Source organism: Peribacillus sp. NPDC006672 (genome assembly GCF_050274955.1).
GTDB lineage: Bacteria > Bacillota > Bacilli > Bacillales > DSM-1321 > Peribacillus.
In genome coordinates this window covers 1-48,548 of sequence record NZ_JBNNOR010000027.1, presented here as the reverse complement: position 1 = coordinate 48,548, position 48,548 = coordinate 1, and the positions used below count along the sequence as shown (strand labels likewise).

At 40.6% G+C, this 48,548-nt stretch carries 49 protein-coding genes, 2 pseudogenes, 2 riboswitches and 1 other annotated feature; of the genes and pseudogenes, 18 read left to right on the top strand and 33 right to left on the bottom strand.

Annotation, left to right across the window (positions count from 1 at the left end; all coding sequences use genetic code 11):
- Positions 1-485: 485 nt before the first annotated feature.
- The 3 genes from ACQKKK_RS24905 to ACQKKK_RS24895 all read right to left on the bottom strand — a co-directional run bounded on the left by ACQKKK_RS24905 (position 486) and on the right by ACQKKK_RS24895 (position 3,231).
- Positions 486-800 carry a hypothetical protein gene (locus ACQKKK_RS24905; RefSeq protein ID WP_427619807.1) on the bottom strand — a complete coding sequence of 105 codons (315 nt, stop codon included), beginning with the start codon at positions 798-800 and terminating at the stop codon, positions 486-488.
- A 268-nt stretch (positions 801-1,068) separates the two neighbouring features.
- Entirely contained in the window at positions 1,069-2,304 is a 1,236-nt protein-coding gene (locus ACQKKK_RS24900; protein WP_427619806.1) for a S1C family serine protease, read from the bottom strand.
- 201 nt (positions 2,305-2,505) lie between these two features.
- Positions 2,506-3,231 (bottom strand): hypothetical protein, encoded by a 726-nt coding sequence (locus tag ACQKKK_RS24895; RefSeq protein WP_427619805.1) that lies wholly within the window; start codon positions 3,229-3,231, stop codon positions 2,506-2,508.
- A gap of 188 nt (positions 3,232-3,419) precedes the next feature.
- Here ACQKKK_RS24895 and ACQKKK_RS24890 point away from each other — a divergent pair, with 188 nt between their 5' ends.
- Both ACQKKK_RS24890 and ACQKKK_RS24885 read left to right on the top strand, forming a co-directional pair.
- On the top strand, positions 3,420-3,776 hold the full coding sequence (locus ACQKKK_RS24890; RefSeq protein ID WP_427619804.1) for a hydrolase: 357 nt from the start codon (positions 3,420-3,422) through the stop codon (positions 3,774-3,776).
- A 171-nt stretch (positions 3,777-3,947) separates the two neighbouring features.
- Positions 3,948-4,259 carry a hypothetical protein gene (locus ACQKKK_RS24885; protein WP_427619803.1) on the top strand — a complete coding sequence of 104 codons (312 nt, stop codon included), beginning with the start codon at positions 3,948-3,950 and terminating at the stop codon, positions 4,257-4,259.
- A 122-nt stretch (positions 4,260-4,381) separates the two neighbouring features.
- Here ACQKKK_RS24885 and ACQKKK_RS24880 read toward each other — a convergent pair.
- A pseudogene (locus ACQKKK_RS24880) lies at positions 4,382-4,528 on the bottom strand (ABC transporter permease); the annotation flags it as partial.
- Between the two features lie 42 nt (positions 4,529-4,570).
- Between ACQKKK_RS24880 and ACQKKK_RS24875 the strand changes: the two are divergent.
- Positions 4,571-4,903, top strand: coding sequence for a transposase (locus tag ACQKKK_RS24875; protein ID WP_427619809.1), 333 nt, complete (start codon positions 4,571-4,573; stop codon positions 4,901-4,903).
- Between the two features lie 105 nt (positions 4,904-5,008).
- Positions 5,009-5,114: riboswitch (SAM riboswitch) on the bottom strand.
- Between the two features lie 86 nt (positions 5,115-5,200).
- On the opposite strand, the gene ACQKKK_RS24870 is transcribed toward ACQKKK_RS24875, so the two are convergent.
- Entirely contained in the window at positions 5,201-7,942 is a 2,742-nt protein-coding gene (locus tag ACQKKK_RS24870) for a GTPase domain-containing protein (protein WP_427619802.1), read from the bottom strand.
- A gap of 493 nt (positions 7,943-8,435) precedes the next feature.
- Positions 8,436-8,609 carry a hypothetical protein gene (locus ACQKKK_RS24865; protein ID WP_164468807.1) on the bottom strand — a complete coding sequence of 58 codons (174 nt, stop codon included), beginning with the start codon at positions 8,607-8,609 and terminating at the stop codon, positions 8,436-8,438.
- A gap of 220 nt (positions 8,610-8,829) precedes the next feature.
- Positions 8,830-9,078, top strand: a binding site (T-box leader).
- A gap of 96 nt (positions 9,079-9,174) precedes the next feature.
- Here ACQKKK_RS24865 and brnQ point away from each other — a divergent pair.
- The 5 genes from brnQ to rluF all read left to right on the top strand — a co-directional run bounded on the left by brnQ (position 9,175) and on the right by rluF (position 13,439).
- Positions 9,175-10,506, top strand: coding sequence for a branched-chain amino acid transport system II carrier protein (gene brnQ / locus ACQKKK_RS24860; RefSeq protein ID WP_427619801.1), 1,332 nt, complete (start codon positions 9,175-9,177; stop codon positions 10,504-10,506).
- Positions 10,507-10,629: 123 nt separating this feature from the next.
- The gene (locus tag ACQKKK_RS24855; RefSeq protein ID WP_427619800.1) at positions 10,630-11,562 is read left to right on the top strand and encodes an aldo/keto reductase; all 933 of its coding nucleotides are present in this window, start codon (positions 10,630-10,632) and stop codon (positions 11,560-11,562) included.
- A gap of 623 nt (positions 11,563-12,185) precedes the next feature.
- Entirely contained in the window at positions 12,186-12,329 is a 144-nt protein-coding gene (locus ACQKKK_RS24850; protein WP_427619799.1) for a hypothetical protein, read from the top strand.
- A complete protein-coding gene (locus tag ACQKKK_RS24845; protein ID WP_427619798.1) occupies positions 12,326-12,616 on the top strand; it encodes an EamA family transporter in 291 nt (96 codons plus the stop codon). Before ACQKKK_RS24850 ends, ACQKKK_RS24845 begins: the two co-directional genes overlap by 4 nt.
- A 115-nt stretch (positions 12,617-12,731) precedes the next feature.
- The gene (gene rluF / locus ACQKKK_RS24840) at positions 12,732-13,439 is read left to right on the top strand and encodes a 23S rRNA pseudouridine(2604) synthase RluF (protein WP_427619797.1); all 708 of its coding nucleotides are present in this window, start codon (positions 12,732-12,734) and stop codon (positions 13,437-13,439) included.
- A gap of 46 nt (positions 13,440-13,485) precedes the next feature.
- On the opposite strand, the gene ACQKKK_RS24835 is transcribed toward rluF, so the two are convergent.
- From ACQKKK_RS24835 to ACQKKK_RS24825, 3 genes and pseudogenes are all read right to left on the bottom strand, one after another.
- Complete coding sequence (locus tag ACQKKK_RS24835; protein ID WP_427619796.1) at positions 13,486-13,638, bottom strand: hypothetical protein; 153 nt, start codon at positions 13,636-13,638, stop codon at positions 13,486-13,488.
- Positions 13,628-14,233, bottom strand: a complete 606-nt coding sequence (locus tag ACQKKK_RS24830; RefSeq protein ID WP_427619795.1) for a hypothetical protein — start codon at positions 14,231-14,233, stop codon at positions 13,628-13,630. The genes ACQKKK_RS24835 and ACQKKK_RS24830 overlap by 11 nt, the downstream gene beginning before the upstream one ends.
- Positions 14,191-14,713, bottom strand: a pseudogene (locus ACQKKK_RS24825) (sigma-70 family RNA polymerase sigma factor). Before ACQKKK_RS24825 ends, ACQKKK_RS24830 begins: the two are co-directional and overlap by 43 nt.
- Before the next feature lie 150 nt (positions 14,714-14,863).
- On the opposite strand from ACQKKK_RS24825, the gene ACQKKK_RS24820 reads away from it, so the two are divergent.
- Positions 14,864-15,073, top strand: coding sequence for a hypothetical protein (locus tag ACQKKK_RS24820; RefSeq protein WP_427619794.1), 210 nt, complete (start codon positions 14,864-14,866; stop codon positions 15,071-15,073).
- A gap of 104 nt (positions 15,074-15,177) precedes the next feature.
- Here ACQKKK_RS24820 and ACQKKK_RS24815 read toward each other — a convergent pair whose 3' ends face one another.
- From ACQKKK_RS24815 to ACQKKK_RS24770, 10 genes are all read right to left on the bottom strand, one after another.
- The gene (locus ACQKKK_RS24815) at positions 15,178-16,146 is read right to left on the bottom strand and encodes a sugar phosphate isomerase/epimerase family protein (RefSeq protein WP_427619793.1); all 969 of its coding nucleotides are present in this window, start codon (positions 16,144-16,146) and stop codon (positions 15,178-15,180) included.
- 21 nt (positions 16,147-16,167) lie between these two features.
- The gene (locus tag ACQKKK_RS24810) at positions 16,168-17,208 is read right to left on the bottom strand and encodes a Gfo/Idh/MocA family protein (RefSeq protein WP_089362554.1); all 1,041 of its coding nucleotides are present in this window, start codon (positions 17,206-17,208) and stop codon (positions 16,168-16,170) included.
- 17 nt (positions 17,209-17,225) lie between these two features.
- Positions 17,226-18,248, bottom strand: coding sequence for a Gfo/Idh/MocA family protein (locus ACQKKK_RS24805; protein WP_427619792.1), 1,023 nt, complete (start codon positions 18,246-18,248; stop codon positions 17,226-17,228).
- Positions 18,249-18,266: 18 nt separating this feature from the next.
- The gene (locus ACQKKK_RS24800; RefSeq protein ID WP_427619791.1) at positions 18,267-18,989 is read right to left on the bottom strand and encodes a ThuA domain-containing protein; all 723 of its coding nucleotides are present in this window, start codon (positions 18,987-18,989) and stop codon (positions 18,267-18,269) included.
- Positions 18,990-19,217: 228 nt separating this feature from the next.
- The gene (locus ACQKKK_RS24795) at positions 19,218-20,252 is read right to left on the bottom strand and encodes a LacI family DNA-binding transcriptional regulator (protein WP_427619790.1); all 1,035 of its coding nucleotides are present in this window, start codon (positions 20,250-20,252) and stop codon (positions 19,218-19,220) included.
- Positions 20,253-20,309: 57 nt separating this feature from the next.
- Positions 20,310-21,128, bottom strand: a complete 819-nt coding sequence (locus ACQKKK_RS24790) for a carbohydrate ABC transporter permease (RefSeq protein ID WP_427619789.1) — start codon at positions 21,126-21,128, stop codon at positions 20,310-20,312.
- Positions 21,128-21,988 (bottom strand): carbohydrate ABC transporter permease, encoded by an 861-nt coding sequence (locus tag ACQKKK_RS24785; RefSeq protein WP_427619788.1) that lies wholly within the window; start codon positions 21,986-21,988, stop codon positions 21,128-21,130. Before ACQKKK_RS24785 ends, ACQKKK_RS24790 begins: the two co-directional genes overlap by 1 nt.
- Positions 21,989-22,179: 191 nt before the next feature.
- A complete protein-coding gene (locus tag ACQKKK_RS24780; RefSeq protein ID WP_427619787.1) occupies positions 22,180-23,469 on the bottom strand; it encodes an ABC transporter substrate-binding protein in 1,290 nt (429 codons plus the stop codon).
- 372 nt (positions 23,470-23,841) lie between these two features.
- Complete coding sequence (locus tag ACQKKK_RS24775) at positions 23,842-24,027, bottom strand: hypothetical protein (protein ID WP_427619786.1); 186 nt, start codon at positions 24,025-24,027, stop codon at positions 23,842-23,844.
- A 169-nt stretch (positions 24,028-24,196) separates the two neighbouring features.
- The gene (locus tag ACQKKK_RS24770) at positions 24,197-25,036 is read right to left on the bottom strand and encodes a YitT family protein (RefSeq protein WP_427619785.1); all 840 of its coding nucleotides are present in this window, start codon (positions 25,034-25,036) and stop codon (positions 24,197-24,199) included.
- Positions 25,037-25,541: 505 nt separating this feature from the next.
- On the opposite strand from ACQKKK_RS24770, the gene bioF reads away from it, so the two are divergent.
- The 3 genes from bioF to bioC are packed head-to-tail and all read left to right on the top strand — an operon-like array spanning position 25,542 to position 28,298.
- Positions 25,542-26,741 (top strand): 8-amino-7-oxononanoate synthase, encoded by a 1,200-nt coding sequence (gene bioF, locus ACQKKK_RS24765; RefSeq protein WP_427619784.1) that lies wholly within the window; start codon positions 25,542-25,544, stop codon positions 26,739-26,741.
- Positions 26,738-27,487: an alpha/beta fold hydrolase gene (locus ACQKKK_RS24760; protein WP_427619783.1), complete on the top strand. Its 750-nt coding sequence runs from the start codon at positions 26,738-26,740 to the stop codon at positions 27,485-27,487. The genes bioF and ACQKKK_RS24760 overlap by 4 nt, the downstream gene beginning before the upstream one ends.
- Positions 27,477-28,298 carry a malonyl-ACP O-methyltransferase BioC gene (bioC, locus tag ACQKKK_RS24755; protein WP_427619782.1) on the top strand — a complete coding sequence of 274 codons (822 nt, stop codon included), beginning with the start codon at positions 27,477-27,479 and terminating at the stop codon, positions 28,296-28,298. The genes ACQKKK_RS24760 and bioC overlap by 11 nt, the downstream gene beginning before the upstream one ends.
- 217 nt (positions 28,299-28,515) lie before the next feature.
- Here bioC and ACQKKK_RS24750 read toward each other — a convergent pair whose 3' ends face one another.
- The 11 genes from ACQKKK_RS24750 to ACQKKK_RS24700 form a co-directional block, all read right to left on the bottom strand.
- On the bottom strand, positions 28,516-29,193 hold the full coding sequence (locus ACQKKK_RS24750) for an ABC transporter ATP-binding protein (RefSeq protein WP_427619781.1): 678 nt from the start codon (positions 29,191-29,193) through the stop codon (positions 28,516-28,518).
- Positions 29,190-30,296 carry an ABC transporter permease gene (locus tag ACQKKK_RS24745; protein WP_427619780.1) on the bottom strand — a complete coding sequence of 369 codons (1,107 nt, stop codon included), beginning with the start codon at positions 30,294-30,296 and terminating at the stop codon, positions 29,190-29,192. Before ACQKKK_RS24745 ends, ACQKKK_RS24750 begins: the two co-directional genes overlap by 4 nt.
- Positions 30,297-30,416: 120 nt before the next feature.
- Positions 30,417-31,796 carry a sensor histidine kinase gene (locus ACQKKK_RS24740; protein ID WP_427619779.1) on the bottom strand — a complete coding sequence of 460 codons (1,380 nt, stop codon included), beginning with the start codon at positions 31,794-31,796 and terminating at the stop codon, positions 30,417-30,419.
- The gene (locus ACQKKK_RS24735) at positions 31,793-32,470 is read right to left on the bottom strand and encodes a response regulator transcription factor (RefSeq protein WP_427619778.1); all 678 of its coding nucleotides are present in this window, start codon (positions 32,468-32,470) and stop codon (positions 31,793-31,795) included. The genes ACQKKK_RS24740 and ACQKKK_RS24735 overlap by 4 nt, the downstream gene beginning before the upstream one ends.
- A 278-nt stretch (positions 32,471-32,748) precedes the next feature.
- The gene (locus tag ACQKKK_RS24730; protein ID WP_427619777.1) at positions 32,749-32,940 is read right to left on the bottom strand and encodes a hypothetical protein; all 192 of its coding nucleotides are present in this window, start codon (positions 32,938-32,940) and stop codon (positions 32,749-32,751) included.
- 247 nt (positions 32,941-33,187) lie between these two features.
- The gene (locus tag ACQKKK_RS24725; RefSeq protein ID WP_427619776.1) at positions 33,188-33,412 is read right to left on the bottom strand and encodes a hypothetical protein; all 225 of its coding nucleotides are present in this window, start codon (positions 33,410-33,412) and stop codon (positions 33,188-33,190) included.
- Positions 33,413-33,661: 249 nt separating this feature from the next.
- Positions 33,662-34,690: an ADP-ribosylglycohydrolase family protein gene (locus ACQKKK_RS24720; protein WP_427619775.1), complete on the bottom strand. Its 1,029-nt coding sequence runs from the start codon at positions 34,688-34,690 to the stop codon at positions 33,662-33,664.
- 9 nt (positions 34,691-34,699) lie between these two features.
- The gene (locus tag ACQKKK_RS24715) at positions 34,700-36,853 is read right to left on the bottom strand and encodes an ADP-ribosyltransferase (RefSeq protein ID WP_427619774.1); all 2,154 of its coding nucleotides are present in this window, start codon (positions 36,851-36,853) and stop codon (positions 34,700-34,702) included.
- On the bottom strand, positions 36,850-37,140 hold the full coding sequence (locus tag ACQKKK_RS24710; RefSeq protein ID WP_427619773.1) for a YwqI/YxiC family protein: 291 nt from the start codon (positions 37,138-37,140) through the stop codon (positions 36,850-36,852). Before ACQKKK_RS24710 ends, ACQKKK_RS24715 begins: the two co-directional genes overlap by 4 nt.
- The gene (locus ACQKKK_RS24705) at positions 37,140-37,565 is read right to left on the bottom strand and encodes a YwqH-like family protein (protein ID WP_427619772.1); all 426 of its coding nucleotides are present in this window, start codon (positions 37,563-37,565) and stop codon (positions 37,140-37,142) included. Before ACQKKK_RS24705 ends, ACQKKK_RS24710 begins: the two co-directional genes overlap by 1 nt.
- A gap of 244 nt (positions 37,566-37,809) precedes the next feature.
- Positions 37,810-39,216, bottom strand: coding sequence for a M28 family peptidase (locus tag ACQKKK_RS24700; protein WP_427619771.1), 1,407 nt, complete (start codon positions 39,214-39,216; stop codon positions 37,810-37,812).
- Between the two features lie 274 nt (positions 39,217-39,490).
- Between ACQKKK_RS24700 and ACQKKK_RS24695 the strand changes: the two genes are divergently transcribed.
- The 3 genes from ACQKKK_RS24695 to ACQKKK_RS24685 are packed head-to-tail and all read left to right on the top strand — an operon-like array spanning position 39,491 to position 43,703.
- Complete coding sequence (locus tag ACQKKK_RS24695; protein WP_427619770.1) at positions 39,491-40,639, top strand: iron-containing alcohol dehydrogenase; 1,149 nt, start codon at positions 39,491-39,493, stop codon at positions 40,637-40,639.
- A gap of 12 nt (positions 40,640-40,651) precedes the next feature.
- Positions 40,652-42,268: a GAF domain-containing sensor histidine kinase gene (locus ACQKKK_RS24690; RefSeq protein WP_427619769.1), complete on the top strand. Its 1,617-nt coding sequence runs from the start codon at positions 40,652-40,654 to the stop codon at positions 42,266-42,268.
- 4 nt (positions 42,269-42,272) lie between these two features.
- Positions 42,273-43,703, top strand: coding sequence for a sigma-54-dependent transcriptional regulator (locus ACQKKK_RS24685; protein ID WP_427619768.1), 1,431 nt, complete (start codon positions 42,273-42,275; stop codon positions 43,701-43,703).
- A gap of 42 nt (positions 43,704-43,745) precedes the next feature.
- On the opposite strand, the gene adhP is transcribed toward ACQKKK_RS24685, so the two are convergent.
- Positions 43,746-44,759 carry an alcohol dehydrogenase AdhP gene (adhP, locus tag ACQKKK_RS24680; protein ID WP_427619808.1) on the bottom strand — a complete coding sequence of 338 codons (1,014 nt, stop codon included), beginning with the start codon at positions 44,757-44,759 and terminating at the stop codon, positions 43,746-43,748.
- Positions 44,760-45,034: 275 nt separating this feature from the next.
- Here adhP and ACQKKK_RS24675 point away from each other — a divergent pair, with 275 nt between their 5' ends.
- Positions 45,035-45,331 (top strand): DUF3892 domain-containing protein, encoded by a 297-nt coding sequence (locus tag ACQKKK_RS24675; protein ID WP_427619767.1) that lies wholly within the window; start codon positions 45,035-45,037, stop codon positions 45,329-45,331.
- A gap of 86 nt (positions 45,332-45,417) precedes the next feature.
- Here the strand turns inward: ACQKKK_RS24675 and ACQKKK_RS24670 are convergent, their stop codons facing one another.
- Both ACQKKK_RS24670 and ACQKKK_RS24665 read right to left on the bottom strand, forming a co-directional pair.
- A complete protein-coding gene (locus ACQKKK_RS24670; RefSeq protein WP_427619766.1) occupies positions 45,418-46,230 on the bottom strand; it encodes a hypothetical protein in 813 nt (270 codons plus the stop codon).
- A 220-nt stretch (positions 46,231-46,450) separates the two neighbouring features.
- Complete coding sequence (locus ACQKKK_RS24665) at positions 46,451-46,972, bottom strand: YbaK/EbsC family protein (protein WP_427619765.1); 522 nt, start codon at positions 46,970-46,972, stop codon at positions 46,451-46,453.
- A gap of 160 nt (positions 46,973-47,132) precedes the next feature.
- A riboswitch (PreQ1 riboswitch) is annotated at positions 47,133-47,177 on the top strand.
- Positions 47,178-47,183: 6 nt separating this feature from the next.
- Between ACQKKK_RS24665 and ACQKKK_RS24660 the strand changes: the two genes are divergently transcribed.
- On the top strand, positions 47,184-47,669 hold the full coding sequence (locus tag ACQKKK_RS24660; RefSeq protein WP_427619764.1) for a QueT transporter family protein: 486 nt from the start codon (positions 47,184-47,186) through the stop codon (positions 47,667-47,669).
- A 120-nt stretch (positions 47,670-47,789) separates the two neighbouring features.
- A complete protein-coding gene (locus ACQKKK_RS24655) occupies positions 47,790-48,446 on the top strand; it encodes a TVP38/TMEM64 family protein (RefSeq protein WP_427619763.1) in 657 nt (218 codons plus the stop codon).
- Positions 48,447-48,548 lie beyond the last annotated feature (102 nt).

The window sequence follows — 48,548 nt, the reverse complement described above, 5'->3', positions numbered from 1 at the left end:
TACCTTGATTATAAAACAAAAAAAGGTAGATTTCCTCAGAATAAACTGAGAAAATCTACCTCTATTGGCCCGAAGGGACTTTTTCAGTGCCCTCGTTGTGTCCATTTTTTTCGTGGGTATAGTTCATGATGTAGAGAGGGAACTTTCCATTCAGGAATGTCGGCACGTTTGGTTTGGATGGCCAGCACAACGAATGTACACATATTCTAAGGCAACTGGATTCAGATGATTGAATACGGTTTCATTTGTTGGTGCACTTGGTTTATCGTTTGTACAATTTTCTGCAGCACTCGTTATGCACCAAGAAATATTTCAAGCGATCCATTGAGCCTCATCTTCCTGTAAGGAATGATGTAATACGAGTATGAAACAATTAATTTCTACGTGGATATACAATGGGGTTCCTATTCCTCCATGTTCTTACAGCCGTTGCCCTTGGTGTTGTTGCATGGCCTTTCTTTTAGAACAGGAATGATTGTCCTTTTTTAATTACTGTATTCGGTACTTCTTTTTGTTTTATGATTAGCTTTTGATTTTAATTTTATGATTTTAGTCGTCTCCGGTACAACTCTTATACCCTTTTTTGTGTTCATCACCATTTCTTCTGTCAGGACGAAAAATATACCAACTAGAAAAATGGCAGCCGCGCTTAGTGTAATGGCCATCCCAACAGCGGTTAATAAATAATCCTTATTGTAATCGCTTACAAAAAAACTTAAACCAAAAATTAAAATTCCGATTACACAACCTGTGCCTGATACCCACTTCACTGCATCCATCATCTTCTGATTAGTTTCCATTATTTCATCCCCTTTCTTTCTATTTTATGACATTTCACAAATTTGTCAAACATTTTCTATTTTTTAACATATTCACAATGAAAACCTTGACAAATAGACGAAGCCGCTATTCACTTTTAGGTATTCAAGACTATATAAAAGTCTGTAAAACAGTATAAATACACTATCAAATTTTCCAATACTACCCTTTTCTATACTTTTAAAAACTTTTTAACTTCATTATCAAATAAATGGCCCCTGATGAATTTATCAGGGGCCATACCTCTTTCTATGATTTCTGCAAGGATATCGTTAACGTTTTCTTTTCAGCACCCCGATACACTTTAACCTGCACCTTATCGCCGATTTTCTTATCCGTGTATAAGACTTTCCTTAATTCTGCTGTCGTATTTATTTTCGTTCCATCAATCTCCGCGATGATATCCTGTTGCTTAAGCCCTCCATTCGCCGCAGCCGATCCCGCTTCAATACTCGTAACCATGACACCTGACTTTGCAGCTTCAGGAACATTTTGTAAGTAATACTGTGGCAGTTCTTCTATACTGGCCAAGCTGACTCCTAAATATGGGCGCGTGATTTTTCCATTTTCAATCAGTTCCGTAACAATGGGAATCACATCATTACTTGGTATGGCAAACCCTAGGCCCTCCACACCATTTTCGGAAATCTTCAAGCTGTTTATGCCGATCACTTCCCCAGCTGTATTGATCAATGCCCCGCCGCTATTGCCAGGGTTGATCGCTGCATCTGTTTGAAGGACATCAAGTTCCCACTCACCTTCCGATGTATCGACTGAAATCGAGCGTCCGGTCGCACTGACAATCCCTTGTGTAACCGAACGTGAAAAATCAAGTCCGAGAGGGTTACCAATCGCCAATACTTCTTCACCTGGACGCATGCTATCAGAATTCCCGAATTTAATACCTTCAGGTGCTTTCGAAGCATCAATTGTCAAAACTGCTAAATCCGTCAAAGCATCCGCCCCGACAACCACTGCAGTTGCCTTTTGTCCATCATATAATGAAATTTCGACTTCCTTTGCTCCCTCAATAACATGATTGTTCGTAATGATATAGGCCTTCCCATTTGCCTTTTTATAAATGACCCCTGAACCAGTGCCGCTCGCAACCTTTTCGCTTTTCGTGCTTTGTTGCTGGAACGGGCTCTGGTTTTGCATCTCTTGTAAATTCACGACCCCTACAATCGATTTGGATGCCGCTTCCACCATCTCTGCCCTATCATTTGAATCCGTACTTGTCGATAACTTTTCTGCCGTGACACTTCTATCCTTTTCAACGCTTTCCGTTTGTTCTACACCTGCCGTTTGGGTTGACTCATTCACGGAACCTTTCCCTTGATCTATAAAGTCCCCGCCCAATACAAATACAGAAGATGTAACAATAGAAGCAACTGTTCCGGAAACAAGGCCAGTTAGCAAAAGCGATTTGCCCTTCTTCCGTTCTGCCTTCACTTTGGCTTGCTCATCACCATTATAATTCTCCATCTTTATCCCTCCTATGATTGTCCTTTACTTGGCTCAATCATAAACAGTAATTATTAAAAAATTCTTAAGAAATAAAGAAATAAGTGACCTTTTTATAAAAAATATAAAATTTTATCAAAACTTGCTATGTGATATTTTGCCATGCTTGAAAACAAAAAGGTCTCAACATAGGACCCTTTTCAATTCAACCGTTATATCTCTTTACATGACTTCATACACTTCTTTTGTCTCCTTATTCACGCCATACCAGCCCCAAGTAGCTGCGTGGCCATTTTTCTGACTGCCTTCATCCCCTTCGAACACTTGAAAAATGTAATCTCCCTTTTCGGCATCATGATCATATTCGATTTTCAAATGCGGGAAATTTTCCATGTCCACGTAATCCTTCACAAGCTTCTCCGCCTGAGATTTACTTAAGGTACTAACCGAATCCTTCCTCCCTTCTTTTTCTTTTCCTTTTACCGTCCCAGCTTTTGTATCCGTTGCCGCCTTATCTTCTAATTTGGATCCAACGTTCCCCTTTTCACTTGCTTCCTCCACCGGTTCCACTTCGTCACTCCCCTCTACTGTTCCTATAGTGGCTGAACCTGACACCGGATGCATTTCCGCCGCCTTTAAAACCATTAGTTTACCTTCCCCATATTTTGCCTTATATGCGGTTGCTTCTTCAAAATCTCTTTGGGCCGCATCAAAATCCTGTTCGTCGTATTTCTTCATTCCACTCGCCAGAAAACCTGAAAGATCCATTAATTCTCTTGCTTCCGATGTTTTTGCTTCTTTATAAGCTAATTCAAATGCCTCGTGGGCTTCTAAATAATTTTCCTCATTCAACTGACTTTTTCCCAAATCCAGATTGGAATCATAATTCCTTGTTACGCAGCCTGAAGCAATCAACATAAAAAAAATAACCATGAATGATCTCTTCACTACATCACTCCTCACTTTTCCAAAGATACTCTCCCATATTATTCTATAAATCCATCATAAACCCTTTGATTAAAATTCCGATACCTCTATTTCCTATCATTTTCATTAAAGAAATGTTGATTTTTATGATTATTTTTTTACAAAAAGCGGTACAGAATAGATAAACGGTTGAAAGGATGATGAGCAGAATGAGACAGGATAAACAGACCTATCATGTCGATTTGGTCAGCGGCGACGTACTCGGACAAAAACTTGAAGAGAATCCGAGCTTCACTGTACATGCAACTGATGAAGAACTGGCAGAATTGAAACAATGCTTGGAGGAACACCGGACAGATGACCTGGAGGCATATGCCCGTTCACATGTGCCCTACCTTCTCTATCATCATGACCGGGCAAATGATAAATACGATGCAGCCATGAAAAGACTTTATGCCCTCATTTATAAATTAGGGGATGCAACGGCACGAAACCATATAGAAGAAATCGGCATATTGAAAGATAACAAATTCGAGGGAAAAGAAGAAGTGCAAAAGTTCAAATAAGAATTATGACAGAACCTGAAATTCAAAGGTTCTGTTTTTTTATGAAAGACCCCTAAAGGGGATATGGGGGCATGACTTTAGCTTTGAAATTTGTTTTAAGTGAAAATAAGTTGTTGTTATCCACTAATAATATTATGATGGCATTCTAAATAAAAATCGGAGGTATCTTATATGTTTTTATTTGGGGCCATTATCATTTATCTTTGCTTAGCATTTTTCTGGACGTTTTTATTCAGCCTTTTCAAAAAGAGACTTTATGTTTTTATTGCACCTTTCAGTATTTTGGTCATATCGCTTTTATTATTTGGTTTAGGCAGTGCAACACCTTTGGCAGTCGATTCATCAACTAGGGAGCCGCTGCACCCACTTTCTCAACCCTCAGCTTCTTATACACTAACGTCATTTGCGGTTATCGCACTAGCTCCGCCTTCTTTTATACTTGCTTTTGTCATCTTTATTATAAGAGGTAAAAAAGTAAAATGAAGACGATACATAAACGCCCCCGCCCCAATGGGTGCCAACGAAAAAATCCTGTTGCATATCCAACAGGATTTTTTTCAATCTTTATTCAAAATTCACAATGACAGGATTCTTCTTTGGCCCGATGAAACCGTGGCCCCTTTTGTATAGGTAAGGGCAATTCCCTGGATAATGAACATCGTAGCCAACGTCATCAGCATGTCGGGAATTCTCAATTTAACGATCATGAATGAATTCAATGCCCCTACGACTAGTGAGGCACCGATTGCAGCTCGACCCGCACGGATAAAAGTGGCTTCACGAGTGACTTTAAAATTTATGAATGCGAGGACTGTTCAGATTGCCCATTGAAATCGCGTTGCACAAAGGCAGAAGGAAATCGTCAGGTGCATTATAACCCGATTTATGAAGAACTAAAAACGAAAGCAAAAGTGAACCTTTGGTCTGAATCAAATGCACAAATCTACGCTCGACGAAAAATCGAGGTTGAGAATGTTTTTGGTCACATCAATGGCAATAGATCGTTCCGTCGGTTTTTACTTCGGGGCTTGCCGAAAGTCCAAAACGGAGGTTGTCATTGTGGCTATGGCCCATATTCTACTGAAAGTAGCTGGCCTTCGAAAGCTACTCTCAACAAAGAATTATAAAAGTAGAAAAACAGGTGAAGGAAAACGAATTGTTTTTCTTCACCTGTTCTATTTTAGGGACTTATTAGACAGTCCCTTAATCAGCTGTATTGCAGACTTATCCCTCTCTTATCTGTCAAAACATTTCTGTTTTGCAGGATTTAACACCAATTCCTAATGGAACGGTTGCTGGGCATCTTAGGGCCATTCCCTCCGCCACTCTTGATAAGAGAATATACGTTTTTCGTAATTATCACTTTATAGGGATATAGTCGCAAGTCAATAGTTTTTTGAATATTTGAAATGTTCCCTGCTATTTTATTTTCTTTGAAGCTGGGCTAGACGCTTTTTCTCAATTTTTTCAAGTCTCTCCAACTGACGTAGTTTCACTTCGAACACAGTAATCGGATCACGGTAAACTTCCGGATTTTCTTTCATATGCTCCAATGCAGCCTGGTAGTCTTTGATTTCTGTCTGCGTTTGCTCTATCGTTTTTTGAAGTAAGGCAAATGAGCTGCGATAGAAAAGTGAGATGTCCCGATCCAAAGATTTTTCAAACAATCCAAATTGGGTAAGGAAGCGTTCAGTGATCATTTCCGCAACATCCTGATAATCTTCACTTTCCAAGTATTTCTTATAACGATTGTACATATTGGCTTTATTTTGCGGTATTGCCCCAAACAGCTTCCCTGCTCCTTTAAGCAGCAATTGTGATGGAGTCCTGCGCAAAAGGATATTAACGTTTTCGATGCGGATACTGCTTGTCATCCGGTCGGCATCACGGCGCCAGTCATCCAATACCCTAAAGTCACCTGACAGCGTTATCCGTTCTTCTTTGTATAATTCATTGAATCCGGCACTCATCTCATCCATAAACTGTTGGCTTTGCGAGAACTCCATTTGGGAACTAGCAATCCAATCTTGAAGAGAACGGTAATATTGAGGCATGATCTTGTCAGAAATGAATGCTTGAATCCGCTCATTCATTTCATGGTTCAGCTGTATATGGACCTGACTGAAATCACTGCTTTCCGTTAACGATTTAGAGCAATCCCTCAGTAATTCCGGAATTTTAGAAGAAAGCTGACTTTTAACTTCATCCTTAAGCACACGGTACGACCTTATGATATTTTCACTTTTTTCTTTTTCCAAATCAGCCAATTGATTGACCGCGCCATTCAATTTGACTTCCATCTGTTCATTCCAAGAGATGGAATGCTCGCATTTCCGTTCATTGGCTGCTCGTTTTTCTAACAGATAAGATAAAGTTTTACGAATGAAAGCAAGAATTTTTTCAGATCTTCTTTCTTTCCAATTATCATCTTGATAATTGGATTGAAGGAATGCTGAAAGGTCCTTCAACTGCTGCTTGCTGTCATAAAGTTTGGAGAAAGCGAACACTTTCGCATTCGGGAAATATGCATTCACTTTATCCCATGTTTCGTCTTCCATCCGGACCGCGACTTGATCACTGTATATCGTATCCATTTTATTTAATAAGAAATGAATCGGCAGTTTCGGAGCCATCATTTGAATTTCCAATAACAGGTCCCGTTCACTACCGGTGAAAGGCGCCCGGGCATCAAGAACGAACATCAGGCCATCACTGCCATGTAAATAGCCTTGGAAATCTGATTCCACGCTTTTTTCCCCATTGAACCCCGGTGTATCCAATAATCGCAGACGATTATTTTTAAGGTAGTCACTGATAAGCGTCACATCGACAATAGTCCCGCGCTGGCGGCGTGTTTCATCTAATTCAGTTAGCTCCATGACAACTTTGCTATCTGTATCGGTAATTTCAAGGATTTCCAAATCATCCCCATCTTTGACACTGACTAGTGAAGAATGATCTTCGGCAGCGATGCTCTCGCCAACAATTGACTGTATAAAGGATGTCTTGCCATTTCCTGTACTTCCCACAAGAAGAAGGTTGAAATTTTCGGTATCCTTAAGCCCCTCGACCATCCATTTAAGCTTATTGCCAACCCTTAAATCATTCTCTTCAGCCCATTGGATGATGGAATTGAACAGTTTCTCTCCAGCTTCCAGTCCGCCTCCCAATTTAGGTGATTTCGAAAGCAGGCTTTCTGCATCCTGAATGACCAGCGCATTAATCGTATCCGGGAAAATTTCATTCCAGGACAACGCGGATGCCGCTGCAAACAGCGAAAGCTCCCCATCTGCGATTTTTAGCCAGTTTTCCAGCAACCTTGGCACGACAGGACTTAAATCTTTGATTAGGTGCGTTCCTTCTAACAGACCTGCATATGCATCCCTGTAATAAACGGAAAGCTCATCCCATACATCCCCTTGGTTTAATTCGATGGTATCTATCAGGTTATTAATCACTTTTAACCATTCAAAATATGAATCGGTATATTTATAATTTTTCCAAAGGGCAACCGTCATCTTTTCGAAACGAGCCTGGTCGAGCGTATATAGCGAACAAAGGACAGTTGAAAAATAATCCGGGGCCATAGATTGAGCGACACCCTGTTGGATATATGTTTTCAGCACATCAAACCAGCTCATTGATTCCGTACGGATACTTTCATCTGAAGCTAGAACCACCGCACTGTTCCAATCCTTTTGTTCTTCAAAAAAGGCACGTGCGATTTCCGTGACATTCGGGTAGTCCGGTTGAAACTCGACTGCTTCTTTCACGACTTTGGAAGCCAAATCATTTCTAGATTCCACTATGTAAAGGGAAAACAGTTGCAAAAGAACCTCCGTTTTCAAAACCGCTTCCTTCGTATCGACGGATTTATAAATATCCTCTGCGGTTGAATACATTTCCAGTTCAAAATAAGCATCAGCGATGTTTTTCTTCGCCCATGAACCAAGTTCACCTTCTATGTTTTCCCATTTGAAAATGGCTGCTTCATAGTCATGATGCTGAAAATATACTTCACCTTGAGCGAATCGAACTGCCGTTAAATCCGCTCTTTCCTTTTTTTGTTCCACGAGAAACATTTCACCCAAAGCTTGAATAGGGTGCTTCCTTGTATCCTCAATCATCGTTTCATAATATTTTTTCCCGATCAGCCGTTCGTCCATCTTTATTCCCCCGATATATTTCATATTTTCAATTAAAGGATAATCACTAATTTGAAAAGCATTCAAAAAGCCCTTACATGCAATTAATAGGTTCCTTTAGTAAAGAAAATTATTTGTAAAACCTTAAAATATTATTTTAACAAAACAATATGGTAACAACATGTCACCACTCTTACAATTTTAAAACAGAAAGGAATGGAACTGTAATGATTTTAATGAACCGATACAGAGATGTCATTTCCACATTTGAGAAAATATGTTTTTTCTAGTTTAACCGGTATCTGAAGAGGTTAGCGAACCATTCTTTATACCTCTAAATTACCAGAAGTCCAGCCCTTTAACTACCTAAAAACGGAAAAAGACAAATCCCTTTACCTCACTCATTACTAATATCCCATTTTATCGTTCATATAAAAAAGCAGCACCTTCATTCATGAAAGGTAACTGCTCTCTGATAAGCTCCGAACAGTCATTGTCCTTTGACAAATTAGGATTATACCCCTGTACGCTTACGTTGGTTATTCGGCTTTTTGGTCAACTGGCTTTTAAGCTGTTTCGTTTTCTTCACCACGCCGGTTTCCAGTTTATCTTTACTTGATCCTGCTTGCTTTTGAGCCAGTTTTTGTTTGACTGCATCCGCCAGGCTTAACTTTTTATTTTCAGACATAATGTTGTCTCCTTTAGTGTTCTGCCCTCTATTATAATATAGTTGCGGTTAGAAAGATAATAGGGAGTTATATCCGATTCTTTTTGCAAAAAATCCCCCTCGGTAAAGGAAGTTTCGCCAACAGAGGACTAATTTCCTGCTTAAAAGGAATATTGAAATGATTCATGATAATAAATTATGTTGACTCCATAATCAGAATTTGCTAAATTATCTTTATATTATAAAATCTATGAAGAGAAAGAGTAAGATTGGTACCCTGTTCCACAGAGAGTCGACATATGGTGGAAGTCGATGTCCAAGGCCTATCCCAAAATCATCTCTGAGATGCAAAGCTGAAAATGCAGTAGGCTTTGACGGTTTTCCGCCGTTACAATGGATCACGTATGAATTCGTACGTTGACTGAGTGCCGCAGCTTCTTATGAAGGGCGGAAAATGGGTGGTAACGCGAGCGACAAACTCGTCCCTGATTTCCAGGGACGAGTTTTTTATTTGCACAAAACACTTACAATAACCTTTTTCGGGCCAGTCGGCGGGAGTTATCATTTTAAAAAAAGGAGAATCACCATGAAAAAAACAGACACATTGTTTATCGGCCTTATGCTTTTCTCAATGTTCTTCGGAGCTGGGAATCTTATATTCCCTCCATTTTTAGGGGCGTCTTCGGGAACTTCTTTCTGGCCAGCCATTGCCGGTTTTGTCGTCACCGGAGTCGGCCTGCCAATTTTAGTGCTTCTCGCCGTCTCACTTGTTAAAGGCGGAGCACAAACTATCGGGGCACGTGTACATCCTCTATTCAGCACGTTGTTCATGGTAGTCATTTATTTAAGCATTGGACCTTTTCTCGCCATTCCACGGAATGCGAATGTTGCCTATGAAATGGGCTTCAAGCCATATCTTGGCGACTCAATGAATCAATCCCTATTCCTATTCATATTCACAGCCATATTTTTCATCATCGTTTATGCCATTTCATTGAATCCTAAAAAAATGGAAACCTTCATGGGACGCTGGATTACACCTATTCTACTTTTGTCCATGGTCATTCTCTGTGTCGTCGGGTTCGTAAAGCTTGATGCTCCATTCAAAGCTCCAACAGACGCATATGCAGCAGGGGCATTTTCGAAAGGGTTCATAGAAGGGTACAACACGATGGATGCTTTAGCTGCCCTGGCATTTGGGATCGTCATCCTTACTTCAATCCAGCAAAGAGGGATTTCCGATCGAAAACAATTGACGAGATATACAGTAAAAGCGGGTCTCATCGCTGGTGTATTGCTTTCATTAGTTTATATCTCCTTAGGTATAATGGGAGCACGCATGGCAGCCGATGGGTCATTCGAAAACGGAACGGATATCCTCACAGTCGCATCCACCCTTTTACTTGGAACTGGCGGGAAGGTCCTTCTGGGCATCATTTTCACTTTAGCATGTTTCACCACCGTCGTCGGATTGACGACCGCTTGCGGACAGTACTTCTCGAAACTTTTTCCCAAGCTGAACTACAAAACCGTCATTCTGATTGTAACAATCGTCGGTTTCACCCTTTCAAACATGGGTCTTAATCAAATTTTAAAAGTATCGGTACCTTTCCTTGTGATGGCCTATCCGTTAACGATCGTCTTGATTGTCCTGACATTCTTCAGCAGTCATTTCAAAAACCCTAAGAAAGTATATCGTATAGCAATGACCTTCACAGGAGTTTTCGCCTTGATAGATGGACTGAATGCATTCGGTTTACAATTAGGACCCGTGAAAACGTTGAGTGATGTCCTTCCTCTTTCTGCCTACGGTATGGAATGGATCATCCCTGCTATCGTCGGTACTGCCTTTGGCCTTCTGCTCAGTCAAATCGGACAAACAACTCCAGCTGAGGAGTTGGAAATCGAAACATTATAATAATGAGGGAAGCAGATGATTTTACAGATCATCTGCTTATTTTTTGGACGGCCTGCATTGCTTTATTTTGGAAAATGCCATCCACTTTTTGTTATGATGGGGTTAAAGGAGATGATAAGTAACATGTCTAAACAAACCCGTATTGGTAAAACAGATCTATATGTAAATCCGATTGGCCTTGGAACGAATGCCATTGGCGGACATAACCTATTCCCTAATCTAAGTGAGGACACAGGAAGGGACGTCTTGAGAACGGCTCTTGATGAGGGAATTAACTTTTGGGATACAGCTTACATTTACGGTCCTGAGCGTTCAGAAGAACTTATCGGTGAAATCCTTAAAGAGAGTTGCAAACGCGAGGATATAGTCCTTGCCACTAAAGGGGCACATAAATTTTCTGATGGCAATATCGTCTTTGATAACTCTCCGGCCTTTCTGAAAAATGCCGTGGATTCAAGTCTAAAAAGGCTCCAAACAGACTATATCGACTTATTCTATATCCATTTCCCTGATGAGGATACCCCTAAAGATGAAGCAGTAGGTGCCTTAAAGGAATTAAAGGATGCAGGCAAAATTAAGTCCATCGGAGTCTCGAACTTTTCGTTCGAACAATTGAAGGAAGCGAATAAAGACGGCTATGTCGATGTCCTGCAATCCGAGTACAATCTATTCAAACGGGAGGCAGAACAAGATCTACTGCCATATACAGCCGAAAATAATATTTCCTTCATTCCTTATTTCCCCCTTGCTTCCGGTCTGCTCGGCGGCAAATATAATCAGGAATCAACATTCGAGGATGGCCGGGCTAAAAGTCCGCTTTTCCAAGGACAAGCCTATGTAAGCAACCTGCAAAAAGTGGAAGAAGTACGGGCAATTGCCAACAGGAAGCATGCCGATGTCGCCGATGTGGTACTAGCTTGGTATTTAACTCGGCACTCGATAGATGTGCTAATTCCCGGAGCGAAAAAGCCAGAACAGGTCACACGCAACTTAAAAGCATTGGATGTCAATCTAACCATGGATGAAATTGCCGAAATCAGTGCGATATTCGCTTAGTATAGAAGGAAAGGCTGTTCAGCTGTTGAACAGCCTTTTCTTGATTTATCCCACCTCCATTCCTAACCTGTGGTTCCAAGCTACCTAGGTTATCCTCCAAAAAATCTGACCCTAATCTGATTCATTGAACGTCTTACCTTTCGAGATTGCTTAGGGTCTTCTATCTCGCTATATTTAGTGAATAATCCACCAATTGAAGAAGAGGTTGTCTGAAGAAAAAAACTATTGTCAATCAATTCCTTATCTTAGCAAATTTGTTATGGGCCGGTAATTACATTTTCGGCAAATATGTTGTGACCGAACTTTCCCCCATCAACTAACATTTACACGATGGCTGATTGCGGTTATTTTATTATTTCCTCTAGCCAATGGGTTTAAAAGCCAAATTGGAATCACCAGTTATAATTTTTTCCTTTATTGGGCTCTGACCTATACAATTTCCATGAATGCCACTCAATTCAATTAACCCTGCATTAATTGTTCTTTTTCCCCCCTTGCTTTTAAAGGAGAAAATTTTACCCCATCATGCACTCGGCCTTATCATTTCTTTCGGCGTTTTATTGGGCTTAACAAAGGGACACCTTCTGGACATTTTCCAGCTCACTTATAAAGGCGACCTATTGATGATCCTGGCAATTCTCGTTTGGACCTTCTATTCGATAATCGGTAAAAAACTGAAAAACGTTCCGATCATCTCAGCCACAGCCGTTTCCGTATTTCCCGGATTGATTCTCGTCGCTCCATTTGAAACATTGGCCCCGGATTGAATCTTGTTTTAAGCTGTAAAACAATCACAGGACCCATATACATTGGAATTTTCCCATCTGTTGGCTCCTTTATTTTCTGGAATGTTTCCCTTCGTCATATCAATGCAAACCAGGCTGGAGGTTTATCTAAATCTGATTGGGCTGTTTTTACCGCCATTCTTAGCCTACTTTTAGGTCAACCGATTACTTTCGTCCAACTCCTGGTCGGGCTCCTTGTCTTCATTGGTGTTTATCTGACAAGTAAAAAGAAAAAAGAATACCCGGCTGCTCTCATGAAGAACTTGTAAAAATGTACAGAATTTAAAAACCTACGAACGCTTTCTTGTCTTTTCCCCTTGTCTACCCAGCATGATTTACGTTATCCTTTAAAGAAGAAAATCTGAATGCAAAGGTGTGCTTTAGTTGAGGATCAATAAATATATCAGTGAATCCGGAATTACCTCGAGACGAGGCGCAGACAAATGGATAGCCGATGGCCGTGTGACGATTAATGGCACAGTTGCTGAGCTTGGCAGTCAAGCTGAACCCGGTGATGATGTTCGTGTAGATGGCAAGCCGATAAAAGTGGAACAGCAAAATGTCTATATTGCACTGAATAAACCGATAGGGATTACAAGTACGACGGAAAAACACATTAAAGGAAATATTGTTGATTTTGTAAATCATCCGCTTCGCATTTTTCATATCGGACGGCTAGACAAAGACTCTAGTGGCCTGATCCTGCTTACGAATGATGGAGACATCGTAAATGAAATCCTTCGTGCAGAAAACAAACATGAAAAGGAATATATCGTAACCGTAGATAAGCCACTTACCGCTTCCTTCATTCAAAATATGTCATCCGGCGTGGAGATTTTGGATACGAAAACACTTCCATGTAAGGTTAAGCAATTGACCAAATATACATTCAACATCACCTTGATGCAAGGATTGAACAGACAAATCCGCCGTATGTGCTCAGCACTAGGTTATGAGGTCCGTGATTTACATCGAATCCGAATCATGAATATCCATTTGGACGGACTGGCGCTCGGACAATGGCGCGACCTGACCGAGGATGAATTATCGGAACTATTCAAAGAGTTGGAGTATACTCCTAGGCAGAGATAAAGAAAGAAAGGATGCCCCTCAGATTCTGGAGCATCCTTTCTTTCTTTTAATTCAATTGAATTTTTACAAGTGGTAATTCAACTGGGTTATTCGAACTCATCGTATCCAACTGAATTCGTAAGACAAAATCCTTCGCATCAAAACCTTTAATCTCACTAATGTCGAAAGTTTTTCTGAATCGTAATTGATCATTGTTCATTGCCTTTTCCACCCATGTTCATCTGGAAATCAACGATGAACTTTTTATCTTGTACAATCATCTTCTCTACTTTTACTGACAGTTCCTGACGTTTCGAATGAACATCTACAGGTGTCTTTTCGTTCAATTCAAGGAATTGATTTGGTTCATAAATGGCCAACTTTGGATGAATTTCTAAATAACTTGTTTTTTCAGCAAGAGCCATCGGAATAATCGCCCTTCCTTTTTTCGTCACATGATTTCCCTCCTTCATCGTTCCTTTAGAAATGTTGCCGTGTGATGAAACATGCACCGGGTTGCCTTGATCATCATAGACATCATCCATTCTAATTTGATCTTTTTCCGTACCTTTTAAGAAAACGACTGAATAATTAATTGTTGTTGAAGATTGGCCTTCGATAATAGAATTAAACTTAATGATAGCGCTGCCCTCTTCATTCTCGCTCACTTCATCTGTTTTTACCTTCTCAAAAGGCAGCTGCTTTTTACGAGTCGGCACTGCTTGTTTTATTCCCATTTGAATAGCTTTTAAGACATCTTCTTTAGGAACTTCTACTTTTTCATATTCTTCATGAAAGACCTTTTTCTTAAACATTTTTTCGCTCGATGGAGATATGTTTTCACTGTATTTTCCGGAACACTCATGATTTCCGCAACATCACAAATAGACATATCCCGATAATAAAAGAGCAAGATAACCGTCCGATAATGCTCGTTCAGTAAATTAATAAGCCGCACTCAAATCCAAGGAATGGTCATTGAAGTGAACTTGTTCTTCTGTATTCTCTAAAAGTTGATCTACGAGTATTTCTCTATTCTTTTTTCTTAATAGGGCATACGCACAATGTATGAGGATTCTAGTTACCCACGTTAAAAAATAATCCTTGTTCTTCAACTCTCGAACAGCCCGAAATGCCTGATAAGCCGTTTCCTGAACAACATCCAAGGCATCCTCACGATTACCGACATATATAAATGCCGTACGGTAAAGTTGGTCACTATGTAACTCAAGCAACTTCTCAAAAGCTTTACCATCGCCCTTGATTGCCTTATTCACCAGCTTGATTTCATTCATCAACTAACCTCCTTTTGCTTATTAGAGGAAAACGGGGTTGGAAAAGTTTCAACTATTTGAGAATAATGTGCTTATGTATATCGCTTCGCATATTCAACTCGTTTTATCAGGCAATCCACGCATTATTTCAGTCAAAAATCTCCTTTACTCGTGAAATTCAATGATTTACTCGTGAGTTTGACCGTTTTACTCGTGAGTTTCACACATTTACTCGTGAATTTGACCGTTTTACTCGTGAATTGGCTCAGCCACGGTTATTTTATTTATTTAGTTACGCTTTTTTATAAAACCATCTTCATCTCGATTCATTTATCAGGCAATCCACGCATTATTTCAGTCAAAAATCTCCTTTACTTGTGAAATCCGATGTTTTACTCGTGAGTATCGCACTTTTACTCGTGAGTTCCGCTTTTTGGCCAAAATAAAAAGCAACCTCTAATAGGCTGCTCGTTATCGGCTATAAATTATACCCACCATAAATCAGTTGGGCTTTCGTTGATGAGGACAGTTTTTAAATTGGTTACCGCTCTTTGAAATCCTTCTTCGACTGACATTAGCGGATCTTCATGTTCTATGCTGACGACGTAATCGTAACCGTATGTGCGAAGGGCGCTCATGATGTCGGACCAATCTTGCAGGCTGTGGCCGCATCCTACTGAGCGAAAGTTCCAGGCGCGGCTTTGGACATTTCCATATGGCTGCATGTCGGTTAATCCATACATATTGATGTTATCCTGATCCAAGTATGTGTCTTTTGCGTGGAAGTGGTAGATTGCCCCCGCCTTCCCTAGAATTTTGATGGCCCCTACTGGCTCGATGCCCTGCCACCAAAGATGGCTTGGATCAAGGTTGGCGCCTATTGCATCCGATGTAGCTTCCCGCAGTTTTAACAAGGTGTAGGGTGTGTGAACGAGAAAACCACCGTGCAGTTCAAGTCCAATTTTTATATTGTGTTCATCGGCAATGGCGGCTACTTTTTTCCAATAGGGGATCAATTTTTCTTCCCATTGCCATTTCAGCACATCTGTATACTCATTGGGCCATGGGGCGACAGGCCAGTTTGGATATTTTGCTCCTTCGTGATCACCAGCTGTACCAGAAAAGGTATTGACGACCGGAACGTTTAGTAAGGATGCAAGCTTGATTGTTTTTATCAGTGTTTCATCACTTTCTTTGGCGAACGCTTTATCTGGAGAGATTGGATTGCCGTGGCAGCTGAATGCACTGATCGTTAATCCTCTTGTTTGAACGGATTCCAGGTATTTTTGGCGCTTTTCTTCACTATCCAGCAGTTCATCGAGTGGACAGTGGATATTGCCTGGATACCCGCCTGTACCGATTTCAACTGTTTTTAATCCGGAATCCGCAACATAATCAAGCATATCCTCGAATGATTTTTGAGCAAATAGCACTGTAAAAATCCCTAATTTCACAAGCTCCACCTCACCTTTTCTTTAGTTTATGCTCATGACCTTCCCACTTGCCGAGCTTTGATAAATGGCTTCGATTATTTTTGAAACTTTCATGGCTTCTGATGGCTTTACCAATGGTTCCACCAACCCTAGGCAGCTGTCAATAAAGTTCTCTGCCTGCTGCAGGTCTGGTGTATCCTCCCCTGGCATCCATACTGCCTCACTATTTAATAGCATGCCGTGCTTAGCCTGATTCAAGACTAATGGGAACACATCAAGTCCTCCCTGCGTTCCTGATAAACTCAAAACAGTTGCTTCTTCACGGATATTCGCGGCCCATGATGTTTCGAATAATAAAGATGCTCCGTTGGCAAATTTGATATAAGCCGTGGCATGGTCATCCACTTCAAATACCGATGCATCGAAATTCCCCCATAGATTGACCTGATCGACACCCTTACTGACATAATTATATGTCGAACCTACGATTTCAATCGGTTCTGGGTCATCCATTAGCCATAAAGCCAAATCAAGCAAATGGCAGCCGTAGTCGATTACGCTTCCCCCGCCTTGCAATTCTTTGCTTGTAAATACACCCCAGCCAGGGACTTTGCGGCGTCTGATTGCCTGTACACGCGCTACATACGGCTCACCGATTTCACCGGCCTGAATCATTTTCTTTGCAGCCTGGGCTTCTTTCATGAAGCGGTAATGATAAGCAGTCGATAACACTTTACCCGATATGTTTGCAGCCTCGGTTATTGCCTTACATTCCTCAGTTGTAATGGCCATCGGCTTTTCGCATAACACATGTACACCCGCTTGCAGGGCAGCAATGGAAATCTCCGCATGAAACTTGTTTGGCGTTGCAATCGTAACAGCATCCACTTCAGCAAACATTTCTTCATAATTGGTGAAAACTTTCTCGATATGAAATTCACGTGCCACTTCTCGCGCCTTCATTTCATCTATATCCTGAATGGCGTATAAAACTACCTTATCTTGAAATTTTTGAAAAGCTGGGATATGCCTTTTTTGGGCAATTCCGCCAGCACCGATAATACCCATTTTTAATTTGTACATGATGACTATAAACCCCTTTATAAGCGGATGATTTTTCGGGATGCATTTGATTCCATCGCGCCAAGTATGACTTTTAATGATTTTAATCCTTCAACTCCAGAGACAAGAGGCTCCTCATTGTCCACCACACATTTTACAAAGTGGCTGATCACTTCGGAATCATGCTGTCCATCAGAGTCATTTGTCTGGATGCTTCCTAATTGGATGGTTTCTGTCTTTCCATTATCATGATGGATGATCAGTGAGTATTTCGGATCGTCTTCAAGGCGCAATACCGCTTTTTCCGCATAGATAACTGTCGCATTGTCCTCTTTTGCATAAGACCAGCTGGCGGTAAGAGTACCGATGATACCGCTCTCCGTCCGGAGGATACAGGCCGCACTGTCATCAACGTCTGTATTTTTCTTGGCAGTCGTTTCCACAAAGGCTCCCACTTCAACAAATTCCTCTCCAAGGATATACCTTAATAAATCAGCTTTATGGACGCCTAAGTCACCCATTGCACCAATGACTGCCTGATCCTTTTTAAAAAACCAGCTTTCCCGTCCGTCCACGCTCCAGGTCTCTGGCCCGGAATGTCCAAAGGCCGTCCGGAAGCTATAGACTTTTCCTAGCTCCCCACTCTCAATAAGCTGTTTCGCTTTTTGATGCGAAGGAACAAAACGCTGATTATGACCAATCATTAGTATTTTGCCGCTTTTCGCTGCTGCTTCATTCATTTTTTCAGCGTCATCTAAAGAAGTGGCCATTGGTTTTTCACAAAGGACATTCTTACCTGCTTCCAAGGCCGCAACTGTGATGCGTGCATGCAGGTAATTCGGTGTACATACACTGATCGCTTCAATCTCCTCATTCTTTAAAAGTTCTATATAATCAGTATATGCTTGGGCGCCATACCTTTGTGCTGCTGCATTCGCCCGGTCTGGAACAATATCACAAACGGCAATGATTTCTGTTTCCTGATGTGCATCATACTCCGGAAAATGCCTATTTTTTGCGATACTCCCGCATCCAATGACTCCTACCTTCACTTTGCCCATTTTGTTCTCTCCTTCACTTCAGCTCTTTGTTGATATGGATTCCAACGGTTCGGCTTTCCCATAGTTCGTTACCATTCCAAATTCCGGCTTGACCCACTCAACGGCATTCTTAATTACCCGTTGAATCTCTGGATTATGGTAAGTCGGATATGTTTCATGACCTGGACGAAAATAGAAAATCCTCCCTTTTCCCCGCTGGTACGTGCAACCGCTTCTGAAGATCTCCCCGCCTTCAAACCAACTGACAAATATTAATTGATCTGGTGCAGGAATATCAAAATGTTCCCCATACATCTCTTCCTTCTCAAGCTCTATATATTCCCCGATTCCATCAACGATCGGATGACTGGGATCGACAACCCAGAGCCTTTCCCTCTCATCCGCCACCCGCCATTTCAAATCGCAAGTCGTGCCCATTAACTGTTTGAAGATTTTTGAGAAATGACCGGAATGAAGGACGATGAGACCCATTCCCTCGAGTACCCGCTTCTGAACTCTCGTAACGATTTCATCCTGAACTTCATCATGTGCAACATGGCCCCACCATAGAAGTACATCTGTACGTTTCAGTGCTTCTTCGGTTAATCCATGTTCTTCTTCATCGAGAGTAGCCGTCCTCACTTCGACCTGCTCACTTTGTAAAAAGCCGGCAATTGCCCCATGGATTCCATCTGGATACACTTCGGCTACTTCAGGCTTTGTTTTCTCGTGACGAAACTCATTCCATACTAGGACTCTCATGAACAATCTCCTCCATATTAATTTGTCGGCAACTTGCTATTTTTAACTATCCCTCTTTATTCATAACGCAAACGTTTGCGTTAAACGTGATCAAACCTCAATCGATTATCAGAACATACTTATTAGCTTATAGAAAGTATGAATTTTCAAAAATAATAGTGATAATCTATATTGTAAATTTATGTTATCAAAAATCAAGCTTTAATTGGTAAAACATTTCTACATTTTTCATTTAATTTCCTTTTCAGCAATAAAATGCGACTCCCGCTTTATGATTTTGGTAGGTATCCTTATACTCTTTTCCATCATTTCAGGATTTGCAATGATATCGAACACGCATTTTGCCGCCTCATATCCTAACTGATACGTATGGATATCAACCGTTGTAAGCGGCGTACTTAAAAACTCTATGAATTCTGAATGATTAAAACAGACGACGCTAATTTGCTCCGGCACTTTCAAGTTCTTTTCAGCTAAAACTCCAAGCAAAAGAACTCCCAATAATAGATCCATAACCAAAAAAGCGGTTGGAGCCTTACTTAATTCCAGCAATTCATCAATCGCCTTTATGCCATCCGTTCGATTTAAAGGGATCAATTTGATATATTCCTGTGGTACATCCAATCCAGCCTGTTCCATCGCTTGTTGAAACCCTGTCAAGCGGGCTTGAATCACTTCAAACTCTGGACTGCCTCCTAAAAAGGCGATTCGCTCATGTCCAAGGCTGATTACAAATTCCGTTACTTCCCTGGCCGCTTGAACATTATCGTTATCAATGAATGTGATGCCGCTCATGTTCGTACTAGGCTTCCCTATCAAAACAAACGGAAACCCTTGCTTTATTAAATACGGCACCACTTTATCGTCCTTTTTAGAGTATAAAACAATCATACCATCCACTCTTCTGCCCTGAACCATTTTCACGACATCCTCAAAGATGGCATCTTCCGTCTCGCCGGTTGTCAGAGAAAGACTGTACCCCTCTTTATTGCAGAAATCCCCGATGCCTCGGATCACTTCTGGAAAAAAGGGATTATAAAGTGATTCCCTTGCGGAACTTTTCATGACGATTCCAATGGCTTTTGTCGACTTCGTGACTAAGTTGCGGGCATTTTCATTCATATGATAGCCCATTTCTTTTAATACCTTGCGTACCTTACGCTTTGTCTTTTCACTTATTGTCGGGCTGTTATGAATTACACGCGATACCGTTGATGGAGCGACATTCGCTTTTTTGGCAACGTCCTTTATTGTAACAGACATATTCATCACCACTCCCCGTTCACCGCATATGGTTTAATATTCCCTATATTTAAATAGTTATTTAACGGCTCCATCTGCAATTCCTTTGATAATTTGCCTTTGAGCAAAAAAGTACGCAATGATGACTGGAATGATGGATAAAGTAAGTCCAGCCAAGGCAAGATGCCATTGTTTCGTATATTGCCCGAAAAAGAAGAACAATTTAAGCGGAATGGTCTCCGATCCCTCGCCACCAATAACAAGGGATGGCAACAAATAGTCATTCCATATCCAAATGACATTTAAGATCCCAACTGTAATGGACATCGGTTTTAGTAATGGAAAGATGATATACCAAAATACTTGGAATCGGTTTGCACCATCAATTTTAGCTGCTTCATCAAGTGAGATGGGAATCCCTTTTAATGTACCATGGTATAGGAATATGGAAAGACTGCAGCCAAAACCTAAATACATGAAAATCAGTCCGGCCTTGTTCAACATCCCAAACTGTCCAAATTGGGCAACAAGCGGTATCATCACAGACTGAAACGGAATCAACATGGCTGCTACAAACACAAAGAAAAGCAAGGAACTTATTTTACTTTTGTTTCGGGAAAGTGCATATGCTGCCATCGCAGAAAAGATGATAATAATGACTACACTGACGCCCGATATCAATAAAGAATTGAATAAAGTCCGGAGGAAATCCAATTGCTCGAAAGCTTGAATGAAGTTTTCGAATGTCCAGGTTTCAGGCAGTCCCAGTGTATCGGCAAATATATCCCGCTTCATTTTAAAAGCATTGACAATCATTAAATAAAACGGAGTGAGCCATAATACGGCTAAAATGAATCCGATGAAACCAATCAGCCACAATTTCCATTTTTCCCTCATTACAGCTCAACCTCCCGTTTTTTATTGATATAAACTTGTGTCAATGAAACTACCGCCACGATTACGAAAAAGATTACGGCTTTTGCCTGTGCATATGCCATATCATTTTCCGTGAAAGCGGATTTTACAATGTTCATCGCGACCATTTCGGTTGAATTATAGGGAGCTCCATTCGTCAAAGAAAGATTTTGATCATAGATCTTGAACGAGTGTGACAGTGTCAAAAACAAACTGACGGTAAAAGCAGGTGCCACAAGCGGGAAGGTGATATGGCGAAAACGCTGGAAGCTGTTAGCCCCATCAATTTTTGCTGCTTCGATCAAGTCTTCAGGAACAGCCTGCAGATATGCAATATAAATGATCATGATATACCCGGCCATTTGCCATGACGTTAATATGATCAATCCCCAAAAACCTGTTTCTGTCGTTGATAACCATCCATTAAATGCCTCGATCCCAGTCAAGTCACCAATCGCACCGAAGACCTTAATGAAAATGAACTGCCAAATAAAACCGAGGATCAATCCGCCAATTAAATTGGGCATAAAGAAAACTGTCCGCAGTATGTTGCTTGATTTGATTTTCGATGTCACGATAAGAGCCAAACTTAATCCGATGACATTGATTACAACAATTGCCGCTATGGAAAATTTAATGGTGAACCAAAATGTATCCAGGAACCCTTTATCCGTAAACAAATTCATATAATTCTTAAGACCGATGAAAGCTGGCGTCCCTAGACCGTTCCAATTCGTAAAGGAATAATAAAATCCGTAGATGAGTGGCACGATCACCACCAAAATGAGTGCAGCAAGAACAGGTGTCAAAAACAGCCAATATGCGGCATCCCGATTTCTCAACGAAACCGACCTCCTTGAAATGATTTAATAGATAACGGATTTTAAAAAAATTATTTAAAAATCATCGATCATGACTAGGTTAGTAAATGATGAATACCATATTACGCAATTTCCCTTAGCTACTTTCTTGTAACAGGAACAACCAATCGACACACTTTTCATGCCGATTGGTCATTTGCCATTCCGAACAATTATTTGCTATGAATCTTCTCCCAATTTTCAATGTTCTGTTGGACAAGTTCATCCCACGTCAATTTACCAGTTACGTACTTTTGGACACTTGCACCAAGGGCATCATTCCAACCAACCGGATATCCATTAAACACCCACCCAATCGTGTTTCCATCTTGGGAGTATTTATAAATTTCTTTTGAAATTGGATCGGCTATTTTTTCTACATCATATCCTTCATAAGCAGGAATGAATTTAAAATCTTCCAAAACGGCTTTTTTCCCTTCTTCAGATGTATACATCCAGTCGAGGAACTTCTTCGCTTCTTCCTGTACCTTTTCATCCGATTTCTTGTTCACTGCCCAATAGTTCGGTACTCCGACTGGCATTCCTGCTTTGTCTCCATTAGGAATCGGAATGATACCAATGCCTTTTTCCGCTAATTCCGGGTCCATATCATACACTGTGTTATACACCCAGTTACCTTGCTGAATGATTGCAACCTTTTCAAGTGAGAACAGCTCTTCCACTTGTTGGGAGTAATCAAGACTTGTTGTCGGCTGGACGGAATATTTATTTTGGATATCGACCATTTGTTTAAACTTGTCACCATCCGTGAATTTAACAGTTGGAGACTTGCTTGCTTCTAACACATTCCCATCAAACTCCGGTGCTAAGAATACATTGGATAAATGGTTTCCTGTCACCCACTTCTCTTTAACCGGGTAAGCGAAAACTGCATCGATTTTCAATTTGTCTTTCTGTGAATCCATTTTCTTAACTGCCGCCTCTAGTGCTGTATAACTTGTAATTTCTTCAGGATTGATTCCGGCTTCCTTAAATATCCGTTTGTTATAAATAAAGCCGTATCCTTCCTGGTTAAATGGAAGTCCGAGAACTTGCCCGTCCTCTTCCACGCCATCCAAAGTGCCATCAAGTGCTGCTGCCGCTGCCTTCGTGTCCTTTAAATCTGATAATCTATCTTTATATTGTTTGACATCTACAGGTCCGCCAATGTTAAAAACCGCTGGCTCCTCACCTGAAGCAAACTTTGCCGTAATGGCTGATTTATAATCATTTCCACCGCCAACTGTCGATATCTCGATCTTCACATCTGGATTTTCTTTTTCATATTGTTTTACCAATGACTCGAATTGCGACTTGAATTCTACCTTGAATTGAAATATATCCAGAGTCACTTTATCCTTAGAGTCGCTGTTTCCACCAGTAGAAGAAGAGCATCCAGCCAAAATCACACTAAAAATTAATAAAACAGAAAAGATTCCTCCGTACCATTTTTTACGATTCATGCCTACCGACTCTCCCTTTTTTTCATAATATTCATGCAATTTTAAGAAAACGTTTGCATAAAAATAGTAAAATAAAAACCTTTCATTCTACGATTTGCATAGTCTATCGCACTTCTTTTACATCACCTCCTCACAAACCTCTTTGCAAACGTTTACATTTATGCGCTTTATATTACCACTAAATTACATACTTTACAATTAAATTGTAGTATATTGTAAAAAAAGGATATTCGAAACCTTCTCAATCTAATTATATGATTCAGAAACCATTGATTATTCCTTTTTCCGATTATAAAAACTAATTTATTGTACGGGCCACTTTCACCTCTGACATTAGTACTCAAAAAGGGAAACCCAACGGTCCCCCTCTTTTCACCTCAATACCATCTGCACATTGGATGAACCATATTCATCTTTTAGTTCATAATATTTATCGCTTGCTTGTCCAAATTCTTTAAACACACCACTAATGATCAATTCATTCGTTTCCTTATCAACTACACTGTACTTGATATTGCTTTTCCCAAACTTTCTGTCATCCACTTTTAAAAGGATCATCTTAGACACCTCCATATTTAATGGCTGCACTCCTCAGGGTGTGTGGTTTCTTACTTACATAATATAACAAATTATTTGGAATTTACAGATTTTTTTACATTGCAAAATAAAAAAGCCTATTAGGCCTTTTCATTTCGAACTAACCATATCAGCTTCCCGACAGATTGCTTCAGGACTTCGAGATATCCAGGAATCCTTCACCAAATACATCCCGAACGTCATGTATGGCTATAAAAGCATTGCTATCCGTTGACTGCACAATTCTCTTTAATTTGAGTACCTCTTGCTTACTTATAACGATATATAAAATATCCTTGGATGCTTTTGTATAGTATCCATGACCGCTAAAAACGGTTACCCCTCGGTCCATCAATACCGTCACTTGTTTTGCAATCTGGTCCGCTTCATTTGATATGATGGTAATCGCTTTTTTCGGGTTCAATCCCTCAATGATGAATTCCATCGTTTTTGTTCCAATATAAAGCATTAGGATAGTAAGCATCAGACCTTCTGCGCCAATGATGAAATAAGATGAGAACGCAACGATTAAATCGAAAAACAGAAGTCCATAACTTAAGCTCCATCCCAAATATTTATTCGTAATTCGGGCTAGGATCGTTGTACCGGCAGTAGTACCTCCAACTCGAATGATTATACCAATCCCTGCTCCGGCAAAAACCCCTCCAAATATCGCATTGATGACCATTTCATCGGAAGATATATTCCAACTTTCGGTTAAATGAAGGAAAAGCGAGTTGAATGCAACGGCGATGATGGTATAAATCGTTGTCATTTTCGACAGATATTTATAACCGACAATGAGCAGGAAAGCATTAATGATCAAACTTAACAGCCCTGGTGACCACTCAAAAAGATAAAATAAAATGATGGTTATCCCCGTGACTCCTCCCTCACCAAGTTCATTGGGAATAACGAAAAGATTTATTGCCAAAGCGAAAATAAAAGCTCCTATTAATATAAATAAAACATCTAAAGAAATCTTTTTCATATTTACTTACCTTCCTTTATTTAATGGTTAATGTGAAAGAAATAGGTTAATTTCACTGCTCTATAGTAACATGGAATTCCATTTAATCCTTTAAACATTTGAAGGTTTAACAAAAAGACTACCTTGGTAGTTAGATTATCTTCAATGAATAAGCTTAATACGTATAAAGGCACTAATTTTTTCTAAGCTCTTTTAGACATTAGCTTAACAAAGCTGCTGCCCATGGAAAACAGCAGCCATCATAATTCCCCTTATAACTTATTGTTATGGTCAAATGTTAGTTTACTCATACTGGCTCCACTACATGGTTCAAAGGACAAATTCTAATCAGAATGCTGATAATAGTTCTCCTCTTTCGCCCCTCGTTATCTCCCTGATCTATGGATAATTATTTTATTATCATGTTCCTTTTCAAAGCTTGACAGTTTTATAGAGTCATGATTAGAATGTTTTATATGTCAACCTAAACCGATTTAAGTTAACATATACCAAAAGGAGAATGGCCATGCACAGTGAAAAACAATTACCTGGTTGGGAAGAAAAAATAAAGAAAGAACTGGCTTATTTAGAAGAGATATCGCAAAAACGTGAACTCGTCACAACGGTATTTGCCGAGAAGCCATGGCTTGTTATCAACGGTCATAGGATGCTAAACCTTGCTTCCAATAACTATTTAGGATATGCAGGAGATGAACGGTTGAAAAAGGCTATGGTTGATGCAGTACATACATATGGTGCAGGAGCAACGGCTTCACGTTTAATCATTGGCAATCATCCTCTTTATGAGCAAGCAGAACAAGCTCTTGCCAATTGGAAGAAAGCAGAAGCAGGTCTCATTATCAACAGTGGATATAACGCAAACCTAGGAATTATCTCCACCCTGCTGTCTCGTAACGATTTTATTTATAGCGATAAATTGAATCATGCAAGCATTGTCGATGGAGCTCTTTTGAGCCGTGCAAAGCATATACGCTATCGTCATAATGATTTAGATCATTTAGAAGCATTATTGAAAAAATCAGCGATTGAAGCACGTAAATTAATCGTGACGGATACGGTCTTCAGCATGGACGGTGACTTTGCTTACCTTGAAGACCTTGTCCGGTTAAAAGAACGTTATAACGCAATGTTAATGACTGATGAAGCACACGGAAGCGGTATCTACGGTAAAAACGGTGAAGGCTATGCCGGTCATCTCCATCTTCAAAATAAAATAGATATCCAAATGGGAACATTCAGTAAAGCGCTCGGTTCATTCGGGGCCTATGTTGTCGGAAAAAAATGGCTTATCGACTATTTAAAAAATCGCATGCGCGGATTCATATATTCAACTGCACTTCCCCCTGCCATACTCGGTGCTATAAAAACAGCGATTGAGCTTGTACAAGAAGAGCCAGAACGCCGCTCACTGCTCCAAGCACATTCAGAACACTTTCGAGAAGAACTCACATATTATGGGTTTAATATTTGTGGAAGTCGATCACAAATTGTTCCTATCGTCATCGGGGAAAACGAAAAAGCGATGGAATTTGCCACACGTTTGCAGAAAGAAGGAATTGCAGCTATTGCTGTCAGACCGCCGACCGTTCCTGAAAATGAAGCGAGAATCCGTTTTACCGTGACAGCTCTCCACGATAAAGAAGATCTTGATTGGGCAGTTAAAAAGGTTTCGATTATTGGGAAAGAAATGGGTGTTATTGAATGAAAAAGCCGAATTTAATCATGCTTCCTGGCTGGGGAATGGAAGAAGGAGCATTTCAACCGTTAATCAAGCCGCTGTCTGAAGCATTTAACCTTTCATTTTTAGAATGGAGAGATATGAAAGCATTAAATGACTTTGAAGAAAGAGTCATAGACATAATCACTTCCATCGATGGTCCTTCTTTTTTACTTGGCTGGTCATTAGGATCACTAGTATCACTTGAACTTGCAAGTTCGTATCGAGAAAAAATAAAAGGTTTTATCCTTTTTGGCGCTACAAGTCGGTTTACCACGGATGAAAACTATTCATTTGGCTGGAATCCACTTATTGTCGAGCGGATGAAGAAACAACTACAGCGTAATAAAGAGAAGACTTTGACTTCTTTTTATGAAGCAATGTTTTCCGAAGCTGAAAAAGAAGAAGGTTTTTATCATCAATTCAACAAAACAATTCAACACAAGTTTCATGGAGATGATGTGTTTTCGCTTCTTAAGGGTTTGGATTATTTACTTCAGAAAGATGCTAGGGCAAGACTCGACCGGATTGAAGCACCCGTTATATTGCTTCACGGGAGGGAAGACAAAATTTGTCCACTCGAAGCCTCATCTTTCATTAAAGAAAATCTGGGTGGGAAAGCCAAGGTTCATATTATCGAAGGCGCTGGTCATATTCCATTTTTCACAAAACCACTGGAATGTATGGAGCATATAAATACATTTATTCAAAAGGAGTACATTCATGATAGATAAACGATTGTTAAGTAAGCGGTTCAGTGAACACGCGAAAACATATGATGCGTATGCCAATGTTCAAAAAAACATGGCAAAACAATTAGTGGATTTGCTTCCTCAAAAAAACACCAATCATAGAATCAATATTCTTGAAATTGGCTGCGGCACTGGATACTTAACCAGGTTACTCGTCAAAACATTTCCTAATGCGGTTATTACGGCTGTTGATTTAGCACCAGGAATGGTTGAAGTGGCGAAAGGACTGACAAAGGAAGATCGTGTTACTGTTTTATGTGCTGACATCGAAGAAATGGAACTCCATGGAAACTACGACTTGATTATTTCCAATGCAACGTTTCAATGGCTGAATAACCTTCCTGCAACACTTGAAAAATTGTTTACGCAATTAACGCCTGAAGGAAGCCTGATATTTTCGACGTTCGGTATTAAAACCTTTCAAGAGCTTCATATGTCCTATGAACATGCGAAAGAAAAGCTTCAACTTATCATTGGTAGTTCACCAGGCCAAATGTTTTACACACTAGAAGAATTATCCCAAGTTTGTGAAGAAGCAATCCCCAATTCATCAGCATTTCCAATCGAGATGACAAAAATGGAAGCGCTTGAACTAGAGTACTTTCAGACAGTACGTGAATTTTTCACTTCAATCAAAAAGATTGGTGCTGCTAACAGCAACAAAGAAAACTACTGCCAGCGCCCTTCCTTTTTTCGGGAGTTAATCAATATATACGACAGAGAATACCGAGATGAATCAGGTGTGAAAGCAACCTATCACTGTTTGTTCTTTAAAATAAAAAAACATAATTAATCCGAAGAGAACGGTCGGGGGTACCAGCATTGTATCCTTTTCTTATAGTCGCATATAAAAATATGGCTTTGCCTTTTGCTTACATAATTGCAGCCCATTCCTATAAAATTATTTATAACGGTTCCATCTAGTATTTCAGAGAGTTCAGGCCGCCGCCTCTCCTAATTCCTTTGGAGATGCGGCGGTTCAACTCAAGGGCGTGTGTTTTAAGTATAACTCATCCAAATACCTTGCCATCTGTAATATTGACCACTCGATCACATAAATCTAACATTCTTTCATCGTGCGTTACCATGATGGCCGCTTTATTTCTTGACTTCACCTCTAGTGCAAGCATTTCAACAACATCCCTGCCTCTTTTGGAATCAAGACTTGCCGTTGGTTCATCCGCTAAAATGATTTCAGGATCATTCATCAGCGAACGGGCGATGGCTACACGCTGCCGCTCTCCGCCCGACATTGCTTCTGGCAAGTGATCTGCCCGATGTCCAAGTCCAAGGTGGCTAAGCAATTCGTCCGCTTTTTTCACAGCTTTTTTATTCCGTTTGCCAATCAGTTCAGCAATAAGCAGAAGCTGATCCCGTACGGTTAGATATGGCACCAGGTTCGACGACTGGAATACAAATCCGATTTTTTCAAGGCGCACTCGAGTCAATTCCTTTGGGGATAGTGATGTAATATCCTCACCATTCAGAAGTAAGCGACCTTTACTCGGGGAAAGTAACGCACCTGCTATGGAAAGAAAAGTACTTTTTCCTGAGCCTGATGGACCCACGATGGCGACGAATTCCCCCGCTCCCACATTCAGGGAAATATGATCAAGAGCTGTCACCTTATTCTCGCCTTCTCCATAAACCTTACTGACATTTTCAAATATTAACTTATCACCCATCATGATACCCTCCCTATTGCTTCGATCGCATCTATCTTCGCTACTCGGTATAGTGATAACAGCGAACCCAATACTGATACAACCAAAAGTAACACGGAATATTTAATGACCAAATCGGTACTCAATTCAAATGGCATTCCTTCTGGCATGATTAAAGTGACGCCATATGTCAGTGCAACACTAATGGCAATGCAGGCCACGGCAAGCAGCATGACCTGACCAACGATACTTTTTGCCAGATAACCCGTATTGGCACCGAGTGCTTTAAGAACTCCGAATTGATTGGTTTTTTGCAATGTAATCACATAAAAGAATACAGCCAGCACGAATGCTGCTATGACAAACAAGAAAGCGATCATCATCGTCAATGTACCCTGTTCCTCTTTAAACCCTGGTATACTCTGAAGTGATTCATCTTTTGAAATGAGTGTTACATCTTCAGGCAATGATTCACGTACATTTTCCTCTGCCTTTGATTCCATTTGCACTGCTATCGTGCTGATTGAATCTTTCCCTTGGTTTTTCAATGCAGGATTAATCTCCTGCCATTCCTTAACATTCATGTAAACAACCGGCGAATGGCTGTAAGACTGCATTTCAGTAAAACCAACAATGGTGAAGACCTTACCTGATAGGTCATCTTTTAATGAATCACCTAATTTATAGCCAACCTCTTTTAAAGAACGATCAGCAACAACTTCACCTTGTTTCTTATTATCATAGTTCCTTCCTTCAATGACCTTCGGTGCTAAAATACCATTGGCATTGGTCGCAAAAATCGTGACATCCGTTTTTTCCGTTGAGCCGATTTTATTCAATGTGGTCATCATTTGCCCAAGTCCTTCGGCTGCTTTAACATCCGATGAATCACGGATTTCATCCAGCTTTTCCATGGATATGATCGATCGGTTCAATTTATTTTTAGAGTCATGCTCCATAACGAAATAGTCGGCATTCATGTTTTGTATAGATGAAGCGTTATCTGAAGATAGTCCATTAGCTAATCCTGAAATAATAAAGACAAGCAAAGCGACCAAAATCATGATTAATCCAATAAGCAGATAACGTAACTTTGAATGTTTTAGTTCACGTATTGCTAAAAACATTATTTCATCTCCCATTCCTTTTGTTACCGATTGAGATGAACTAATGTCATAATGTGCTTGACGTTCAATCGGTATAAATTGATTGTAATCAATCAATATGAATGGAAGATGAACGAATGATTACATAAGGGGCAACCGGATATAAAAAGTGGTCCCTTTGCCAAGTTCGCTTTGAACCTCAATTGTTCCTCCATGAAGTTCCACCGTCTTTTTCGTTATAGAAAGTCCTAGGCCACTACCTGTTTCACTCCGGTTTCGAACTTTGTCGACTTTATAAAAGCGGTCCAGGATATAAGGGAGGTCTTCTTCTGGAATTCCCATCCCCGTATCCGCGATCATCACTTCTACAAGACTGCCTATATTTTTTATCCGAATATCGATCGAACTGCCGCTTTCGGAGTATTTAATACTGTTGGTTATCAAATTGGTCCATACTTGGTTTAATAGTTTCTCATCAGCAGAAATGATGGTTGATGGTAAATCCATTTCAATCACCATATCTTTTTCCCGCCAATTCCATTCCAACATAAACATCACTTGCCTTATTTGTTGTGCTAAATCAAAACTAGACCGTTGCAGCGGGTCATCCTCTTTATCCAAGGAAGCAAGCATTAGCAGCTGTTTGCTTAACAACGACATGCGCCTACTTTCTTTTTCGATAATGGACAAGTATTCATCTCTTTGTTCCTTTGTTAACTCCTCCGATTGGAGGGTTTGGGAAAAACCTTGGATCGATGTGAGCGGAGATTGAATTTCATGGGATACATTCGATACGAACTCCTGTCTCATTTCATCCAACCGTTGGATACTATGGGTCATTTTCGAGAAATGCTGTGCCAAATCCCCGATCTCATCGCTTCGGGTGACATTCAATTCACTACTATAATCCCCATCAGCGATTCTTTTTGTAGCTTCCGTTAATTTCGTAATCGGCTTAACAATGAAACGCGTGTTAATGATCACGAATAAAAAACTGAGAAGGAGCGTGAGTACAAGCAAAACTGCAAGGAAAAAGCGGAATTCTCCAAACTGCAGCTCTATATTCGGCCTTACAAACAATGCATGCTTTTCGCCATTCACGTTCATGGGAACCCCAATGCTATTAATCAATACATCTTCAAAAAATCCGGTAATAAATAACCCATTATTATAATTGGCGATCCCTTGATAGGTCTCACCGTTTAAAACTCCAGAAATCGTGTCTGGATCCAAAGCCGTTTCCCGAAACGGCTCACCATATAAAGTACCTTCACCCTGCTCATTAAATAGATACATTTGATAGTGCAATCCCGCAATATGATTTAAATAGTCATCAATATCCTGATCTGGATTTTCCTCATATAAGGAGACGATCTCACTTGCCACTTTACTTATCTTCTCACCATTGTAAGGTTTTTGAACTTTATGATAATAGACATTGGAAATTAAAAAAGCGATGACACTGGCAAGAACCATGATCAAAATGGTTTGAATAACTATCCTGAAATAGAGTGTTTTCACTTCTTGTTGACCTCCAGTTTATAACCTAAGCCACGGACAGTCTTTATAACAAAATCATCGGTCCGCCCGGAAAAACGTTCCCTTAACCGTTTAATATGGACATCAACAGTCCGATCATCCCCTTCAAAATCAGCACCCCACACCAATTCAATAAGCTGCTCACGTGTAAAGACCTGATCAGGAAAACTCCCCAGCTGAGCCAGCAGCTCAAATTCCTTAAGCGGCAGGAGCAGCGTATTCCCCATTATTCGAACCTCATAACTTTTACGGTCAATCACCGTTTGATTCAGTAAGATGGATTCAGAATTCACCATACGGTACCTCCGCAATAGAGCTTTTATCCGAAATAGAAGTTCCCGTGGCTCAAATGGTTTTACGAGGTAATCATCAGTACCCGCAAAGTACCCCTTTTCCTTATCGATAAGTTGATCTTTAGCTGTCAATAAAATGACCGGCAGATCATATTGATCCCGGATTTCCTTACAAAGATCCAGTCCGTTTTTAAACGGCATCATAATATCAACAACCGTCAGATGGACCCGTTCCTTCTCCAGTATCAAGGAAGCTTCATTCCCGTCCTTCGCTTCGAATACCATGTACCCTTCCTTTTCCAAGTGAAATTTAAGCAACTCCCGAATATGCCGATCATCATCCGCAATTAATATATGTATCAAAGAAACCACATCTCCACTTCTTCTATAGCCCTACCTAAACATACAATAGCAATAATTAAACCTGTAAAACAACAAATACTAATTCCAGTTCCTTATAAATTAGTTTGCCACTAATAGGCAAAAAGAAAAGATAAACAAAAAGGCAGCCAAGGTATTCATAAACACCTTGGCTGCCTTTTCCTTATGGTTACTTTTTATACACGTGATATCATCAATAGACATAGATAACAGGTACAACCCATTAATCAAAGCCCCACTTAAAGCAGGGCTTCAATTAACTATGGTTTTAATTGCTGATCACTAAGCCAGCCATCAATATGATCTAAATTAAAAATCAGTAAATTATTGATGGGTCTGAGATGGGGTATCTTTTTATTTAATATTAGATCATTGATTTCCTCTTCGGTAATTGGATAATTTACCGACTCAAGGTAAATTATTAAACTTTTTATACCAAAGGCTTTTCTCATTTAATCACCTCCCACCAAATTCTCCTTATTCAAAATAAAGAAAACTTAGTGCTAGATATTAAATGAAAGTCCGCTTAATACTTTATACCCACTTTTCGAATAAATACTCCTCAATAAATGGTTTACATGGAAACGGTTTATGTAATAGTGGCAAAAATAGCCCCTTAACCTTAAAGGTGTATTAAATGAGGAAATTAATCTAATGAATAGGGTTTCCTCTCCTCGATTATCTCCACTTCATCCCATTCTACAGATTTGGAGTACATAAATTTATCTGTTCGTTCAAACCCATCTGTTTAGCAAGTTCAGTGTTTGTTTCCAACAATACTTTTCCGGCTTTTCTTTCTTCTGATGCTGGAAACAGCTCTCCCTCATATATAGCATAGGGATTAATAGAATATAATTCTTTAACTTCATTTACACCTACTATTTTCGTGTAAATATTATTTCTGTAATAAGTTGTCCATATCATTTTTATCATTGCTAATTAATTCAATAGCTTCCACTGTATCAGATTCAATGAATCTATACTCTTTCCCATTATTTAATTTCCTTCATCCAAAAACAAACTGCTTCCTTCCTTTAACATAGCCTTTTAAAATCATTTTTGATTATAAATAGGAATTTATTTAAGGACATAAAAAAACCCCTATAAAGGACTTTTATTATGTCCATTATAAGGGGGTTATTTCATTTTTCTTCGAGGTTTTTTATGAATGATTTACATATCAGCCCCATACTCTTCTTTAATTGCTTTATCTGCACAAAAACTATGGAATTGATTGATTAATTCATCAACGTCTTCTTTTCTGGTAATTTTTTCAACCCATTCTTTAGGAATGTCGTCCATTTTATAGTACATACCTGCCATTGTTCCTGTAATGGCACCAACTGTATCCGTATCATCCCCTAGATTCACTGCTTTTAAAACGGCATCGCTAAATGAATCTGAATTTCCTAAGCACCAAATAGCTGCTTCTAACGTATGAACGACATAACCATCTGACAGAATTTCTTCTTGTGGTAATGAAAAGAAATCTTCCTCAAAAATTCTTGAATAGGATTGCAGCTCTTTTTGGTATAAATGATCTTGATCAAAATTCTCATCAAAAAGTTCTTTTATTTCCCTTTTTGAAACTTCTGGAGAATTATTATAATAAAGTCTAAGTAAAAACTCGACATAAATAATGGAACCTACCACAGAACGCGGATGTGCATGGGTAACTTCCGTATATTTTTTAATGGTTTGGATTTTTTCAATGAAATTAAAGTTATTAAAAAGGATAAATGCCACTGGAGCGATCCTCATCAACGCCCCATTCCCATTATCAAACATTGCATTTCCGCCACATTCTGGCGCTGGCGTTCCATGTTTAAACTTGGTTATGGCTTCACTAGTAGTTCTGCCAATATCGAACATTTCATGATGTGGTGTCCAATAACCAGATTCCATATACTGAACGAATTTTTGCATTAGCTCCGCTGAATCGCTTTTTTCAATTATGTTTTCAATTAAACATAAAGTTAACGAAGTATCATCCGACCAAGTGCCTGGCGGCTGATTATAGGTTCCATATCCCGTTATATCATTAATAGTAAAAGTCCCTCTTTTTTTAAATTCAACTGGGACACCGAGCATGTCTCCAATAATACCGCCATACAAACTTGGTAACATTCTTGTTTTTAGATTAAATCTCAAAAAATTTTTACTATCGTCTTCCCATCTGTCTACCATTCTTCTGCCTGTCATTCGTTCCACCTACTTTTTAATTAAGTCTAGTATAAGATGCAATTTACCATTTGCATCTTCATTCGCCTCTTTTATGAACAACTCTTGACCTGCATTGAGAAGTAATTCGGCCTCATCAGGGACGTTACTAATATCGCCGACATAGGCAGCTTTTGCTCCTTGGGGTATATTAATTGTCCATAAAACTTCTTTATAATCAAAGGAAGATTCTTTTACAATCGCAGTACTAATAAATCCTTCATCTTTAATAGTCTTGCCTATTAAAGATTCAACATCTATATTCCCATATTTATTTATGCTAAAAATACCTTCAAATGGTCTAAAGTCAGTTCCTCTATATACCTGCATATTATGTGGAACGGTTGCTTTATTAAGTCCACTTTTAATATCATCAATAACCTGCATATCTATGCCATGTAAAGAATCATCGATTCCTCTTAGAAAATTATTAATATATTGATAGTCAATTCCAGTATATTTAATAATAGCCTTTCTTTCACTTTCATTTAAGGATTTCAACCAATTGGTATAGTTTTTATTACCCCATTCATGAGCTTCTGTTATATTACTAATTTTAGGGTTTGCTTCACTGGCACCACCTCTAACACTAAATTTCTGCACGAAATCCTTCACTTTTACTGAATCAGCTTCTAATCCAACCATATTATGCCCAGCAGGTTGAAGGGATGGTTTTAGAACGGGCATTTTGATTTCACCAATAGCCCGGCCAGCCGCTTTCCCATGGGATACGACAATATCCTTAAAGGTTTTTGTTTCATTAGCAATAAAACGGCCGGTTGTTTTTGCAACATTACCGGTGGCTTTGCCCACCTTTATCACATTTTCATATGTGGCATTGCCCATACCGTTAATGATGGCTTGAACCTTCTGAACCTGCTTTTGCGCAAATTCCTTGCTGTAAGGGATGAACTTTGTACCACTTGCTATTTTATCAGCAACCTTGGCCGCACCTGCCACTCCGCCGATTCCAAGAGCCATCAACAGCCCATTCTGGCGCTGTTCCTCAGTCAGTTGGTTGCCGAACATGTCTTTGCCGGTGACCGCTTCTCCTAGTCCGTTGGCTGCAAGGAGGCCGTATATCCCGTATTCGGTTTTCTGGAGGAGGCTAAAGCCTTTTGTCGTTTTATAGGCGTCGAGCGCGTGGTTCGCTGCGTTGAGCCCTTTGGCCGTTTTGTAGATGGCGCTTCCGCCTTTGATGGCCCGGCCGGCCCAGCCGACGACAGGGATGAATCCAGCGGCGGCCATGGCGCCGGCGGCGATTCTTTCGGCTTCGGACAGCTTGCGGCCCGTTACTGGATCGACTCCGGTTGATGCCCTGATTGAATCATAATATCCCGTGAATTCCCCTGTAAAGGTTTTTGTCGTATCCCAGGCCTTTTCATACCATGGGCGGTTTTCGAGCTCTTCCATTTCGCGTTCGATTTCCTTGGCTTCGGCTTGTTGCTTTTTGAAGGTCTGATAGTCTTTCATCTGACCGGCTACTTCATCCTTCACTTGATAGACTTCACTATTTTTAAATGCCTTTTGGTTGAAAGTCATCGGCGAAACGTTGCCGTCCTGTTTGGTGGCATCAAGCAAGGCGCGGAAAAGGCCAACGGCCACGTTTTCCTGGCCGACGGACACATCATATTCCTCGACCAATTGCCTGTCGACATTCTCGACCTTCGTCACGGTGTCATCCAGCCTCTGTCCGGCAAGCGTGATCTTTTCATTAAAGTCTTTTTGGTCGAACATATCAAGAGGCAGGATATCGTCAATGGTATCGAGGATCTTTTGAAGATCGTTCGCTTGTTCATCGACAAGCGACTTCGCTTGGTTGATGCCGTTCGAGACTTCCCCATCTAAAAAGGGAACCTCGACCACCGTATTTCCGGAGAGGTCCGCCTCTTCCAGACTGGCCGGAATGCCTTCCAAAAAACTGATCTGGGTAGTGAATAGTTCCATCCAGGCGTCCGCCACCTCGATTTGCGCTTCATAGAAGCTTTTGATGGCGGCGGCACCAGCTCCTTGAAACTCGTTATCCAGGCCGACGATCCCCTGAAATTCCTTTTTCAAGGCTGCGACTTCCTTCTTTAGTTCTTCATATTGCTTGGCACGCGACTTTGTTGCGGCCGTCAATGTCTTGGCTTCATATATTTTCATCGCGTAGGATACCCATGTGAAGATGTATGGGCGATGGCTTCATCCTGTTCTTTTAATAAGTCAATGTTGGCACGGGTATCTTCCACATTTTTCTGGACGATTTTGATATATTGCTCAAAGACCTTCTCCAGGTTCGTTTCCCGGTCGATCCATTTCGAGGTGAATTCCAATTTATTGTTGCCAAGCTCGCCTGCCGGCAAATTTCCAAGCTTGACTGTACCAAGTGCCGTCTTCACCTGATCGACTTGCTTCGTTACGGCAGGATGATTCAGTTTGATTGTCGTCATTAAAACAACCACCCTTTTAAATATGATATTTTTCTTTCCAATTGATCTATGACGGCTTCCCCTTTACCTAAAAGAACATCCGCTTCATGGGCTATGGTGCCTGCTGCACTTAGAGCCTTTTTCTCTATATTCAGAAACGTGATCTTTCCCTCGATTTTCTCTTGATAGTCGTCATAATCATCATGAATGATTGTTGACATTTCCTTGTATGCATCACTGCGGGCATCTTGGAAGTCTTCTGCACGGTTTCCCGTCCAGCTTTTTGCTAAGTCCGGATTTTTAATTTTAACGATTTCCCCGAGACAGGAATTCTGTTCTTCTTTGATTTGTCTTTTTGCCTGCTCCAAACGATTGATTTTTTCATTCACATCGGACATTTTACTGGAGAGGGCAGAGTGAATTTCACTCAATGAATTTGCATACATCTAAAAAACCACCTCAAACAACTATTCTCATTTGGCAGACTGTCATTTTTTTCATATTTCTCATTATAAGGATTATAGTCTTACAGTTAAATAGGGATAAATAAGCTATTTATGCTAGAGGTTTAGGAAATCCTTCCCATACACACCAATTCCAGATTAGACTTTTCACCCCTGTATTTCCATTTATGAACATAAAAAGAGAGTGCAGGCTGCACCCTCTAATTTTCATACTCATTTTACTGCATTATCTGATTTCCTTTTCGTCCAATAAATGCGGAGCTTTCACCTTTTTCCCTTTTTTATGATTTGGATCAGGTTTTTTAGCTTCGATTTTAGCTTGGTCATAGACAGCGGTTCCGACAATCCCAGCAACATCTTGAAGCTTTTCTTTTGAGATTTTATCAATGGAATCATCAGGAGTATGATACCAAGGTTCTGATGGACTGTGGATGAATAAAGCAGCGGGGATCCCAGCCTCAGCGAAAGATACATGGTCACTTCGTCCGCCTTGTCCATATGGAGTAGGCTCACCATTCAGCCTTGTACTTGATGCCTGAGCCAGCTCGGTCACAAGATTCAATTCTCCATCATTAGTCAAAATGACCAAATCTCCAGCGTCCTTGCTTCCCACCATATCAAGGTTGAAGTTTGCAATCGTCCGCTTGATCTCATCATCAGAGAGGTTCTCCACATAATTCTGTGAACCAAGCAATCCATTTTCCTCGGCCCCAAAGGTGACGAAGCGAATTTCCGTATCTGTAGGAAGATTCTTCAGTACACGTGCAAGTTCAAGTGTGACGGACGTGCCTGATGCATCATCATTCGCTCCAGGTGCCCCAGCGACGGAATCATGATGTCCAGTGATATAAATGATATCGCTCTTCTTAGCTTTAATGGTCTTGGTTGCTTTTTTTGTTGCCACCACGTTATGAGAGGTTTTCTCTCCGGTATAAGCTCCTTCAATCTTAAATGATGCTGTCAGTTTAACTCCAGCATTCAATTTTTCAAGCAGGGCTTCTCCATCCTTTTTCGTTATCGTGACAGATGGAATATACTTATCATTAGCCCCTCCAAGGGTTCCATTTAATTCCCCATCTGTATTATTGAATAGGATGACACCTGCTGCCCCTTTTTCTGCTGCATTTAATACTTTCTCTGCAAAAGTGATGCTGCCTCTTTGAATAAGGGCAATCTTCCCAGTAACACCCGCTTTTTCAAGCTCTTCCTTCGTTCCTAAACCGGCGTATACCATTTCACCGGATAGATCACCATTTACTGAATAGGTTAAATGGTTCGCTTGGATTTCCCCATCAAATCCGTCAACGGACAACTCGACCAGATTTGGGTCTGTATAGGATAAAAAATTGAACTCTTCAATATCGGCTTTATAGCCATAAGATTCGAACTGCTTTTTGATGAACTGGACGGCCTTATACTCAGATTCTGTACCGGCTACTCGAGGTGTTTGTGAGAGGTATTCAATATTCTTGTAGATTTTGTCGACATCGATCCTTTTAACGATTTGCTTGTCTGTGGACGGCGCATGATGTACTGGAGAAGAATTCGGTGTTGCTAAAGCAGTAGTAGTGGTCCCGGCTGCTCCGATTGTTAAGGCTGCGACTAATGATAAGGATAGAAATTGTTTTTTCATAGATTGCCTCCCAGTTTAATAGATTCACTCCATTATTTTACAATATACAGAAAATTCTAACTAGGTAGGTTTATCCCTATTAATCCATGCCTAAAGTACCGAATTTACAAATCAAAGAAATTAGCAGGGGATTTGACCCGCGCCAAAAGCTTTATTTTATTTAATAATTTGTCACATTATATAAAAATTCCTGGGATTCAAACAGGATTTTCGCCTTTCTTCGGGAAAATAGTACAAAGAGAAAATAACTTTAATCAGGGAAGAAGGCGCGAAGATGTCGATAACTAAATTTGTGATGCCGGAAGTTATTTTTGGAAAAGGTTCGATTGAACAAGCTGGCGAGGCCTGCTTGCGGTTGGGTGCCAAAAAGGCGCTGATAATCAGCGACTCCGGTGTTGCCAATGCTGGCTGGTTAGATAAAGTCATTGAATCCTGCCAAGATGTGGGTCTTGCTTTTGCTACTTTCATTGAACTGACGACCAACCCGAAAGACACGGAGATCGAAGCCGGCTGTTTGGCATTTACTGACCAAGAATGCGATGCCATCATTGGTTTGGGAGGAGGCAGTGCTTTGGATGTCGCCAAAGGGGTAGCCCTTTTAGCTACGAATGGTGGCATCATCAGTGATTATGAAGGTGTTGATAAAGTCCACTCTCCCCTCCCACCCATGGTGATGATTATGACTACGGCTGGATCAGGATCAGAGGTCTCTCAGTTTTCGGTGATCGTCGATTCATTCCGCGAGAAAAAAATGACGATCATTTCAAAATCACTCGTCCCCGATATTGCAATAGTTGATCCTGGTACCTTAACCACCTTGGGACCGGATTTGACCGCGGCTACTGGAATGGACGTTTTAACCCACGCCATTGAATCCTACGTTTCAATCGCTGCGACACCGTTGACCGATGTACAAGCTAAAAACGCGTTGTCCATCGTTTCCCGGCACTTACGCCCCTCTGTAGCATCCAGGCATAATGAGGAAGCAAAAAAAGCGATGGCGATGGCGAGCCTGCAAGCTGGACTAGCCTTTTCCAATGCCATTTTGGGAGCGGCCCATGCCATTTCACATGCAATTGGCGGAAAATACCTTCTTCCGCATGGTGAAATCAATGCGATACTGCTTCCCCATGTCATGGATTTCAATCGAATTGCCTCACCAACGCGATTCAGCGAGATGGCTGACATCATGGGCATCGATACACGGGCATTGACCGAGCAGCAAGCAGGAATGGAAGCCGTTCACTTCGTAAGGGAATTATCCCAGGATATAGGGGCTCCCAGGAGTTTAAGTGATGTCGGCATTACGAAAGAAATGATAGATCCCATAGGGATGACCGCTCTTGAGGATGCCTGCATGGTCACAAATCCTCGTGATATGTCATTAGAACAGATTAATCAGCTGCTTCTTACAGCCCTTTAAGAGGTGAAAGGCATGAACAAACTTGAATTGATAGATTTAATGACAGGTGTGAAATCTTCAAAAAAAACGTATTACACGGAACTTAAGAAAACCGTGGATCAGTTGAAGAAGAAAAATATGCAGCTTGAAATTATGAATGACATCACTAAAAATATGAATATTGAAATCGACATCCAGGAGATTCTCCGAAATGTCATTGCCAAACTCAAGCAGCTCATTATATTCGATGACAGTCATTTTGTCATATTGTATGAAGAAGAGCCTGCCCTGCTTCATATCTGCCCCAATGGTCACTGCGAACTTGAAATGGATTCCAATAACCTGTTACACCCTTTTCAGGATTTCTCGTCCGTCTTGAAAGACAAGCAGCCCATTCAGGTGGAAGTTACACGGTTACCGGACTTCCCAGAAAAAGAACGTCTAATATCCCTTGAAATTGAAACACTTCTATTAGTTCCTTTGTACGGAAAAAGTAAAAAAATCGGAATTTGGACTTTTGGCAGGAAGAAAAAGAAAACATGGCATAAAGATGAACTGGATTTTCTTGAGCAACTATCCAATCAGCTTGCACTGACTTTGGAGAATGCCCAGCTTTATAAGGAAGTTCTTCATTCCAAACAGGAGTGGGAAGATACGTTCAAGGCAGTTGAAGATATGATCATCGTCTTTGACCACAAAGGATCTGTCTATCAATCCAATGATTCTGCCCGGGACTTTCCCGACCTGGTTCCTTTAATTGAAGAATCCCAATCTCTGATTCAAGATACCTTTTCATTTAATAAGCCAGGATTTCAGGAAATTCTCCTTCAGAATGATACCATCTTGGAAATGCATGCCTACCCGATTCAGAATAAGGAGCATCAAGTATATGGGGTCATTGCTTATTATAAAAATGTCACTGAAAGAAGACAGATGGAAGTCCAGCTATTACATGCCGGTAAACTTGGGGCGATTGGTGAAATGGCAGCAGGGATTGCCCATGAATTGAATAGCCCATTAACGGCCATTCTTGGTAACTCACAGATTTTATTACGGAAAACCCCACAGGACAATCTGGACTATATGCTATTGAATGATATTAAGATTTGCGGTGACCGATGCAGGCAAATAGTGAAAAGTCTGCTTACCTTTTCAAGGCAGGATGAGTATAGATTCCACTATTACTCTGTTAACGAAGCCATTCACCAGGTTCTGAACCTTTTGAAGTTTCAACTTGGGAAGAAGCAAATTTCCCTCCATCTTTCCCTTCAGGAAGACCTTCCGTTCATAAAGGGCAGCCAGCCGCAGATAGAACAGATCATCATCAACTTGCTATTGAATGCCAAGGACGCATTGGATGAGTCCGCTCTAAAGGAAAAATCGATTGCAATCACTACCTATTCAGAAGACAAGTTCATGGTGATTCAGGTTACTGATAACGGGACAGGGATTGAAAAAGAACGCCTGCCCTTCATATTCCATCCCTTTTATACGACTAAAGACCGGGAAAAAGGTACAGGTTTAGGACTATCTGTAAGCCTTGGCATCGCCAAAGACCATGGAGGCAAGATTGACGTTTTGAGCACGCCAGGAAAAGGAAGCACTTTTTTCCTGAGGCTTCCCTTACAAACAGAAGAGGAAAGGGGATGATAAGGTGATTCAGTTACTTGTGGTTGACGATGAGAAAGAAGTTGGGACTTTTCTATCCCGCCTTTTTACGATGAAGGGTTACCTCGTACAAGTTGTGAACAGCGGGAAGGATTTTCATGAAATCGATTGGAATCAGCAGCGTTTTGATGTTGCAATGATAGACCTGAAGCTTCCGGATTGTGATGGCCTTTCCCTCCTGCAGCATCTAAAGCAACTGCAGCCGCATTGCAAGGTACTGATCATGACCGGATACAGCACCGTCAAGACCGCTGTTGATGCAATGAAACTTGGCGCAAGCGATTATATGGAAAAACCCTTTGTGGATATTGAAGTATTGGAAAGGCAAATTGACAACCTATTGAATGAAAATGAAGATTCGAATCAACATTTCATCCATAAGCTATCCGAGGAATCAGGACTCATTGTCGGTGGAAGTCCTTTAATGAAGAGTTTGATTAAAACGGCTTTCAAGGTTGCCCAAAAATCAGTCAATGTATTAATCGAAGGAGAAACCGGAAGCGGCAAAGAAGTGCTTTCACGCTTCATCCACATAGCCAGCCCCCGAAACAATGAGCCTTTTATCGGCATCAATTGTGGAGCGATCTCTGAATCCCTGCTTGAAAGCGAATTATTCGGTCATGAAAAGGGGGCTTTCACCGGAGCGACCCAGCTGAGAAAGGGTTTTTTCGAAATTGCAGGGAACGGGACGCTTTTCCTTGATGAAATTGCTGATGCAAGTCCGGCCATTCAAGTCAAATTACTTCGAGTTTTGGAAACGAGGGAATTCATGCGGGTTGGCAGCAGCGGGACATTACGGACGAACGCCCGTTTAGTGGCGGCCTCCAATGAAAACCTGCAGCAGGCAGTTGACAAAAAAAAATTCCGGGAAGATCTATTTTATCGACTGAACGTCGTGACTCTAGAAATCCCGCCTTTAAGGAAACGTAAAGAGGATATTCCCCTGCTTGTCCGGCATTTGATTGAGAGAAATGGTCAGGGAGATATCTCTTTTTCCAATGTAGCCATTGAAAAGTTACAGCAACACAACTGGCCAGGCAACATACGCGAACTATCTAATGTGGTCATGCGCACGTTGACTCTCGCAGACCATAAGTCGGAAATAACCGCCAATGATATCTCTCTAACTAAAAGCCAGATCACTCCGAACAAGAAAGAGCCTCCGAATGAGATTCAGACAACTGAAAACCTTCTTGAAGAGTGGCGAAAAAAGCTGGTGGCTGACTTTAATGAGAAAGATGAACTGATGCTTGAAGAAATCCTTACGGAAATCAAACAGCTTCAATCCACAATTGGAAAGGAACTCGTCATGCAGGCACTGCAAAAAACCTACGGCAATCGGAATGAAGCTGCCAAACGCTTGCAGATATCCATAAGGAAACTCCGCTATATATTAAATGAGAAGAACCAGACATAATAAAAAGGAGGATGCCCCGTTCCAGGACATCCTCCTCTGTTCCTATTCTAGCGTCAATACAATGCGTCCGTTGATTTCCCCCTTTTCCATCATTGAAAACACGTCGTTGATTTCATCAAGTGTTCTTGTTTCAATATTCGTTCTGACTTTTCCCTCAGCTGCAAATTGAACAGCTTCCTGTAAGTCTTTTCTCGTGCCTACGATTGACCCTTTTACCGTTACCCCATTTAGTACTGTATCAAAAATCGGGATTGGAAGTTCATCATTCGGCAATCCAACTACGACCAGTGTCCCGCCCCTCTTGACTGAACTATAAGCCTGTTCGAATGCCTTTTTCGTAACCGCTACAGAAATGGCTGCCTGCACACCCCCAACTTTATCCTTTATGGCTTGTACAGGATCAGTCTTAAGCCCATTAACAGTGAAATCCGCCCCCAGTTCCGTTGCCAGATCAAGCTTATCATCTTGAATATCGACAGCAATGACATTAAAGCCCATCGCTTTCGCATATTGAAGGGCAACATGTCCCAATCCGCCAATTCCATAGATTGCTACCCAATCACCAGGTTTTGCTTCTGATACTTTAAGTGCTTTATAAGTCGTTACACCCGCACAGAAAATCGGTGAAACTTCCGCAAAGTCAAGCCCTTCAGGAACCTTCACCACATATTTGGCAGGTGCTTTACAGTATTCTGCATATCCACCGTCCACGGAATAGCCTGCATTCAGTTGATCCAAGCAAAGCGTTTCCCTTCCAGTCAGACAATACTCACAATCGCCACAGGCCGAGTAAAGCCATGGGATCCCAACACGGTCACCTACTTTCAAGGAAGTTACGCCTTCTGCCACCTTTTCTATAATGCCTACACCCTCATGTCCGGGGATAAGCGGAAGTTTAGGTTTAACCGGCCAATCGCCATGTACCGCATGTAAATCGGTATGACACACACCACATGCTTTAATTTTCACTAATATCTCACCATAAACCAATTCTGGGATGGGTACTTCTTTAATCTCAAGTTCTTGGTTAAATTCATTGACGACTGCTGCCTTCATTGTCTTAACCTGTTGTTTTGCATTGAAAGTGCTTTCCCCTTGTTTTACATTCATGATTCATATTCCTCCCTTAATTAAGTGGATATTTTTCTTACTACCACAAATACAAGATGCAAGTGCCATGCCACTTCAAAAGGCCAAGACAACAGCATTCACTTAAAAAAAGTGCCGAAAAGTCGGCACTTCTGGACGAATTAACGGCTCAAGTCGGACGAAATCCGGTTTGTATATTGCAGACCAAATAGCTCACCCTATAAATAGGAGGTGTCCAAAACATGGACCAATTTGAAAAAGCCTATGAATCCTATAAACAGCAGGGAACACCGCAAGCAAACAAACTTGATTCAGCAGGAAAAGAAGAAATCATCGCCGTAAGGAAAAATGAAGAGGACAATATTATCGCCATCAAGACGGACTCCGGCCGCGAGCTCGACTACCCCACTGCCCTCTCGGAAGCCAAAGCGGGCAACCTGGCCAACGTTGACGTATTTCATAAATATGGACGTGACATATTGCGGAGTGAGCCCGATGGGATAAAAGAAAATAATCTGGATCAACTACCGGAGTTTTGAGTTTACGGGGAAACTGCCTGATATGGGCAGTTTTTTTCTGCCTGGATCTAAACAATAAAAAAAGAACCAGCATGATAGCCGGATCCTTAATTCTCATACTGATAAAATTCAGAGATTTCGAGCAGTTGGCCACAGGACTCGACAACCTCAATGATTTCCATCCACGACATGTCCAGACCCAGTTCATTAGCATGGGAAATCTTATCACGTAATTTCCGGATGGCATTTGCATCCTTTTTCCCTTTACTTTTAGAAGGGATTTGGAAGAAGCACCTCAGTTCTTTATCCTTATGGATGATATCGAATTTATCACTGATTTGCAGGCACTCTATTAAATTGATATCTTCATTTTTATCGATTCTCCTCCTATATAATTCGTTTGCTTTTTCTAAACGGTCTTCGCTGATCATTGGATGCCAGGTGCCATCGCCAAATCTATCTATGATGATATCGCTCATCCTCATTTCCAATAAGGTAATATATCCGAATATGAGCATCCTGATTGGAGGCTTTTGAAGGTCGGCATGGGTGATCAACTTTTTAATTGAATTATTCTCTAATACGAACACCCTTGTTTTATTCTTAAAAATATGGAGAAGCTGGATCAAAGGGGTTGAATCCGAAACCATTTCCCTTGGTGAAAAGTTTCTTAAATAATCCGAAACGCTCCCTTCACCTAGTTCTTCCCTTTCTATATATCCGATGATTTCTCCTTGATCTTGCACTGCCAATATATCAAAATTCTTTTTTTCTAGAGCTTTCTGGATATCCAGCGCCATATCGTTTTTATGGCAAAACTCAAGCTCCTGGGCTATGCTCTTTACCGTGATATTTTCTTCATAAAGAGTTTTAAGACTAAGATAGCTGCTATTGCTTTTTCCATGGCTTCCAATTAACATCTTTCATCCTCCGCTTAAGAACTTTCTGCACGTTTTACCAATCACGAACCGCTTTAATTATAGAGCCATTGCCTCAGCAGAAGGTTTGGAGCAATCGCATTCGAACAAGTTTATAAAGCTTTTAGCGCTAACTGAATAATAAAATGTCCATGTCACCAATAAATAAAGTCCACCCAAGTGGACTCAATCCCATTCATCTGGATCTTTTTGGCACCATAAATCAAATGCCATCAACTGCATTGCCTACCGCCGTTTCCTCATTCCCCTCTCCTTCCCAAGCCTTACAAACATCCACCCAACCCTTTGCTCCTGAATATTCAAACAATTCAACAAGTGTAAGGTCTATTGCAGAGTTCGCACTGCCGCATGCCGGGAACAATGACTCAAAGCGCTTCATCGATACATCAAGAAAAACATCTAGATCGTTTGCCAGTCCAAATGGGCAAACTCCTCCGATGGCATGGCCTGTCTGTTCGAGCACTTCCTCAGGTGATAACATTCGTGCCTTGAATCCGAACACCTGACGAAATTTCTTATTATCCACTTTTGCGTCCCCTGCCGCTACAACCAAAATCGCATGTTCACCTTCCCCCCTAAAAGAAAGAGTCTTAGCGATCCGCGCGGGGATAACGCCGATAGTTTCTGCTGCCTCAATCACCGTAGCACTCGATGTTTGGAACTCCATTACATCGCCTTCCCGGTCCCAGTGTTTAAAATGGCTTTTGACACTCTCGATAGACATATTATATTCACTCCTTTGACGTACATATAAAAATAATATCATCCTTCCTTGCAATAAATCAAAATCCTTTTGGACTTCCCTTGCCTTATAAATTAAAACCATTCTTTACAAATTGACCAAACAAGGTTACATGAGATACTATTAATCTTCGGGCAAAAGCCTAAACGTGGTTCGTAACCATCCCACGATAAAAAACTAGGGAGAGAGTAAAATGAATGTTCGTACACTCGTGATAAACGGGTTATTGGCTGCCTTGTATGTGGCGGTCTCATTGGTGTTTAAACCAATAGCTTTTGAGATGTTCCAATTTCGTGTACCGGAAATGTTGAATCATCTGATTGTATTCAATAAAAAATATATCTACGGTATCGTGGGCGGCGTCTTCATATCGAATCTGCTCTTTTCGCCGATGGTGCCATTTGATTTGATTTTCGGGGTGGGGCAATCAGTACTCGCCTTATTGCTTGTCATTTTTGTATCTCGGTTCATAAAAAGCATTCAAGGACGAATGATCGTCACGATTATCTTTTTCACATTCACAATGTTTTTAATTGCAATTGAACTGAACCTTGCCTTTGGCTTACCATTCTTGTTAAGCTGGATGACCACGGCTATCAGTGAGTTCGTTGTCCTCTTGATTGGTGCGCCAATCATTTATGGAATGAACAAAAGAATTCAGTTTGAAAAGTGGCTTTAAAGGAATCTTCGCGTCGTTAACCCACTATAATGGAAAAGAGCTGTCAGCATCATGCGACAGCTCTTTTTTCACCAATTAACTTGAAAATGATAAACTATTAGTCAGAATGGTGGTGACCCTTTGAAAAAAGTCCTGACCTTAACCGGTCTATTGGTAATGGCATTATTTATTTTTTCAAATGCAGAATTATTTACTTTGATTTGGAAAAGTGACTTGGATTCAGTTATTGCCATATTGATGGAAAACTTATTACTTACATTTATTGTGACATTCGTATTGATGTTTGTCCAAAATTCATTTACAATCATCCCCTTAATATTGCTCCTGACTATCAATGTCACGATATTCGGATTCATTTATGGCTACCTATGGAGTTGGTTTACAAGTGTTGTTGCGTCAGGGTTTATTTTTTATGCAGCAAGAAACTGGTTTCAGGAACTTCTTTTAAAGAAAATGGGCAAAAAATGGCAAGAAACTGTTGTGGAGCATGGTTTCATGTACGTTTTTACAGGCAGGATTTTCCCGCTTATCCCAACAAGTTTAATTAACTTGGCTGCTGGAGTCAGCACCGTCACTTTCAAGGATTTTTTATTAGCGACGGCACTAGGCAACCTTATATACTTTTTCTTTCTATCGCTAATCCCATATGGACTCCTATCTGTTGAAATGAACCAATATACGCTAGCTGCACTTGCACTCCTCTTTTTACTATTTTTCATTATCTATAAGCGTGCAAAAAAGAAAAAGAAACTATCCTTATTCAGAAAAAACAGGTGACCGCATTGGAGGGCACTGAAAAAGTCCCTTCGGGCCAATAGAGGTAGATTTTCTCAGTTTATTCTGAGGAAATCTACCTTTTTTTGTTTTATAATCAAGGTA

What these genes read in the sequence shown, in the direction of transcription:
- ACQKKK_RS24780 (WP_427619787.1), bottom strand. Translation starts at nt 23,469, where the DNA reads ATGAATCGTAAAAAATGGTACGGAGGAATCTTTTCTGTTTTATTAATT.
- ACQKKK_RS24865 (WP_164468807.1), bottom strand. Translation starts at nt 8,609, where the DNA reads ATGTCTGAAAATAAAAAGTTAAGCCTGGCGGATGCAGTCAAACAAAAA.
- ACQKKK_RS24795 (WP_427619790.1), bottom strand. Translation starts at nt 20,252, where the DNA reads ATGTCTGTTACAATAAAGGACGTTGCCAAAAAAGCGAATGTCGCTCCA.
- ACQKKK_RS24810 (WP_089362554.1), bottom strand. Translation starts at nt 17,208, where the DNA reads ATGTACAAATTAAAAATGGGTATTATCGGTGCTGGCGGAATTGCCCAA.
- ACQKKK_RS24890 (WP_427619804.1), top strand. Translation starts at nt 3,420, where the DNA reads ATGAGACAGGATAAACAGACCTATCATGTCGATTTGGTCAGCGGCGAC.
- ACQKKK_RS24830 (WP_427619795.1), bottom strand. Translation starts at nt 14,233, where the DNA reads ATGTTTAAGAAAAAGGTCTTTCATGAAGAATATGAAAAAGTAGAAGTT.
- ACQKKK_RS24725 (WP_427619776.1), bottom strand. Translation starts at nt 33,412, where the DNA reads ATGATATGGACAACTTATTACAGAAATAATATTTACACGAAAATAGTA.
- adhP (WP_427619808.1), bottom strand. Translation starts at nt 44,759, where the DNA reads ATGAAGGCAGCAGTCGTCAATGAATTTAACCAAGAACTTGAGATTAAA.
- ACQKKK_RS24715 (WP_427619774.1), bottom strand. Translation starts at nt 36,853, where the DNA reads ATGAAAATATATGAAGCCAAGACATTGACGGCCGCAACAAAGTCGCGT.
- ACQKKK_RS24900 (WP_427619806.1), bottom strand. Translation starts at nt 2,304, where the DNA reads ATGGAGAATTATAATGGTGATGAGCAAGCCAAAGTGAAGGCAGAACGG.
- ACQKKK_RS24790 (WP_427619789.1), bottom strand. Translation starts at nt 21,128, where the DNA reads ATGAGGGAAAAATGGAAATTGTGGCTGATTGGTTTCATCGGATTCATT.
- ACQKKK_RS24800 (WP_427619791.1), bottom strand. Translation starts at nt 18,989, where the DNA reads ATGAGAGTCCTAGTATGGAATGAGTTTCGTCACGAGAAAACAAAGCCT.
- ACQKKK_RS24905 (WP_427619807.1), bottom strand. Translation starts at nt 800, where the DNA reads ATGGAAACTAATCAGAAGATGATGGATGCAGTGAAGTGGGTATCAGGC.
- ACQKKK_RS24665 (WP_427619765.1), bottom strand. Translation starts at nt 46,972, where the DNA reads ATGTCTATCGAGAGTGTCAAAAGCCATTTTAAACACTGGGACCGGGAA.
- ACQKKK_RS24770 (WP_427619785.1), bottom strand. Translation starts at nt 25,036, where the DNA reads ATGAAAAAGATTTCTTTAGATGTTTTATTTATATTAATAGGAGCTTTT.
- ACQKKK_RS24885 (WP_427619803.1), top strand. Translation starts at nt 3,948, where the DNA reads ATGTTTTTATTTGGGGCCATTATCATTTATCTTTGCTTAGCATTTTTC.
- ACQKKK_RS24660 (WP_427619764.1), top strand. Translation starts at nt 47,184, where the DNA reads ATGAATGTTCGTACACTCGTGATAAACGGGTTATTGGCTGCCTTGTAT.
- ACQKKK_RS24675 (WP_427619767.1), top strand. Translation starts at nt 45,035, where the DNA reads ATGGACCAATTTGAAAAAGCCTATGAATCCTATAAACAGCAGGGAACA.
- ACQKKK_RS24745 (WP_427619780.1), bottom strand. Translation starts at nt 30,296, where the DNA reads ATGTTTTTAGCAATACGTGAACTAAAACATTCAAAGTTACGTTATCTG.
- ACQKKK_RS24870 (WP_427619802.1), bottom strand. Translation starts at nt 7,942, where the DNA reads ATGGACGAACGGCTGATCGGGAAAAAATATTATGAAACGATGATTGAG.
- ACQKKK_RS24670 (WP_427619766.1), bottom strand. Translation starts at nt 46,230, where the DNA reads ATGTTAATTGGAAGCCATGGAAAAAGCAATAGCAGCTATCTTAGTCTT.
- ACQKKK_RS24705 (WP_427619772.1), bottom strand. Translation starts at nt 37,565, where the DNA reads ATGTATGCAAATTCATTGAGTGAAATTCACTCTGCCCTCTCCAGTAAA.
- ACQKKK_RS24690 (WP_427619769.1), top strand. Translation starts at nt 40,652, where the DNA reads ATGAACAAACTTGAATTGATAGATTTAATGACAGGTGTGAAATCTTCA.
- ACQKKK_RS24805 (WP_427619792.1), bottom strand. Translation starts at nt 18,248, where the DNA reads ATGGGCAAAGTGAAGGTAGGAGTCATTGGATGCGGGAGTATCGCAAAA.
- ACQKKK_RS24775 (WP_427619786.1), bottom strand. Translation starts at nt 24,027, where the DNA reads ATGATCCTTTTAAAAGTGGATGACAGAAAGTTTGGGAAAAGCAATATC.
- ACQKKK_RS24850 (WP_427619799.1), top strand. Translation starts at nt 12,186, where the DNA reads ATGATCCTGGCAATTCTCGTTTGGACCTTCTATTCGATAATCGGTAAA.
- ACQKKK_RS24710 (WP_427619773.1), bottom strand. Translation starts at nt 37,140, where the DNA reads ATGACGACAATCAAACTGAATCATCCTGCCGTAACGAAGCAAGTCGAT.
- bioC (WP_427619782.1), top strand. Translation starts at nt 27,477, where the DNA reads ATGATAGATAAACGATTGTTAAGTAAGCGGTTCAGTGAACACGCGAAA.
- ACQKKK_RS24835 (WP_427619796.1), bottom strand. Translation starts at nt 13,638, where the DNA reads ATGAACAATGATCAATTACGATTCAGAAAAACTTTCGACATTAGTGAG.
- bioF (WP_427619784.1), top strand. Translation starts at nt 25,542, where the DNA reads ATGCACAGTGAAAAACAATTACCTGGTTGGGAAGAAAAAATAAAGAAA.
- ACQKKK_RS24720 (WP_427619775.1), bottom strand. Translation starts at nt 34,690, where the DNA reads ATGACAGGCAGAAGAATGGTAGACAGATGGGAAGACGATAGTAAAAAT.
- ACQKKK_RS24750 (WP_427619781.1), bottom strand. Translation starts at nt 29,193, where the DNA reads ATGATGGGTGATAAGTTAATATTTGAAAATGTCAGTAAGGTTTATGGA.
- brnQ (WP_427619801.1), top strand. Translation starts at nt 9,175, where the DNA reads ATGAAAAAAACAGACACATTGTTTATCGGCCTTATGCTTTTCTCAATG.
- ACQKKK_RS24730 (WP_427619777.1), bottom strand. Translation starts at nt 32,940, where the DNA reads ATGAGAAAAGCCTTTGGTATAAAAAGTTTAATAATTTACCTTGAGTCG.
- ACQKKK_RS24760 (WP_427619783.1), top strand. Translation starts at nt 26,738, where the DNA reads ATGAAAAAGCCGAATTTAATCATGCTTCCTGGCTGGGGAATGGAAGAA.
- ACQKKK_RS24700 (WP_427619771.1), bottom strand. Translation starts at nt 39,216, where the DNA reads ATGAAAAAACAATTTCTATCCTTATCATTAGTCGCAGCCTTAACAATC.
- ACQKKK_RS24855 (WP_427619800.1), top strand. Translation starts at nt 10,630, where the DNA reads ATGTCTAAACAAACCCGTATTGGTAAAACAGATCTATATGTAAATCCG.
- ACQKKK_RS24695 (WP_427619770.1), top strand. Translation starts at nt 39,491, where the DNA reads ATGTCGATAACTAAATTTGTGATGCCGGAAGTTATTTTTGGAAAAGGT.